Source organism: Streptomyces sp. GL_148 (assembly GCF_057834205.1).
In genome coordinates this window covers 8,123,303-8,179,388 of sequence record NZ_CM174396.1, presented here as the reverse complement: position 1 = coordinate 8,179,388, position 56,086 = coordinate 8,123,303, and the positions used below count along the sequence as shown (strand labels likewise).

Genomic DNA, 56,086 nt, shown 5'->3' with positions numbered 1-56,086 from the left:
GTCTCCGTGCGGGAGGTGCGGGAAGAGGCGGTCCAGGACCAGGGCGGGCAGCTCGGGGCCGGGCTGCCAGTCGTGTACGCCGAGACCGCCGAGCACGTCGTGGGTGTGCAGCAGCGTCTCGATGACGCCCATCGCCGCGAAGCTGCCCGGATCCGCCATCCCCGCCGGATGCCACGCGCGGTCCTCCGGCTTGGCGAGGGACACGATGGCGGACAGGAAGCGGCCGGAGGCGGTGATCATGTCGAGCACCCCGGCCGGGGTGGTGCCCTCATCCGCCCGGACCTCCAGGGGGACGTACGCGTCGGTGGCGCGCACGGCGAGCTGCGCAGCGTAGGAGACCAGGTCCTCGGCCACGTGCACGGCGGTGTCGTGGCAGCTCCAGTCCAGCCCTGCGGCCGGGGTGCTCCAGTCGCGGTGAGTCACCGCACGCAGTGCTTCGGTGGCGAGCGATACCGCCGAGTCGATGTCGGTGGCGGTCGCGGGGGAACCCTTGTACATCATCATCCGGCGAACCCTAGGTGTCGTTCCCGCGGGCCGCCAAGGGGATATCCGAGGCCCGGTGGCGCGCCTGCGCGGCCGCGCCGGGGCCGGGGCGCTACTGCTTGTGCCGGGACGGCGCGCTGACCGCGCCCCGGTGAAGGGCGGAGCAAAACGGTGGAGATTTCGACGAGGGACGTCTTCGGGGCGCCCTGCTGGGTGAGCCTGATGGCCCGGGATCTCGGTGCGGCGCAGCGGTTCTACGGTGAGGTCGCGGGCTGGCGGTTCCGGCCCGCGCGGCTCGGCGAGGCCTTCAGCGTGGCCGAGCTGGACGGGATGCCGGTGGCCGGGATCGGGGCGCTGGCCGGTGATCTCGCAGTGGCCGTGGCCTGGACCCCGTACTTCGCGGTCGACGACGCCGACGTGGCGGCGGACCGGATCCGGGAACGCAGCGGCACGATCGCGGTCGGCCCGGTCTCCTTCGAGTCGGGGGGCCGCGGGGCGCTGGCGGCGGACCGGGACGGGGCGGTGTTCGGGATCTGGGAGGGCCAGGTCTCCTCGGGCTGGCGGGTCGGGTCGGGACAGGCTCCGGCCTGGCTGGAGCTGCGCACCCGGGACGCCTTCGAGTCGGCGATCTTCTACGGGGAGGTGCTCGAGTGGGCCACCGGCCGCGCCGGGTGCTGCGAGGTCGCGTACGAGGAGGACCGCGTCGTGCTGCGCCAGGACGGGGAGCCGGTGGCGCGCCTCGACAGCGGTCCCGTGGAGCCGGGTTCCTACAGTCCGTACACCCGGCCGCGCTGGCACGTGCACTTCCGGGTGCCCGCGCTGGAGCCGGCGGTGGAGGCGGCGGTCGCGCTGGGCGGCCGCACGGTGTCCGAGCCCGGGTCGAGCGGGACCGAGCGGTGGGTGTCGCTGCGCGATCCGGACGGGGCGCTCTTCACCCTCACCTCGTCCCGGACGGACGACGGGGCCGGTGGGGCAGGCGGGACTGACGGGGACTGACGGGTTTACGGGGGTCCGCCGGATCTACCGGGGCTGCGGGATCTACCGGGGCTGCCGGATCAACCGGAACTACCGGGCCTACCGGATCTACGGCGTCCGACGGGTCCGGGTCCAGTCGAGGAGCTCGGCCTCGGACCAGGTGTTGACGACCCGGTCGGCCGTCACCCCGCACTCCACGGCGCGTTCGCAGCCGAGGGTCTGCCAGTCGAGCTGTCCCGGGGCGTGCGCGTCGGTGTCGATCGCGAAGAGGGTGCCCGCGGCCACGGCGAGCCGCAGCAGCCTGCGCGGCGGGTCGAGCCGCTCGGGCCGGCTGTTGATCTCCACGGCGGCGCCCGACTCGGCGCACGCCGCGAAGACGGCCTCGGCGTCGAACTCCGACTCGGGGCGGCCCCTTCCCGTCACCAGCCGCCCGGTGCAGTGGCCGAGGACGTCCAGGTGCGGGTTGCGCACGGCGGCGACCATCCGCCGGGTCATGGCGGGGGCGTCCATCCGGAGCTTGGAGTGGACCGAGCCGACCACCAGGTCCACCTCGGCCAGGAGCTCCGGCTCCTGGTCCAGCGAGCCGTCGAGGAGGATGTCGCACTCGATGCCGGTGAGCAGCCGGAAGGGAGCCCAGGTCTCGTTGAGTTCGGCGACGGTCCGCAGTTGTTCCCGCAGCCGCTCCGGGGAGAGCCCCCGGGCGACGGTGAGGCGGGGCGAGTGGTCGGTGAGCACCGCCCAGTCGTGCCCGAGGGAGGCCGCGGCGCGGGCCATCGCCTCGATGGGGCTGCCGCCGTCCGACCAGTCGGAGTGCAGATGGCAGTCGCCGCGCAGGGCCGCGCGCAGGGCGAGGGCTTCGGGGCCGGCCGGCGGGCCCTCGGGGTGGGCCGCGGCCTCGTCCTCCAGCCGCAGCAAGTAGGCGGGGATCTCGCCGCCGAAGGCTTCGCGGATGACCTGGGCGGTCTTGGGGCCGATGCCCTTGACGGCTTCGAGGGTGCCGGCGGCGACCCGTTCGGCGAGCTCTCCCTCTCCCATCCGTCCGACGGCGGCGGCCGCCCCGCGGAAGGCGTGGACCCGGTAGGTCGGCTCCTGGGAGCGTTCCAGCAGGAAGGCGATCCGGTCCAGCGCGGCCACCGGGTCCATCGCGTGTCTCCCTCCGCGAAACGGCAAACGGCAAACGGCACGACAGCACAGCGGGGACGGCGGGGACGGCGGGGACGGCGAAGCGGCGGAGCGGGGACCCGGGTCTCGGACCCGGGTCCCCGCTCCGCCCGGTCAGGCGCCGTCGGCCGGGTCGGCCGCCGGACGGTACTGCAGGGCCAGGCCGGCGAGTACGGCGCCGGCCGCCGCGCTCAGCACCGCCGTGATGCCGGCCCACTCCAGGGAGCCGCCGACCGCGCCGCCGAGCGGGTCGAACCCGGTGACGCCGCCGACCACGTGGAGCCCGGCCACGCCGAGCGCGACCACCGCGCCGGCCCGCCAGGCGCCGGCCGTGTCCCGTACCGCCAGCAGGGCGCCGGCGGTCAGGCAGAGCAGGGTGACGGCCAGGGCGAGCAACCCGCCGGGGTCTCCGGAGGCCAGGGCCGCCAGATCGCCGGGCACGTGCAGCGCACCGCAGAGGAGCAGTGCGAAGGCCACCGGCCAGCGCAGTATGTGGCGCAGCGCGCCCTTACCCGGCCCTGCCGGGCCCCGGACCGGCGTCGTGGACTGGCTCCGGGCCGGGGCCTGGGCCTGCGGTGCGGGCGCGTGGACGGGGGTCCGCACCCGGTCCGCCTGCTCGTCGGGGCGGTGCGGCGCGGGCTGTTCGCCGGTGCCGAGGATGCTGACGAGCAGGGCCACGTCCTCGATGGGCCGGCCGAGGGCGGCGGCCCGCAGCGCGATGTCGGTTTCGACCCCCTCGTGCGGGGGCTCGCCCAGCAGGGTCATCATCTCGCGGACCTCGTGGACGGGCCGGGATACGGCCGCCGCGCGCAGCGCCGTGTGTCCGGGGTTGGGGACCTGTCCGGAGTCCTTGAGGAGGTTCACCAGATCGGTGACCTCCCGTATGGGGCGGCCGGTGGCGGCGGTCTCCAGGAGGGTGTGCGCGGCTGGTGCCGAGGGCCGGGGTGCGGGGTCCGGGCGGGGCGCGCCCCCTGCCCCGGGAGCGGCCTGGGGACCGGCCTGGGCATCGGGAGCGGTCCCGGATTCGGTCCGGGGGCCGGGCTCGGGGCCGAAGTCGAGGTCGTCCGTGCCGGGGGCCGACGGCCGGACGTCCGTGATGTCGGGGAGCCGGCGCGGCTCTTCGTAATCCGTCGCGGCGAGCGTGATCGGGTCATTCATGGAAGGCTCCGTTCGCCGACGCGCGGGTCTACACATCGCACGCCGGTCATCGTGCGTCATGGGAAGCGCACGCTTTGTTACATTCAGCGGCACCGGGCCGCGCTGCGCCATTCGGGGCGGGCAAACGGGGGTCCCCCGCGGTGCCGCGGGCCCGGTCGGCGCCCGGCGTGGGCATGGTGGGGGCATGAAGGGTACGGAGGTACTGGCCGACGCGTTCGGCCGGATCCAGGGCGTGGTGCACGAGGCCGTCGAGGGGCTGGAGCCCGGACAGCTCGACGCGCGGATCGATCCCGGTGCGAACTCGATCACCTGGCTCGTCTGGCACCTGACCCGGATCCAGGACGACCACGTGGCGGACGCGGCCGGCTGGGAACAGGTCTGGGACGGGCAGGGCTGGGAGGAGCGGTTCGGGCTGGGGCTGCCCCCCGGGTCGACCGGCTACGGGCACACCGCCCGCGAGGCCGGCACCGTCCGGGTCGGCTCGGGGGAGCTCCTGCTGGGGTACTTCGACGCCGTCCACGCGCAGACGGAGCACTTCCTGCGGGGGCTGTCCGCCGCCGACCTGGACCGGGTGGTCGACGAGCGGTGGGACCCGCCGGTGACCCTCGGGGTGCGGCTGGTCAGCGTGATCGGCGACGACCTCCAGCACGCGGGGCAGGCGGCCTTCGTCCGGGGCGTGCTGACGAGGGGCCGCTGATGGCGTCCGCGGGAGCCCTGCTGCTGACCCTCCTCCTGGTGGCCGCCGCCCCGGCTTCCCTGGCCGCGGCCACCCCGTCGGGCGGGCCCGGGGCCGGGGCCGGGGCCGGGACCAGCTCCGCGCCGCTCGCCCGAGCCCGGGCCGGCTGGACCGACCACCGCTCGGGCGCGGCTGTCGGAGCTGGCGCCGGTACCGGTACCGGCACCGGTGCCCGCCTCGCCGAGCGGCCCGTCGTCGGGACCGACCGGGGAGCGGTGCGCGGGCGGGAGGCCGCCGGGTACCGCACCTTCGAGGGCATCCCGTACGCCGCCGCGCCGACGGGGCCGCTGCGCTGGCGCCTTCCGGAGCCCGCCGCGCGCTGGGCGGGCGTACGGGACGCGGGTGCGCCCGGGGCCCGTTGCGTGCAGCTGCCCGCGGTGGGACCGGGCGGCCCGAGCGGCTCGGAGGACTGCCTGTTCCTCAACGTCACCGCCCCGGAGCCGGCGGCCTCAGAGCCGGCAGCCCCGGACACCTCCGGCCGTCCCGTCATGGTCTGGTTCCACGGGGGCGGGTTCGTGAACGGCGCCGGGGACCTGTACCGGCCGGGCCGGCTGGCGTCGGCGGGTGGGGCCGTGGTCGTCACGGTCAACTACCGGCTCGGGATCTTCGGGCTCTTCGGGCATCCCGCGCTCCACGGGGCCCCCGATTTCGCGCTGGCCGACCAGCAGGCCGCCCTGCGCTGGGTGCGGGCGAACGCCGCCCGCTTCGGCGGGGATCCCGGCAACGTCACCGTGTTCGGCGAGTCCGCGGGCGCCCTGAGCGTCTGCCTGCACCTCACCTCCCCCGCCTCGGCCGGCCTGTTCCACCGGGCGATCGTGCAGAGCGGTTCCTGCTCGCTCACCGTCCCGGCGCACTCGCTGCTCCCCGCGCTGCCCGCCTACGAGCCGTTCGCGGCGGAGCACCGCACCACGGCCGAGGGGGCCGCCGCGGCGGTCCGGCTCGGCTGCGGCCGCCCGACGGACGACGAGGTACTGGGGTGCCTGCGCGGCCTCGCCCCCGAGGCCCTGGCGACCCCCGAGCTCATGACGCTCTTCTCCGCGGTGTCCTACGGCACCCGGTTGCTCCCCGAGGAGCCCCGGCGGGCCCTGGAACGCGGGGAGTTCCACCGGGTCCCGGTGGTGCAGGGCTCGACCCGCGACGAAATGCGGATCTTCCTCGGGCAGACCCTGACCGCCCACCCGGTCGCCGACCCGCCGGCCTACCGGTCCCGGCTGCGCTCCGTCTTCGGGGCACACGCCGGACTCGTCGAGGCCGCCTATCCGGTGACGGCCCATCCGACACCCGCGCTGGCCTTCGCCGCCGTGCTGACGGACGCCTCCTTCGTCTGCCCGCAGCTGCGGGACAGCCGGTCGCTGGCGCGGCACGTGCCCACGTACGACTACGGGTTCGACGACCGCCGCGCACCGGACTTCAGCGGGCTGCCACCCGTGGCGGGCTTCCCGTACGGGGCCTCGCACGGGTCCGAGCTGCCGTACCTCTTCGACACCGGTCTCCCGATGAGCGCCGCGCAGCGGGTGCTCGCGGAGCGGATGACCGGCTACTGGACCCGGTTCGCGGCGACCGGCGATCCGAACGCTCCCGGGACGGGGCCCTGGTGGCCGCGCTCCCCCGCCGTCCTGTCCCTGGCGCCGGGCCCCTCGGGCGGCATCCGGCCCGTGGACGCGGCGGCCCGGCACCACTGCGGGCTGTGGGACTCCGTGGGACAGGCTCTCTCCGTAGGACAGGCTCTCGAAAGGGCGGGCTCGTGACCGGTTTGACCGACATCCTGCAGCCGTACGTGGACGACGGGACGCTGCCGGGGGCGGTGGCCCTGGTGGACCGGGGCGACGACAAGGAACCCGAGGTGGCGGCCGTGGGCTGCGCGGACGCCGGGGGCGAGGCCCCGATGGTCCGCGACTCGATCTTCCGGATCGCCTCGCTGACCAAGCCGGTCACGGCGGCGGCGGTCATGATGCTGGTGGAGGACGGCCGGTTCGCGCTGACCGACGCGGTCGCGCCCTGGCTGCCGGAGATCGCCGCACCGGTGGTCGTACGGACTCCCGCGAGCCCGGTCGACGACGTGGTCCCGGCGAACCGGCCGGTGACGGTGGCCGACCTGATGACCTTGCGCGCGGGGTGGGGCTTCCCCTCCGACTTCTCGCTCCCGGCGGTCTCACCGCTCTTCGGCGAGCTGCGCCAGGGCCCGCCGCGACCGCAGGAGGTCGCGGGGCCGGACGAGTGGATGGCCGCGCTGGGCCGGATCCCGATGCTGCACCAGCCGGGCGAGGCCTGGTTGTACAACACCTGCTCGGACGTGCTGGGGGTGCTGATCGCCCGGGTGGCGGGGTGCTCGCTGCCGGAGTTCCTGGCGGAGCGGATCTTCGAGCCGCTGGACATGCCCGACACCGGTTTCGCCGTGCCGGCGGGGCAGTCGGGCCGGTTCACGCACTTCTACCGGGCCGGCGCGGGCGGGGGCCTCGACCTCGTGGACGGCCCCGACGGGCAGTGGAGCGCGGTGCCCGCCTTCCCGTCGGGCGCGGGCGGGCTGGTCTCGACGGTGGACGACCTCCACCGCTTCGCCCGGATGCTGCTCGACGGGGGCGGCCCGCTGCTCTCGGCCGATTCGGTGCGGCGGATGGCCACCGACTGGCTGACCCCGGCGCAGCGGGCCGGGGCCGAACTGTTCCTGGAGGGCCAGGGCTGGGGGTTCGGCGGGTCGGTCGACGTCACGCCGGCCGAACCGTGGAACGTGCCGGGCCGCTACGGCTGGATCGGCGGCACCGGCACCGCCGCCCACATCGTCCCCGCGACGGGGGCGGTCACCATCCTGCTGACCCAGCGGGAGCTGACCGGCCCGTCGCCGGCACCGGAGACGATGCGCGCGGTGTGGGCGTACGCGGCCGCCTAGGTGTATTGCCCTGTGAGGTTGGGGACGCGGCTGGCGGGTGGTTTGCCTGCGAGCGCGGTGTGTCCGCGGTGGTGATTGTAGGAGTGCAGCCACTGGGGGAAGGCGTCGCGTCGTTCCTGCTCTGACTGGTACGGGCGGGCGTAGGCCCATTCCTCCAGCAGGGTCCTGTTCAGCCGTTCGACCTTGCCGTTCGTCTGGGGCCGGTAGGGCCGGGTCCGCTTGTGGGTGATCCCGGCCGCGGTCAGCAGGTCGCGCCAGGCGTGGGATTTGTAGCAGGACCCGTTGTCGGTCAGGACGCGTTCGACGGTGATCCCGCAGGCGGTGAAGTAGGCCTGGGCCCGGGTCCAGAAGCCGGTGGCGGTCTCCTTCTTCTCGTCGGTCAGGATCTCGCTGTAGGCGAGGCGGGAGTGGTCGTCGACGGCGGTGTGGATGTACTGATAGCCGAGGCGGGGCCGTTTCTTGCGGCCGGCCTGACGGCCGAGGGTCTTGTGGCCGCCGCCGTCGGGGATGTTGCCGAGCTTCTTGATGTCGACGTGGATGAGTTCGCCGGGCTTCTCGCGTTCGTAGCGGCGTATGACACGGCCGGTCGCCCGGTCCAGGTGGGTCAAGCGGGCCAGCCCGAACCGGGTCAGGACGCGGTGGACGGTCGAGGGCACCAGCCGCAGGAGATGAGCGATGCGGGCCGGTCCCCACCTGCGCAGGAGGCGGACCTTGATGATCCTCCGCTCCGTGCGGGTCGGTGTCCGGCGCGGGCTGCGGTGCGGGCGCGAGGACCGGTCGTGCATGCCGGCTTCACCGTGAGCGCGGTAGCGGTCGGCCCACCGTTGGGCCGTGGTGGGTGAGACCTGAAAACGCTTGGCGGCCTGCCGATACGGCCAGCCGTCCTCGACCACGCAGCGGGCCAGTCGCAGCCGTCCGGTCTCGGTCAGGGGTGCATTACGGTGGGGCATGAGGGCCTTCTGTCGTTCGGTGTAGACGTCGCAATCCACACCGAACCCGGAAGGCCCTCACCCGTTCAAGACGCCTCAGCCGAGACCTCCATCACCCGTCCACAACCTCCCGGGGCAATACACCTAGGCCGTCGGTACGCCCCTCCGCTACGCCCGTCAGTGGTTCTCGGTCGGCCGCAGGTCGCGCGGGATCAGGGTCCAGGTGGTCGCCGCGGCGGCGATCGCGAGGACGCCTGCCAGCAGGAACGCCGGGGTGATCGCGAGGGTGTAGGCCTGCGAGGCGGCGTCGAGCAGGGTCCGGCCGACGCCGCCGCCGAGCTGTTCGGCGGCGTGGGCGGCCTCGCCCACGGAGTCCCGTACGGCGGCCAGCGTGGCGGAGTCCAGGTCCAGCGCCGGGAGGTTGCCCCGGTAGAGCGAGGCGGCGGTGGAGCCGAGGATGGCGACACCCATGGCCGAGCCGAGCTCGTAGCAGGTCTCCTCGATGGCGGCGGCGCTGGAGACCTCGTCGGCCGGGGCCGCGGAGATCAGGGTCACCGAGGCGACGGTCGTGGCGATGCCGGCACCCAGGCCCATGATGGTCAGCGCCGCGGCGAAGGCGGGGTAGCCGAGGCCGGTGAACTGCTGGAGGGTCCAGGGCAGGGCCATGCCCGTGGCGAGGACCACCAGGCCGCCGCCGAGCACGTGGCGGATCGCGAAGCGCTGCATGAGGGTCGGGGCGACCATCGAGGCGCAGATCAGCGCGAGCGGGGCGGGCAGCAGGCGCAGGCCCGCCTCCAGCGGGGTGTATCCCTGGCCGTACTGGAACCACTGGGTGACCAGGAACAGGATCGCGCCCATGCCCACCATGGGCAGGAAGATCGCGGTGGCGGCCACGCTGAAGGCGGGCTTCATGAAGAGCCGGACCTGGAGCAGCGGGTTGTCCACGCGGAGCTGGCGGCGGACGAACAGGGTCAGCGCGACGACGGCGAGGACCAGCAGGGCCCAGGGCAGCGGGTCGGCGACACCGCTCTTGCCGAGCTGCTTGATGCCGCCCGCGAGGGCGAGCATGCCGACGATCGACTGGCCGACGCCGGTCCAGTCCCACTTTCCGGCGGAGCGCGGGGAGCGGGATTCGGGGAGGTAGCGCAGGCCGGCCGCGACGATCACCGCGGTGACGGGCAGGTTGAGGAGGAAGGCGGAGTGCCAGCCGTAGTCCTGGACGAGCAGGCCGCCTACGACGGGGCCGAAGGCCATGCCGCCGCCGAACACGGCGGCCCAGACGGCGAGGGCGAAGGCGCGTTCCTTGGCGTCGGTGAAGACGCTGCGCAGGATCGACAGGGTGGAGGGCATGATCGCGGCGCCGCCGACGCCGAGGAGGGCGCGGGCCGCGATGACGTGCCAGGCCTCGGTGGAGAACACGGCCATGAGCGAGGCGAGGGCGAAGATGGCGAAGCCCGCCATGAGCAGACGCTTGCGGCCCCAGCGGTCGCCGAGGGCGCCCGCGGTGACCAGGAGCCCGGAGAGGGCGAGTGCGTAGATGTCGATGATCCACAGCTGCTGCACGGCGCCCGGCTGGAGGTCGCCGACGAGCGAGGGGAAGGCCACGTTGAGGATCGTGGTGTCCATCGAGATGAGCAGGAGACTGCCGGAGAGGATCGTGAGCACGATCCAGCGGCGCGGGTCCTGCGTGGGGGTGTGCATGGGGGTTCCGTTCACGGTTGCTTCACGGTTTTTGCGGTTCTCTCGGTCCGCGTGGCGCGGTCTGCGCGAGAGGGGTGCGGGCTCAGGCCGCCGGGGACGGCCGGGTTCCGCTGAGGAAGGAGGCGAGGACGAGCCGGCCGATGTCGCGGCGGGCGAGGTGGCCGTCGCGGACGCCCTCGGCGGCGGCGTCGAGCAGCCCCCAGAGCGAGTACCAGATCCAGTACGCGGGCAGGTCGACGCGGAGCCGGCCGAGGCGCTGGCCGAGTGCGAGGAAGGCGAGGGCCCGCTGGTCCTGGCGCTGGATCCCGGCCCGGAACTCGGGGTCGGCGAGCACGGTGGCGTCGCGGGAGGTGAACCCGTACAGGTGCGCGGCGGGCAGCAGCCCGGTGACGAGCCGCTCCAGGGCGGCGTCGAACTCCGCTCCGTCGGCGCTGCCGGGCAGGTCGGCGGGGGCGAGGCATCCGTCGACCACGTCGATGGCGCGGACTGCCACGGCTTTGAGGAGTGCCTCGCGGGTGGCGTAGCGACGGCTGAGCGTGGCGCGGCTGGTCCCGATGCCCGCGGCGATGTGCGCCATGGAGGCGCTGTGATCGCCGGCGAGCACGCGTGCGGCGCCGTCCAGCAGCTCTTCTTCGTTCATCATGCGATCCTCCTTCGTATCAAACGATACAAATTTGTCTCACATGATGCAAGTCTGATTCAGGGGGGCGTCTACAGAGGGACGGGCGGTCGACGGACCCGCTCACCCGTAGGCTGTTCGGGTGATGACGGACCAGGACGAGAATTCCGAGCGGGCGCGCTCCGCCGCCGCGGCGGCGAAGTACGAGAAGTGGAAGGAGAACGGCGTGCTGCTGCGCGCCTCCTTCTACATCGCCGGCACGCACCTCTTCGCGGGGTTCGTCTGGCTGCTGTTCGTGCTCGGCGAGCACGCCGAGAAGTAGGCGCCCCCTCCCCGGGGCTTCAGCCCTGTTCGGCCTCCGACTCCGTGCCCGTACGGGCGCGGGCGCCCGAGCGGGTGCGGCCGGTGGTCTGGGCGCGCTCCGGGTGACGGCGTACGTACTCGCGCTCCAGCTCTTCCATCCGCCGGGTGTGCGTGACCAGCGCGTCGTCCGATCCGTGCAGCAGGGTCTCGTGACGCGTGCGGTGGATGGCTTCGAGCTCCTTCATCAGGCGGCCCTCTTCCAGGCCGTCCGCCGACGGCCCGGCCTCGTGGGCCTCGCGCTCCGCCATGGCAGGTCACCTCTCCCTCGGCCGGGCCGGGCGCCTCGCCCGGCCGCGCTCATCCCATCATCGCCGAGGGAGAGAGATAGACACTGTCTACGGCCCGATGGTAGACAGTGTCTATGGATCAGGACAGCGGGCTGCGCGAGCGGCTGATCGACGTCGGCGTGGAGCTCGTGACGAGCGAGGGGACCGCCGCGCTCGGGCTGCGCGAGATCGCCCGCCGCGCCGGGGTGTCCCACGGGGCGCCCCGGCGGTACTTCGCCACCCACCAGGCGCTGCTGTCCGCCATCGCCCGACGCGGCTTCGAGGAGCTCGGCTCCCGGATCCCCGCCGCGATGGCGGGTCCGGGGGCGCAGGATCCGCGCGGGCAGGTGGGAGCGCTGGGGCGAGCGTACGTCGGCTACGCGCTGGAGCACCGCGGCATGTTCGAGCTGATGTTCCGCCACGACCTGCTGGAGGGCGGCGGGCAGGACACGCCGCCGGAGGCCCGGCTCCGGGACTCCACGCTGCCGCTGTTCGAGCTGCTCGTCTCACTGGTGGCCCGGTGCGGGACGGCCGGAGCCCCCCGCGTCACCGCCGCCGCGCTCTGGGCCAATCTGCACGGCGTGGCGCAGCTGTGGGCCTGGGGCAGCCTGCCGCTCGTGCTCGGCGGCGATCCGGAGGGCTCCGTCGACCGGGTGGTCGATGCCGCCCTCGACGCCCATCTGCCCAGGCGCCGCCCGTGAGGCCCCGGCTCGCGCTCTGCGTCAGCGCGGCCGGCGCGATGCTCGTCGCCCTCGACGGGACGGTGCTGCTCATGGCGCAGCCCAGCCTGCGGCGGGACCTCGGGGCGAGCCTGGCCGAGGTGCAGTGGACGAGCGGCGCGTACCTGCTGAGCGTGGCGGCCTTCCTGGTCCTCGCCGGCCGGCTGGGTGACCGGTACGGGCACACCCGGATGCTGATCACCGGCGTACTCGGCTTCGCGGCGGCCTCGGCGGGCATCGCGCTCGCTCCCGGGGCCGGCTGGGTGATCGCCCTGCGCGCCGCGCAGGGGCTCTTCGGGGCGCTGCTCCAGCCGGCGACGCTCGCTCTGCTGCGGCTGGCGTACCCGCCCGAGCGGATCGGCGGGCCGGTCGCGGTGCGGACCGCGGCGATCGGGGTGGCCGCGGCGGCCGGGCCGCTGCTCGGGGGTGTGCTGGTGGAACACTTCGGCTGGCGTGCGGTGTTCGTGGCGAACGTCCCCGTCGCCCTCGCCATCGCGGCGGCGGCCCTGTTCCTACGGGTCCCCGCGCCCCCGCCCACCGAGCCCGGCCGGATCCGGCCCGGCGGTGCGGTCCTCCTCGCGGCGGCCCTCGCGGCGCTGGTCCACGCGCTGGCCGGCGTACCGGAACACGGCTGGCCGGGGCCCCGGACCCTGGCCGGGTTCGCCGCGGCGGCCGCGCTGGCGGCCCTGCTCGTACGGTCCGAGCGGAGCTCCGCCCAGCCCCTGGTGCCGCGCCCGGTGGCCCGCTCCGTCCCGGTGACGGCGTCCGTCGCGCTGCTGGCCGTGGTCTCCGCGGCACTGTTCGGGGCGCTGTTCGGGGCCAGCTTCGCGCTCCAGGACGCGGCGGGGCTGGATCCGCTCGCGACCGGGCTGCGCGTGCTGCCGATGACGGCCGCCATGGTCGTCGGCGCACCGGTGGCGGGGGCCCTGCTGCGCCGGTTCGGGGCCCGCGGGACGGCGATGGCGGGGACCGGGCTGGTGGCGCTCGGGATCACGGGACTGGGTCCGGGCTGGGGTTTCGGGGTGCTCGGCGCGGGCTTCGCCGCGGTGATGGTGACGGCCACCGGCACGGTGGTCGGGGACGCCCCGGCCGGGCACGCGGGAGTGGTGGGCGGGCTCAAGCAGACGGCGATGAACGTCGGGCCGGCCCTCGGCATCGCGGTGGCCGCGGGGACCGGGGCTTCGGTCGCGGCGCTGACCGCGCTGGCCGCCGTAGGACTGCTGCCCGCGTCACGGCTGCCGTCATCGCGGCTGCCGTCAGCACGACTGCCCGCGTCACGACCGCCCGGGGGCAGCCGTGCGGGCCACGCAGCTGCGGGCCACCTCGTCGGCGAAGGCGCGGGCGAGCGGGGAGAGGGCGGACCAGCGCCGGACGGCCCAGCCGACGGCGAGCGGCGGCAGGGCGGGGACCGGCACCAGGCGCAGCGGTCCGTCTGATCCGGGTACCTGCCAGCCGGGCAGCGCCGGTACGACGGCGTGGCCGAGGCCCAGTTCGGCGAGGAGCAGGGCGGTGTCCCAGTCGGCGGCGCTGGTGTCGGAGCTGATCCGGATGCCTGCTTCGGCGAGGGCGGCGTCGAGCTGGGCACGGGAGGTGGAGTTCTCCGGAAGCCGGATGTGGCGGACGGCTCCGAGGTCGGACGGCTCCAGGCGGGAGCGGGTGGCGAGCGGATCGTCGGCGCCGACCGCCAGGACCCAGGGCAGCCGCATGACGGGGCGTTGCTCGATCCCCCGCACGGGGGCACCGATGGTGATCCACGCGAGGTCGAGGTCCTCGGCGCTGAGGGCGTCGAAACAGCTCCGGCTGGAGTTCTCGGTCTGGAACTCCAGGCTGACCCGGGGGTGGCTGCGCCGGAAGGCGACGATCGCCTCGGCCATGAAGTGGCGCACGGTGGTGGCCCCGGTGGTGACGCGGACCGAGCCGCCGTCGCCCCGTACCAGGTCGTCGAGCCGGCGCAGGGCTCCGTCGAGCCCGGCGATGCCGTCGGCGGCGGCCGCCTGAAGGATCAGGCCGGCCCCGGTGGGCGAGACCCCGCGCGGGTGGCGCTCCAGGAGCGCGGTGCCCGTCTCCTTTTCCAGGCGGCGGACGTGCTGACTGACGGCGGACTGGGTGCGGCCGAGGTCACGGGCGACGGCGCTGAGGCTGCCGGCCCGGCAGACGGCGACGAAGACGCGGAGATCATCGAGGGTCACAACCCCAAGGTATCCCTTGGGGGTTACCAGAAATCCGGAGGATTGACTTGGATGTCCGGCTGTCCGACGATCAGTTCACGGCCCAGGGCGGCAACCCGGCCCCGCCATCGCGAGGGCGGGAACGGGTGCCGACCCGCTGTCAGGCGTCAACGTCACGGGCGAGCTTGGCACTCAGTCGCGTTCCGGTCAGCCGCGGGAGGGGTGGGTCCAGAGTCCTGCCCGGGCGAGCAGCGGGAGGACGCCTTCGCCGAACCAGTACGCCTCCTCCAGGTGCGGGACCCCCGAGAGCACGAACTCGTCGATGCCGAGCCGGTGGTACTCGATGATCCGGTCGGCCACCTCCCGGTGCTCTCCCACCAGGGCCGTGCCCGCTCCGCCACGGACCAGGCCGATGCCGGCCCACAGGTTGGGCGTGATCTCCAGGTCGTCGGCGCGCCCCCCGTGCAGCGCCCGCATCCGGTGCTGGCCTTCCGATTCGCTGCCGCGCAGACCCGCCTGGACGGATCGGATCGCCTCGGGGCTGAAGCCTTCGAGCAGGCGCCGGGCCTCGGCCCACGCCTGCCCGGCGGTGTCCCGGGTGATCACATGAAGCCGGATGCCGAAGCGGAGCCGCCGCCCCTCCCGAGCGGCGCGTGCCCGTACGCGGGCCAGTTTCTCCGCCACCTGCTCGGGTGGTTCCCCGAACGTCAGGTACACATCGCTGTGGAGTGCGGCGACCTCGATGCCCGCCGGCGACGATCCGCCGAAGTAGACGGCCGGCACCGGGTCGGGCAGTCGGCCGAGCCGGGCGCCCTCCACGCGCAGGTGCGATCCGCTGAAGTCGACCAGCTCGCCTCCCCACAGACGTCGCACGATGTCCAGGAACTCGCCGGTCCTGCCGTACCGGGCGTTCTTCTCCAGGAAGTCGCCGTAGGCGCGCTGTTCCTCGCTCTCGCCTCCGGTGACGACGTGGAGGAGGAGCCGGCCCTCCGAGTGCCGCTGGAAGGTGGCGGCCATCTGGGCGGTGAGGGTCGGGGAGACGAAGCCGGGCCGCAAGGCGACCATGAACTTCAGGCGTTCCGTTTCGCGCGCGAGCATGGCGGTGGTCACCCAGGCGTCCTCGCACCAGGCACCGGTCGGGGTGAGCGCACCGGCGAAGCCCAGCTGTTCGGCCGCGACGGCGATCTGCGCGAGGTAGCGGACGGTGGCGGGCCGCTGCTGCTCCTTGCCGCCGGAAGCAACGTCGTGGCCGCCGCCCACCACGTCGCGGCCGTCGCCGTACGTGGGCAGGAACCAGTGGAAGGTCAGCGTCACTCGGTTCTCCGGTCACTCTGGGAAGGGGTGCACGGATCGGACGTCTACTCGCCCGAGCCGATGCGCCGGTTCGGGCCGGAATCGTGGGCCGCCAGGAGGTCCAGGACGCTGTCGGCCCCGGCGATGTGCCGTACCAGCCGTTCCAGGCCGAGCCCGAAGCCGGCCGTCTGGATCCCGGACCGCTTCTTCCATTCCGCGTACACGCGGTTCGGCTCGCCGCCGAGCAACCGGGACTGCTCGGAGATCTCGTCCGCGTCCTTCGGCCGGAGCCCTCCCGTGGCGAGTTCACCGTGCCCTGCGGGGAGCATCAGGTCGTACGTCTCCTGGAGCCCGTCCTCACCCTGCTGGTAGAGCGAGTCGCGCACGCCGAGTGGATAGCGGTGTATCCAGAACGGTGAAGTGAATTTCTCGGTGAGGATCCGCTCCTCCTCATGGGTCAGATCGGTGTTCTGCGGCTCCCGCGGTCCTCGCCCGGCGAGAGCGAGCGCCTCGGCGAAGGAAATCCGCGGATAGGGTCCGCTCCGCAGGCCGGCCAGACGCTCCGCGGCCCCGCGCCCCTCCTGCGGGAGGACCGGCTCCAGATGGCGGGCAAGCCCTCCGAGGATGCCCTCGGTGACGCTGAACACCTCATTCGCGTCCGCGGCCCGCCACTCGACCACCACCTGAAAGAACGTGTAGAGGTGCCTGCCCGACGTGTCCTCGCCTTCCATGAGGAGACGTAGGCAAGGGGTCACGCAATAGACACGGTCCGCATGCTCAAGGGCCATCTGCTTTTCCACGGAATGACTCACTGGCAGCTGGTAAGCCCACTTGCCTTCGACCGAAACCCGGCCGCCCTCGTCCTTCACTTGCGGGCGCGCCCGATCCCCCAGGACCGCAATCGAGTGCCGGGCGCCCGGCTCGTCCTGAGAGGAGAGCAGCGCGGGGAGAATCTCCAGGAATTCCTGATCGGCAAGGCTCCGACGCAATGCCTGAAGGATCCGTCCGGTCCACTGGTACGACTGCGCGGGCGAGAAAGTCACTGTCACTCCGATGAAGTTGGGGCGATTACCTACCTTGCGCGCTGGAAGTTCCCTTCCGTTCTGCGCCTGGCGACCATCAGACAAACGCCCGCCCGCCACTATGGCCTGTTCCTTCCGTGCACCAACTCGTCACCAGGAAGTGGAATGCGGGGATCAGTGCGATCCGTCATGATGGGGCGCCCGCCGCCCGGCCCGGGACATGAAATGGAGAGAATAATTCCGTAGCCCGATCCGGCCAGTTTTCCCCGACAGGCCTTTAACCGTTGCCTGCCGATAATCCCCGCGATAGCGTGAACCATTTCCATGAAGATGCACGTGTCGAAGCAAGGATGTGCTCATGGCCGAAGTGCGTACGGGTGGCCTTGGTTTCTTCGATCTGACCGGCAAGGTGGCTGTCGTCACCGGTGGCAGCAGCGGTATCGGGGCCGCGTGCGCACGGCGTCTCGCCGAGGCCGGAGCCCACGTGGTCGTCGGCTACAACTCCGGCGAAAGCCGCGCGCGCGATCTCGTCGCCGCCCTTCCCGGTGAAAGGCACAGCGCGGCGCACATTCCGCTCGACGACTCCACCGCCGTGCGCAAGGCCGCCGATGCCGTCGCCGACCGGCACGGCGTGGTGGACGTGCTGGTCAACTCCGCCGGCACCACCACGTTGGTCGACCACGGCGACCTCGACGGGCTGACGGACGCGGAGTTCGACCGGATTCTCACCGTGAATGTACGGGGTACCTTCTCTGTGATTCGCGCGTTCACCCCGCTCCTGCGGTCCTCGGGTGACGCGGTCATCGCCAACATTTCCTCGATATCCGGCTCCACGGGGCTGGGAAGCAGCATTGCCTACTGCGCCGCCAAAGCGGGCCTGGACGTCATGACCACCTCCCTGGCGCGTGTGCTCGGCCCCCAGGTGCGCGTCTTCAACCTCTCGCCGGCGGCGGTCGAAACCGGCTTCGTCCCCGGCCGCGATCCGGCCGCGGTCCGGGCCCAGGCCGCGTCGGCGCCGCTCCAGGTCGCCGCGGACCCGGACGACGTGGCCTGCTCCTTGATCGGCGCCGTCACCTCCCTGCGGCTCAGCACCGGCACCGTCGTCGTCATCGACGGCGGCGGCCACCTGTAGGGGCCGGGCCCTCGGCGAGGAGTTCGCCGATGACGTGGCGGGCGATGGCCGCCATGACGGGGTTCGTCTCCTTGTAGTAGTTCAGTTCCATGAGGGCGATCGACAGGGCCCAGCCGCGGGCACGCGTCCACATCGCGTCGTCGGCGTCCAGGGCGGCCCGGAAGGCGGGGCGGGCGGTGGCCGGGAGGACGTACCAGGCCGGGATCAGGTCGACGGCGGGTTCGCCGAGGCCGGCGCAGCCGAAGTCGATGACGGCGGTGAGCCTTCCGTCCGCGAGGAGCAGGTTCCCCGGTTGCAGGTCGGCGTGGATCCAGACCGGGGGTCCGGACCAGGGCTCCGCCCGCAGGGCCTCCTCCCACAGGGCGGTCGCCTCCCCGGTCTGGACGTCGGCGTCGGCGCTCGCGGCCAGTTCCGCGAGCGCGGTACGGGTTTCGGCGTCCCGAGCCGCCAGGGTCTCGCTGCGGTAGGAGGCCGGAGCGTCCACCGGATCGGCCCGGTGCAGTGCGGAGACGAACTCCGCCAGGTCCTTGGCCAGGAGGTCCGGCTCCGCGATCCGGCCGGGCACCGGGTTCTCTCCGGGGACCCAGCCGAAGACGGACCAGGACCAGGGATAGCCCTCGGCGGGCCGCCCCGTGCCGATGGGGGCGGGGATGGCGGCCGGCAGGCCCGGGGCGAGCCTCGGCAGCCAGACGTGCTCCATGCCCACGTCTCCTGCCGCGCCCGGCGTGCGCGGCAGGCGTACGACCAGGTCCCCGCCCAGCCGGTACATGGCGTTGGACGTGCCGGCGGAGTCGACCCGCTCTACGGGGAGCCCCGCCCACTGCGGGAACTGCCCGGCTACCAGCCTGCGTACGAGGGAGGCGTCGATGTCGGGTTCGTCGGCGTGCATTTTCCCGGCGGGCATGAGCACCTTCCTGAAGCGTCCGAGGAGCGCGGCGGCCTCCACGGTAGCCGCTGGGCTCCTCGCGCCGGAGCCCGGCCCGGCTGGGTGCCGGGCCGGGCTGGGTGGGGGGTGTCAGGCGGTCCTCATCGGGCGGGGATCACGGAGAAGCCGGGAACCCCACGGGTCCCGGGTCCCGGGTCAGGGAGTGAACGTCCAGCGCTGGGCCGGGGTCGTGGCGCACGCGACCCGGGTGAGCTTGGTGCCGTTGGCCGTGGCGGAGCCGGCCGGGGTCAGGCACTGGCCGGAGTTGCGCAGGCTGCCGTCCGGGCCGGTCTGCCAGCTCTGGCCGGAGCTTCCGTTGCAGGTCTGGATCGCGACGGCGTTGGCGGTGGCGGCGTCCAGGCAGACTCCGCCGAGGCCGGTCAGCCGGCCGTCGGCCTGGAGGGTCCAGCGCTGGTTGGGGCCGCCGTGGCAGCTGTAGAGGGTGGGCTGGGTGCCGGGGGTGGTGGCGCTGCCCGGGAGGTCGATGCACGTGGCCGAGGCGCCGTTGACCAGGGTGGCGGCCGCGGGCAGCGGGGTCGGGCGACCGGTCAGGGTGATCTCGGCGGCGCTGGTCCAGGGGCCGCGGCCGCCCGCCTCGGTCAGTGCCTTGAGGCGGAGGTATCGGCCCGCTTTGGCGGACAGGGAGACCGACTTGAGGGCCGCCGTGTCGGCGAAGGTGCCGGTGGCCACCGGGGATCCCCAGTCGGTGGTGGTGTCGGAGACGTACACCTCGTAGCTGCCGATCCGGCCGTTGACCCCGCCGTCCTGGCGGGGCAGGTAGCCGAGGCCGTCGGCCGTGTAGCGGGCGCCGAGGTCGATCTGGATCTCGTGCGGGAGCGGCGCGGCGGTGCCACCGGACCAGGCGGTGTGCCAGATGGTCCCGGTGTTCCCGTCGAAGGCGTTGCGGGCGGCGCCGTTCTCGCCGCTGGTCTCCTGGCTGTCGGCGGAGACCAGGGTCCAGGCCGTCTGCGGGACGGGGCTGGAGGTGACGGGGATGGGGTCGGCGGCCGGGACGGAGGCGCCGGTGGCCGAGACGCTGAACGCGCCCGACTTCGTACCCGTCTTGGTCCACAGGATGCCGCCGCGGTCGGCGGCGTCGAAGTACCAGCCGGTCGCCGCCGCGTCGTAGGCGGCCTTGCTGGTGAGCCGGGTGAGGGCCGCGCCGTCCACGGTGAGCGCCGTGGGGGCGGTGGCCACGTGAAGGCTGAACTCGTAGCCGCGCGAGGCCGGTTTGCCGGTGTAGCTGCCGGCCGGGGCGGAGACGGACACGGTGACGGTGCCGGAGCCGGAGGAGGGGGCGGTGACGTCGACCTGCTGGCGGGCGAAGGCTCCGCTCTGGTGGGCGCGGGTGATGCCGTCGTCCTCGTAGAGGCTGAAGGAGGTGGCGCCGCGCGGGTGGATGTCGTAGGTGAGGGTGGAGACGGGCTTCTCCCCCGTGTAGTTCATCTGCGGCCACATCGGGACGATGGCGCCGCCCTTGACGAAGAGGGGCAGGGTGTCGAGGGGTGCCTGGTAGCCGTTGAGCCAGCCCGGTCCGGCGTAGGTCTTGCCCGTCCAGTAGTCCGTCCACGCGCCAGCCGGGAGGTAGATGCCGTCCCGTACGGAGGTGTCGGAGACGACGGGCGCGACGAGGAAGGAGTCGCCGGCCATGAACTGGCCGCTGGTCAGGTTGCCGCGCGCCACCGGGTCATCGGGGTACTCCAGGACCATCGCGCGGGTGCTCGGGACGCCGGTCTCGTGGGCGGTCCGGCTCATCGTGTACAGGTACGGCATCAGCCGCATCTTCAGCTGGAGGTACTTGCGGTTGATCGAGAGGTACGGCTCCGCGAACCGCCAGGGCTGCTTGTCCTGGTAGCCGGCGGTCGGGCCGGTCGCGCCCCAGCCGGACATGGTCATGAAGGCCGGGGTGAAGGCCTTCCACTGGAGGTCGCGGGCGTACGTCTTGGGGCTGCCGGCGAAGATGCCGTCGACGTCGCCGGTGGCGTAGTTGAGGCCGGAGAGGCCGGCGCCGGTGATGGCGGGGACGTGCCAGCGCATGTCGTCCCAGGTGCCGTTGGTGTCACCGGTCCAGACGACGGCGTTGCGCTGGGTGCCGGCCCAGCCGTCGACGGTCCAGACGTAGCGTCGGGCGTCGGAGTTCTTCTCGATGCCGTCGACGGCCTGCTGGACGCCCGCGAACGCCGTCTTGTAACCGCCGCCGATCCAGGCGACGTCGGTCTTCACCCCCCGTGAACCGGCCACCCCCACTTCCTCGTTGATGTTGCCGAGACCCGTGGAGGTCCACAGCCCGGTCTGGAAGCCCTTGGCCTTCAGGGCGTCGACCGTGGACTTCAGGGGCGTGGTGTAGCCGCAGCCGTAGCCGTCGTTGGGCAGGAACCAGCCCGAGGGCATGTCGGCGGCGCGGGCGTCCGTGGCGTAGCCGACGACGTCCGGGGTGGTCTGGTGGCGGAGCCGGTTGTGATCGCCCTGGTAGGCCGGGTTGGAGGCGTTGAAGCAGTCGGCGTTGCCGAGTTCGAAGCCCCATGCCGGAGCCATGAAGGGTTTGCCGCTGACGTCGGTGTAGGCGTCCAGGACGGTCTTGAGGGAATCGCCGGTGAAGTACCAGGCGTCGAAGCGCTTCTCGTCGTGGGTGAGCGTGGTGGGGGCGTTGAAACCGTACGAGCCCGGGGCCCAGGTATTGCGCATCACGCCGTAGTTGTTCGTCGACACGTAGAAGGGCGCGGGGCTGGCGTTGTTGTTCTCGCGCCACTTGTTGTCGACCGCGATCGGGACGGTCTTGCCGCGCAGTGCCCATTCGCCCAGGCGCAGGCCCGTCCCGTAGAACTGCTCGTCCGCCGCGCGCGCGAGGTACTGGGTGGTCTGGCTGCTGGTCCAGGAGGTGGGCTGCGTCTCCTGCCAGACGAGGGTGGAGTTGTCGGCCCGGTAGACGGAGAACTGCAGCGGGGTCTTGTTGACCCGGATGGACAGGGAACCGGTGGTGATCTTGTAATACGTGCCCGTGTCGGTCCAGGCGGCGCCGACCGGGCCGAAGTCCGTCGTGGGGGCGAGGTCGGTGCCGGCCGGGTCGTTGGTGAAGGTGCCGTCGGGTGAGAGCCAGAGCCGGAAGATGTCGGCGCGGGCGACGACCACCCGGGCCTTGGCCCCGCCGGAGGTTGCGATGGTGAAGGTGTTCCCGGACTGGGTGACGCCGGTGGCGTTGCCCGCCGTGGCCGGGGCCGGCGCCGCGGCTGCCGCGGAAGCCGGCGAGGAGATGGGTCCGGCGGTGGCCAGACCGGCCACGGCGAGGACCGCGGCGAGCAGCGCGGCCGCCGGGGCGCGCCGCCGCCGTGGGCTTCTGCGGATGCTGATGAGTCTCATGGGGCGGCTCCTCGTGCGGTCCGGACTGCGGACACACCTTTTGGCATGCACCGGGCAACATACGGTCCCGAGGTCTCATTTGAAGGAAGATGATTGGAATGGCTGGTCAACGAGCATCTTTGAGCATGTAGAGCCTGCCCGGTCCTTCACTCGGATGGCCCAACCGCCCTGCGCGACCCGCCCCGCGCCGTGACCCTGAGACGAACTACGGACTTTTCTGGAGGGCCCGGCGCTCATGGAACAGGCGAAACAGCCCGCATCGCTCCGTCAGATCCTGCTCGCCCCCGGGACCCTGCGACTGCTCACCCTTTCGGCGCTCATCGGCATCCCGGTCTCGCTGTTCGCCTTCGGCTTCGTCAGCCTCGTACGCGAACTCCAGAACTGGGTGTGGCACACCGCACCCGACCTGCTCGGCTACTCCCTCCCCCCGTGGTGGTGGGGCATGCCCACGCTCACCCTCGCCGGACTGCTGGCCGCGCCGATCATCACGCGGATGACCGGCGCCGGCGGACACGTCCCCGCCTACGGTTTCGGCGGCCCGCCGACCATGCCCCGCGAGACCCTGAGCGTGATCCTGGCCGCGCTGGCCTGCCTGCCCCTCGGCGTGATGCTCGGACCCGAGGCACCCCTGATGGCGATCGGCAGCGGCCTCGCGCTGCTCAGCATCCGCGCCGCCAAGCGCGCCGCCGAGCCCGAGCTGGCCACGGTGCTCGGCATGGCCGGATCCACCGCCGCCATCAGCACGATCTTCGGCAGTCCGCTGATCCCGGTGGTGATGGTGCTGGAGGGAGCCGCCCTCGTGGCCGGTGGTCCGCGCCTGCTCATACTGATCCTGCCCGCCCTGGTCGCCAGCGGGGTCGGGGCCCTGGTCTTCACCGGCTTCGGGCACTGGACCGGCCTCGGCATCGGGGCACTGACCCTCCCCGAGGAACCCGCCGTCGGCCTGCCCGACGCGGGCGACTTCCTGTGGGGCATTCCCATGGCCGCCCTGATCGGCGTCCTCATCGCCCTGGCCAAGTCCGCGGGACTGCGCGTCCACGGCTGGGTGGGCACCTCCGCGCAGCGGATCGTCCTGTGCGCGGTGGCCGTCGGCGTCTGCGTCACCGCCTACGCGCTGATCACCGGGCGCTCCCCCGAGGAGGTGGCCCTGTCCGGCCAGATCACCGTCGGCCAGCTGGCCGCCGAGCCCTCGGCCTGGGGCGTGGGCGCGCTGATCGCCCTCGCGGCCTTCAAACTGATCGGCTGGGGCATCGCCCTGGGCAGCCTCCGGGGCGGCCCGATCTTCCCGTCCATCATGATCGGGGCGGCGACCGGCGTCGCCTTCGGCAGCCTTCCCGGATTCGGCATGGGCCCCGCGCTGGCGGCCGGCATCTGTGCGGCGGGGGTGGCCGGCACCCGGCTCCCGGTGACCGGCGTGGTCCTGGCCGCCACCCTGCTGGGCAAGGAGGCCGCCACGCTGATGCCGCTGCTCATGCTCTCGGCGGTCACGGCGCTGCTGGCCTCGGCCCTGATCGACCGCCAGCGCCCGGCGGACCCGGCCCACCTCCAGCCCGCCACGGCCGACGCCTGAGCCCTCCAGCCACTGGGCCCGAATGACCGACTCTTCGCCCTTTTCGTAACCTTTGACCTACGCTCCCGGCATGTACGACGGCGGGCTCGTCCAGTGGATCGGCAAGCTCATGCGAGGGCCCGTCCCCAGCCCGTGACGGGCAGCGGGCTCACGGCCAGGACCGGCGCCGCCGGCGAGCCGTGCCGGTGCCCGCAGGGCTCGAAGACCAGAACCACCGGCTGCCCCGGACGCTGACGCCAGGAGATGCGTTCCGGGGCGCCCTCGCACACCGGGCAGCACGGCAGCGGACCCGGCCGACCCGTCGGACTCAACGTGCCCGTCGGGCTCAGCGGGTGCGGCTCCGGCCGGTACTTCCGGTACTCGGGGGCGGCCGCGAGCTGCGTGGAGTGCGGATCGCTCATGGAGACTCCCTGGTCGTGCGGTTGGACTGATCGCACTGTGCCATGGACGTGCCCCTTTGCGCACGGGTGAATCCTCCCGTGTTCCGGCGATGTTCCGGCAGGTCAGAGCTGTGCGCCCCGGGCTCCTGACACCCCTCCCCGCGGACGCGGCGCTCAGCGCGACCCCTCGGCGACCTCCACCACGCCCGATTCGTACGCGGCGATGACCGCCTGGGCCCGGTCGCGGACGCCCAGCTTGCCGAAGATGCCGGTGATGTGGTTCTTGACCGTGGAGACGCTGATGTCCAGGTCCGCGGCGATCTCCGCGTTGTCGAGTCCGGTGGCCAGCAGCCGCCAGATCTCCCGCTCCCGCGGTGTGAGTCCGGCCGGGACTCCTGCCGTCTGCCGGGCGGGCCGCACGGGGACCCGTACGTACGTGGAGATCAGCCGGGTCAGCAGGCGCGGCGCCACCGCGGCCTCACCGGTGTGGACGGTGCGGATCGCCGCGGTCAGCTCCTCCGGGGAGACGTCCTTGGGCAGGAACCCGTAGGCTCCGGCGCGCAGGGCGGCGACCACGTACTCGTCCATGTCGAAGGTGCTCAGCGCCAGGACCCGGCACTCCGGCAGCAGCCCGGACAGTTTCCCGGTGGCCTCGACCCCGTCCAGGACCGGCATCCGGATGTCCATGACGACCACGTCGGGGCGCAGCCGCTCCGCGAGGGCGACCGCCTCGGCGCCGTCCCCGGCCTCGCCGACGACCTCGAACTCCGGTTCGGGGGCCAGGATCAGGGCCAGGCCCCGCCGGACGAGCGGCTGGTCGTCGGCAATGAGCACACGGATCATCGGCGTTCTTCCTCTCCCTCTCCCCCGGGCGCATCCGGCCCGTGCGGCACCGGCAGGCGCGCCGCCACCCGGAATCCGCCGTCGTCGAGGGCGGCCGCCTCCAGGGTGCCGCCCTGCAGGGCGACCCGTTCTCGCATTCCGATCAGACCGTAGCCGGAAACCGGAGCCGGCCGCGAAGGCGCCGGCCGGTTCCCCGCACCGTCGTCGCGGACCTCCACCGTCACCTCGTCCGGACCATACGTCAGCCGTACGTGGGCCCGGGCCTGCCGCCCGGCGTGCTTGCGGGTGTTGGTCAGCGACTCCTGCACGATGCGGAACACCGTCAGGCCGAGGGCCGGCGGCAGCGGGCGGACCGGCCCGTCGACGGTGAACCCGGTCTCCAGGCCGCCGAGCCTGGCTTCGGCGACGATCCGGTCCAGGTCGCCGGTGCCGGGCTGCGGGGCCGGCGGGGTGCGCTCCGGTTCCTCCCCCGCCCGGAGCACGTCGAGCAACTGCCTCATCTCGCGCAGCGCCATCCGCCCGGAACCCTCCAGGGTGACCAGGGCCTCGCGGGCCGTCTCCGGGTCGTGCGCGAGGTTGGCCCGCGCCCCGCCGGCCATCAGCTGCATGGTGGTGATGTGGTGCGCCACGATGTCGTGCAGTTCGCGGGCGATGCGGCGGCGCTCCTCGGCCACCGCCCGCTCGGCCAGCAGGATGCGCTTGGCCTCGGTCTCCTGATGCCAGCGACGCGTCAGCAGCGCGGCGGCGACGACGAGGAGGGCGGCGACCGTGTTGCCGAGCAGGCCCATGAACCCGGTCGTCCCGCCGTAGCCGCTGCCGACCACCGTCAGCGGCACGGCCGCCAGGGCGGCCGCCGCCGTGACCGCCGGGCCGCGCACGCGGGCCACGGAGTAGAGCGCGACGGTCACTCCCGCGGAGAAGTGCGGGCCCTGTGACGTGATCAGGTTCAGCGCCGCGCCCAGGGCGAGGACGGCGCAGAGCACGGCAATCGGCCTGACCCGCCGGGCCAGCAGGCAGGGCGCGGTCAGGACCACCAGGACGAGGGCGGACACGGTGAGGGGCCGACCGCCCTCGGCCGCACCGAACGCATAGCCGACCATGTCGACGACAACGGCGGCGATGGCGACGAGCGCGTCGTTGCGGGTCCAGTTCGGGGCCCCGATCCCGTTCAGGGCCCGGACCCCGTTCAAGATCCGGGCCCCGCTCAAGGCCCGGGCCCCGTTCGCGCCCTGCGCCGGCGCGCTCCCGCCCGCCCCGTCGTCCGTTTTGATCATCGGCATATTCCATCTTCCCATCGGGCGGCCCGCGGATTGCGGGCCCCGAGGAGGAGTGCGGACCAGGACCTGAGTCCTGGTCGGGGGGCCCGCACCGGTCCCCGGTCCCGGGCGCGGGCTCCTCCCGGGACCTGACGTTTCGTGACGCGGCCGGTGATGAGCTGGTGAGCAGGCCGGGGACCCCCGGCCGCCGCCCCCGTTACGGAGGACTCCTTGATCCGCGCCCTGACCGCCTTCGCCACCCGAAGTCCATGGAAGGTCATAGCCCTCTGGGCGGTACTGGGCATCGCCCTGACGATCCTCGGCCAGGCTCTGGTCTTCCGCGCCACGCAGACGAGCACCGGCGCGTTCCTTCCGGCCTCCTACGATTCGGCGGCCGCGCTCAAGGTCGCCGAGGAACACTTCGGGGTCGAGCCCGACGCCAACCCTCTGACCGTGCTGGTGGCCCGCGCCGACGGTGCGCCGCTGACCGCCGCCGACGAGCGGCGGATCGACGCCGAGGCGGCGAAGCTGACCCGGCAGCGGATCGTCATGCCGCGGCCCGAGGACGTCCCGCCCTTCCTGGTGCAGGACCGTTCCCAGCTGCCCCGGATCAGCCCGGCGATGACGGCCCCGGACCGGAGCTTTCGGCTGCTGTCGGTCGAGTTGACCGGCAATCCCATGGATCCCGGAATGCAGGACCTGTACCGGGCGTTCCGGGACCACACCCGGGCCGAGTTCGCGGAGGCGGGCCTGCGGACCGGGTTCACCGCCGGACTCGCGGACACCGTGGACACCGCCGACGCGGAGGAGACCCGGTCGAAGATCGTGGGCGCCGTGATGGTCGCGGTGATCGTACTGCTGCACGTGCTGGTGTTCCGCAGTGTTCTGGCGGCTTTGCTGCCCCTGGTCGCCGTCAGCATCATCGGCGGAGCGGCGGCCGGGGTCGTGGTCGGTACCGCGCTGCTGACCGGCATCGAACTCGACGCATCCACACCCCAGTTGATCAGTGTGGTGCTGGTGGGCATCGGCATCGACTACTTCCTCTTCCTGCTCTTCCGCTTCCGCGAGCACCTGCGCAAGCACCCGGAGCAGTCGGGCCGGGCCGCGGCGGCCGAGGTCGCCGGCCGGGTCGGTACGGCGATCACCTGTGCGGCGCTGACCATCGTCGCCGCGTTCTCCACCCTCGCGGTGGCCACCTTCGGCCAGTTCCGGGTGCTGGGCCCGGCCATCGCCGTGTCCGTACTGGTGATGCTGCTCGGCAGCCTGACCCTGATGCCGGCCGTCCTCGCGGTCACCGGCCGCAGGATGTTCTGGCCCTCGCGGGCTCTGAAGCGGGAGCCCCGCCAGGGCGTGGCCGCGCGGACGGGCAACCTGGTGGCGCGGCGCCCGCTGACCCTGGTCCTCGCCTCGGTGGCCCTGCTGGGGGCGCTGGCCGCGGGGTTGGTCGGGATGCGGGTGGACTACGGGCAGAGCAGCGCGGGCGGGGAGCGTACGGCTTCGGCGGCCACCGAGGCCGAGATCGCCCGCGCGCTGCCCGCCGGGGTGTCGGATCCGGCCGGCGTGTTCGTGACCGCCTCGGACGGGGGCACGCTGACGGCCGAGCGCCTCGGTGGACTCTCCCGCGCGCTGGCTTCGGTCGACGGGGTGGGCCGGGTGGCACCGACGGTGCTGAGCAAGGATCGCCGGGCGGCCCGCATCGACCTGTTCCCGACCGCCGATGCGCACGGACAGGAGGCCCGCGACCTGGTCTCCGGACCCGTCCGGGAGACGGTGGCCGCGCACCGGCCCAGCGGTACCGAGGCACATGTCGGCGGTACGGCGGCGATCTTCTCCGACATCGCGTCCGCCGTGGACAAGGACCTGAAGGTGGTCTTCCCGGTGGCGGCGGCGCTGATCGCGCTGATCCTGTTCCTGCTGCTGCGGAGCCTGCTCGCGCCCCTCGTGCTGATGCTCGCGGTGGGGCTGGGCTTCGCGGCCACGCTGGGTGCCTCGACGCTGGTGTTCCAGCACGCGGCGGGCCGTCCGGGCGTGGACTTCTCGCTGCCGCTGGTGCTGTTCCTGTTCGTGGTCGCGCTGGGCACCGACTACAACATCCTGATCACCGACCGGATCAGGGAGGAGATGGACCGGCCCGGTCCGGCCCGTGCGGCCGTGGCCCGGGCCGTGCGCCACACGGCGCCCGCCATCGCGACCGCGGGCCTGGTGCTGGCGTTCTCCTTCGGGAGCCTGGCAGCGAGTCAGGGCTCCGCGACCCAACAGATCGGCTTCGCCACGGGCCTCGGGATCCTGCTCTCCGCGTTCGTGCTGTCGATCGTGCTGGTGCCGGCGCTGGCCGCACTGCTGGGCCGGTCCCTGTGGTGGCCGGTCAGGCAGCGCCCGTGTTCCGAGAAGTCGGTGCCGGGCGGCGGCACGCACCGGGAGCCCGAGCGGGTCATGACCGGCTGAGCCGCCGGCCCGGCCGGCGGGGGCCGGTGCGCGAAGCCCCGTGGAACGGGCTTCGCGCACTGGCCCCCGCACGCTCACGCCAGCTTGTCCACCTCGGGGTGCTCGGCCAGCCAGGCGCGGACGGCCTGCTGTTCCTTGCCCTTGCCCGATTCCTGGATCCTGGCTTCCAGACCGGTGAGCTGGGCCTCCGTCAGCTTGAAGGAGCTCAGCCACTGGGCGACCTGCGGTTCGTCGGCCGCGAAGTCCTTGCGGGCGACGTTGTGGATGCCGTCGCCCTTGCCCCAGGCGCCCTGGGGGTCCGCGAGCTTCGTCAGCTCGTAGGAGGCGTACGCCCAGTGCGGCGACCAGAGGACGACCGCGACGGGCTCCTTCTTCTCGTAGGCCCGCTTGAGCTCGGCGAGCATGCCCGGGGTCGATCCGTCGACGACCTTGTACTCCCCGTCGAGCCCGTACTGCGGCAGCACCTTGTCCTTGAGGATCCCCATCGCGCCGGCGCTGGGCTCGATGCCGATGATCCGGCCCTTGAACTCCCCCGACTTCCCCTTCAGGTCGGCGAGGGTCTTGACGTCCTTCATGTAGGAGGGGACGGCCAGCTCGATCGAAGTCGGCCCGTACCAGGTACCGAGGTCGTCGAGCTTGTTGCCGTACTTCTTCCAGTACTCGGACTGCGTGGTCGGCAGCCAGGCATCGGTCTGGAAGTCGACCTGCCCGCCGGCGAGCCCGGTGAAGAGCGCGCCGAGTTCCAGCTGCTTGGCCTCGACCTGGAAGCCGCGGCGCTCCAGGAGCTCCTTCCACAGGAAGGTGGAGGCGATGCCCTCGTCCCACGGGATGTAGCCGATGCTGAGCTTGCGCCCCTTGCCGATGTTCTCGACCCCGGCCCCGCCCACCGCGTTGACCTGCGATTTCCCGGAGTCTCCGAAGATTCCGAGGCCGCCCGCGACCAGGGACAGCACCACGGCCGAGGCCACGGCGAAGACGGGCTGCGGGCGGTGGCTCCACACCTTGGCGGTGCCGGTGGCTGCGGAGCGGGCCTTCGCGAGGGCGCGGCGGCCGAGCGGGGAGACCTGACGGCCCAGCGCCCCGGTCATCCGGTCCAGGTACATGGCGAGGATGACGATGGAGATGCCGGCCTCGAAGCCGAGGCCGATGTCCACGCTGCCGATGGCCCGGTAGACGGCGCCGCCGAGGCCGCCGCCGCCGACCATGCCGGCGATGACCACCATGGACAGGCCGAGCATGATGACCTGGTTGATGCCCGCCATGATGGTGGGCAGCGCCAGCGGGAGCTGGACCCGGACGAGGGTGTCGCGCGGGGTGGTGCCGAAGGCGTCGGCGGCTTCGACGAGTTCGGCGTCGACCTGGCGGATGCCGAGCTCGGTCATCCGGACGCCGGGCGCCAGCGAGAAGATGATCGTGGCGATGATGCCGGGCACCACGCCCACCCCGAAGAAGATGATGCCGGGGATGAGGTAGACCATGGCCGGCATGGTCTGCATGAAGTCCAGGACGGGCTTCAGGGTGGCGCTGACCTTGTCGGAGCGCGAGGCCCAGATGCCCAGCGGGATCGCGAAGAGAAGCGTCACCAGGGTGGCGACCAGGACCAGCGCGAGCGTGGACATGGCCTCGGGCCACAGGGCGACGGAGTCGACCAGGGCGAAGCCGGCGAAGGCGAGCAGGGCGGCGAGCAGACCGCGCAGCCACCAGGCGGCGACGGCGAGGATGCCGGCGAGCAGCAGGGGGTTCGGCGCGGACAGGACGGCTTCGATGCCGTCGTAGAGCCCGGTGACGAGCGCGGCGATGGCGTCGAACAGCCAGGACAGGTGGCTCTGGAGGAAGTCGACACCGCTGTCGACCCAGGATCCGAGGTTCAGGCGGGGCATCAGGCAGCCACCTCCGCGCAGTCCAGCGGGGCGCGTCGCTCGTCGCCGATGAAGGCGACGAGGCGGCCCTGCGGGACGGAGCCGAGGACGGAGCCGTCCTCGGCGGTGACGGCGACGTCGTGCGGGACGCGGGCGCTGACGGCGCACACGTCGGCGAGCGGGGTCCCGGCGGAGACGGTGGGGCAGCCGCAGTCCGGCCGGCCGCCGGTGGCGCCGGTCATGACGGCGTCGGCCGTCAGCACCCGCGAGCGGTCCACGTCCTGGATGAACGAGGCGACGTACTCGTCGGCGGGGCGGGTGAGGATGTCCTCGGCCGTGCCCTGCTGGACGATGCGGCCGTCGCGCATGACGGCGATGGAGTCGCCGAGCCGCATGGCCTCGTTGAGGTCGTGCGTGATGAAGACGATGGTCTTGCCCAGGCTCTTCTGGAGTTCGAGCAGCTGGTCCTGCATGTCGCGGCGGATCAGCGGGTCGAGCGCGCTGAAGGACTCGTCCATCAGCAGCAGGTCGGCGTCGGTGGCCAGGGCGCGGGCCAGGCCCACGCGCTGCTGCATGCCGCCGGAGAGCTCGTCGGGCCAGGACTTCTCCCAGCCGCCGAGCCCGCACAGGGCCAGCGCTTCGGCGGCCCTCCGGTCGCGCTCGGCCCGGGGGACGCCCTGGACCTCCAGGCCGTAGCCGGCGTTCTCCAGCACGTCGCGGTGCGGGAACAGGGCGAAGTGCTGGAAGACCATGCTGATCTTGGTGGAGCGTACGCGGCGCATCTCGGCCGGCGAGAGTGCAGTGAGGTCCTCGCCGTCGAAGAGGATCCGGCCCGCGGTGGGCGCCAGCAGGCCGTTGAGCATGCGCAGCAAGGTGGACTTGCCCGAGCCCGACAGACCCATGACGACGAAGATCTGGCCGGGCTCGACGCGGAACGAGGCGTCGATCACCGCCGCCGTCGTTCCCTCGGCGCGCAGCTCGTCGCGGTCGGTCGCGCCGCTTTCGAGCGCGCGGACCGCCTTCGCGACGGCCGCGCCGTTGTCGGGTCCTTTACCGAACACCTTGTACACATGCTCGGCTGTGAGCGTGGACACATACACCTCAAGGGTCGTACCGGAAACGGCCCACCGGCGTGCGTGCGGCCGGCGGGCCGTGGAGCGCGACGGGATCCGCCCGTCACCCGTGCGTCCCGGCCGCTGTCGGCCGGCGGACGGGTCCGCTCCAGCCGCGCTACTGCCCGCGCTTAACCCTTGCAAACGGTGAAGTGAGTCATGTCACTTACGCTACGTCGCCACCCGCGCCCGCGGCTGCGCCCGTGCAGTCGGATTCCGCTTGCTGCGGGGCCCCGGCTCCGGCCGACTCCGTGGACCCCTCTGCGGACCCCTCTGCGGACCGCTCCGGGTCGGCGAGCATCGAGGCCCGCAGGTGCGCGAGCACCCGGGTCAGGAGGCGCGAGACCTGCATCTGCGAGATGCCGAGGGCAGCTCCGATCTGGGCCTGGGTGAGCTCCTCGCCGAAGCGCATCGACAGCATGCGGCGCTCGCGGTCGCTGAGGCGTTCCAGCAGCGGCGCCAGGGTCTGGATGTCCTCGACGCGCTCCAACGCCGGCTCCTCGGCCCCCATCGTCTCGGCGAGGCTGTGGCCCTCGGTGCGGCCGTCGGCGCGCTCGGAACCCGGGGCGTCGAGGGAGCCGCTGGTGTGGCCGTTGGCGGCGACGAGCCCCTCGATGACCTCTTCCTCGGTGAGCGAGAGGTGCGCGGCGAGGTCCCGGGCCGTCGGCGGCCGGTCGAGGAGCGCGGTCAGCTCCTCCTTCGCCTTGGCCAGGTCGATGCGCAGCTCCTGGAGCCGGCGCGGGACGCGGACCGCCCAACTGGTGTCGCGGAAGTGCCGCTTGATCTCCCCGGTGATGTACGGCATGGCGAGGGAGGCGAACTCCACCTCACGGGCCGGGTCGAACCGGTCGATGGCCTTGATCAGGCCGATGGTGCCGACCTGGAGGAGGTCCTCGAGGTCGCCTCCGTCTCCGCGTCCGCGAAAGGGCCGCATCGCGAACCGGACGAGCGAGATGTTCATCTCGATGAGGGTCTCGCGGACGTACCGGTACTCGGGGGTGCCCTCGTCGAGCTCGTGGAGCCGGCGGAAGAAGAGCCGCGTCAGCTCGCGCGCGTCCGCGGGGGCCACCTCGCGGGGCTCCGCGATCCGGGGCGGGAGCACCGTGGCCGCGGGCTCTGCGCCGGCGGCGGGGCCGGTGGCTCTGCCACCGGAGTCCGGGGCTCTGCCGGCGGCGGGGCCCGGGAGGGGGCCGGCGAGCCGGCCGGCGCAGGGGCCGGGGCGGGCACCGGTGCGGGGGCCGGGCAGGGAGCCGGTGCGGGGTCCGGGAAGGGGGCCGGTCCGGGGTCCGGGAAGGGCACCGGGAAAGGCACTGGGAAGGGGGCCGGCGGTATGGGAGAACGGGGTGGGCATCGGCACGGGGTCGCTCCTTGGGCTGGTCGGCTTGCGGCGCGTGACCTTGATGGGCGTACACCCTAGCCGGTTCCGGATCCCTTCCCCACTTCCCTTCCTCCGTGATCAACCAGCCGGAGCCCGGCCGCATTTGCAGTGGGGCCCCGTTCCGGTCGCACATCGGCCGTCCGGCCGCAGTCTCCTCGGCCGTCCGGTCAATTCCCTCCGGCGACGGGCCCGGTGGCGGCTGCCGAACCGGCTCCCGGGGCGGTTCCCGAGGTCGTGCGGAGCGCCCGGACGAGGGCGTCGATTCCTGCCTCGGCCTTGGAGCGCGGGCAGCCCACGTCGAGGCGCACGAAGCCCGTACCTTCGGGCCCGTAGGCGGTTCCCGGCATGATCGCCACCTTCTCGGTATGAATCAGCTCACGTGGGAGCGCCTCGTCGCACACCGCGAGGGGCCGGAGATCGATCCAGGCGAGGTAGCCGGCCTCGGGGGGGCTGCCAGTCGAGCTCGGGGAAGGCCCGCGCCAGGCGCTCCCGCACCCTGTCCAGGTTCTCGGCGACGTACGCGGTGAGGGCGTCGAACCACGGTCCGCCGTCGCGGTAGGCGGCGATGCCCTTGTCCTCACGCGCCAGGCCCAGCCGAATCGCCATCGCGAAGAGGACCGGAAGGAACTTGAAGGCCGGCAGGGGGCCCCAATCCCTAAGGCCTGATTCCTCCCGCGCGGGCCCGGGCGGGCCATGTGCGGGCCCGGGCGGGGCTCTTGTGCGGAGCTTGTGAAGGCAGCACTCTGAGCGGACGACTCAGGGGGGTCCAATTTCATGATCATGCGATCGCACTTATTGCGGCGGTACGGAGCCGCGCTCGCACTCGCCTCGGCGCTCGCGCTCGGGGTTGACACCGGGGCCTCGGCCGCAGCCCCGCCGGAGGGGGTGATCCTGTACGCCGGAGCTCCCGGAGCCGTCGGCGACAGCTACCTCGTCCTGCTGGACCCGGCGCGCGCGGGTTCCCGTACGGACCGGGGCCGGGCCGTGGTCGAACGGTTCGGCGGCACGGTCGACCGGACGTACGACGCGGCCGTCAACGGGTTCTCCGTCCGGATGACGGAACGCCAGGCCCGGCGGCTCGCGGCCGATCCGGCCGTGACCACGGTCGCGCAGGACCGGAAGCTGCGCCTCGACTCCACCCAGCCGACCCCGCCGTCCTGGGGCCTGGACCGGATCGACCAGCGCAGGCGGCCGCTGAACAACGCCTACACGTACTCCACTTCGGCGGGTGTGGGGGTGACCGCGTACGTCATCGACACCGGAATCAACATCAGCCACAAGGACTTCGGCGGGCGTGCCCGGTACGGCTACGACGCGATCGACAAGGATTCCGTGGCCGAGGACATGCACGGGCACGGAACGCACGTGGCCGGGACGCTCGCGGGCACCACCTTCGGGGTGGCCAAGCGGGCGAAGGTGGTGGCCGTCCGGGTCCTCGACTGGAACGGGGAGGGCACGACCGCGCAGGTGGTCGCCGGCATCGACTGGGTGACCCGCCACGCGGTGAAGCCGGCCGTGGCGAACATGAGCCTGGGCGGTGACCCGGACAGTGTCCTGGACGCCGCCGTGCGGGGTTCCATCGCCTCCGGCATCACCTACACGGTGGCTGCGGGCAACCAGGACAAGGACGCCTCGGGACACTCGCCGGCCCGGGTTTCCCAGGCGCTGACGGTCGGGGCGGTGGGCGCCCGCGACGCGCGCTCCTCCTACTCCAACTTCGGTTCGCTGGTGGACCTGTTCGCCCCCGGCGACTCCATCACCTCGGCGGTGTACTGGGATGACGAGTGGAGCACCCAGATGTCGGGGACCTCGATGGCCTCCCCGCACGTCGCGGGCGCGGCGGCGATCTACCTGTCCCTCAACCGCACCGCCACCCCGGCCCAGGTGGCGAGCTACCTGAAGGCCAAGGCGACCACCGGGGCGGTGCTCGACCGCGGCCCCGGCTCCCCGGACCGCGCCCTCTACATGGGCAGCGCGCCGAACCGGGTCGTCGCCAAACGCTTCTCCAACAGCAAGAACTACGCGGTCGGGGACCTGCAGACCATCAGGTCCCCGATCACGGTCAGCGAGGTGGCGGGCCGCGCCCCCTCCAAGCTGGACGTGGAGGTGTCCGTCAAGCACCCGGACTCCGGGACCCTACGGATCGACCTGATCGCTCCCGACGGGTCGGTGTACCCGATCAAGGACGAGTACACCGACTGGGGCGAGAGCGACCTCGTCGGGCTGTACACGGTCGACGCCTCCTCGGAGACGGCGGCCGGGGTGTGGAGACTGCGCGTGTTCGACGCCTTCGCCGGGAACACCGGGTACCTGGACTGGTGGGCGCTGCGATTCTGAACGGCGCGGTCCTGAACGACCGGATCAGCCGTTGGGGACGTTGTCCACGAAGGCCGTGCCCGCGGTGCGCAAGCCCCCGACCTTGGCCGCGACCTGGGCCGGGGTGAGGACCTGGTCCTTGACGTGCAGGACGTAGTCCACCTTCTGGTCGTAGGCGCGGGGGGTCGAGCCCGGCTGGCCGTTCAGGTCGATCAGCCACTGGTTGAAGTTGATCGACATGGTCCGCTCGGGCAGGTACGTGGCGTCGTGCGTGCCGAAGACCTGGCCGTCGACGTAGTAGGTGATGGCGTTGTCGTCGATGGTGAGCACCAGGTCGTGCCAGCCCGCGTAGCTCGTCCGGGACTCGGTGTGCTGGTTGACGGCCTCCCACGGGTCGGGGCGGTACGTCTCCCAGGACGTGGTGTAGAGGATGTTCGAGGGCTCGCCCCAGCCGCCGTTGGGGAGGTACTCGAAGTCGTACTCGGCGTAGTCGTCGGCCATCGGGGCCTTGAGGTCGTTGATGGGGAAGAAGGTCTGCACGAGGTGGTCCCCGTCCGGGCCGTACTTCGGGGCGTCGGAGAACTTCACCCGCGCCGCGTACGTGCCGTTCTTGAACTTCATGGCCTTGGTGAGGACTTCGGTGTGCTTGGTGCTCTCGCCAGTGCCGGCCGTGGAGGTCTCCAAGTTCATGACGGTATTACCGCCCTCGGCCGCGAAGGTGACGTTCTCGGGTGCCCAGGTGGCGCCCGGGACCCCGGGGCCGCCCGCGTTGGAGCGCACGCTCCAGCCGTGTGCCGCTATCGCCGGGTCGGAGGAGGAGGTGTAGGTGAAGTCGTCGAAGAGGGTCGCTCCGGACGGGCCCGGGTCGGTCGGGGTGGGCGTGGGCGTGGGAGTGGGGTCGGTCGGAGTCGGCGTCGGGTCGGGGACGTTGCCTCCGGGCGCGGTGCCCCAGACAGTGCCGGTGCCCAGCTTGGCGGTCACCTTGTCCCAGTCGCCGTACGCGGTGCGGGACGCGTCGAAGGAGTAGTCGTCGGACTGGCGCAGCGTCTGCCAGTCGGCGCGGTGGAAGCGCAGCTGCATGTCGCCGGTGTCGGCTCCCGGGGCGAGGCTGCCGGCGCCGCCGGTGAAGGCGATCTCCAGGTAGCGGTCGGCGGTGGCCGTCGGGGTGGCCATGGTGTGGAAGGTGCCGGTGATGTTGGCGCAGCCCTTGACCGCCCACGAACAGGCGTACCGGTACTGGGTGTCCGGGCCGTCGGCCTTGAAGTAGTAGCGGAAGGAGACCTGGCTCAGGGCGACGCTGCCGGAGCCGTTGTTGACCACCTTGAACCAGGGCTCCGCCTGGTCGGCGGTGGCCCCGGTCGCGCTGGTGCGGTACTGGACCTTGACGGAGTCGGCCGCTGCGGTCGCGGGCAGGGCCGTCAGGGCGGCTGAGCCGAGACCGGCGGTCAGGGCGACGGCCAGGGCCAGGGCCGTACGGCGCTTGCGGACGGGGGTGTGGCTCGGGGTGTGGCGCGGGGCACGGGTCGGGGTGCTCATGCTGCGTTCCTCTCGGGGTGGGGGGAGGGAAGGGATCGGCCGCGCACGCCGAGGGCGGCGAGCCGGGTCTGGTGGTGGCCTTGGCGGCGCAGGAAGTCCGGCCAGTCGCGGTGCGCCGACCAGGCGGTGTCGGCCAGGGCGCACAGCCGGGGGAAGGCCAGGTATTCGAGCTCGGCCGGGGTGCGCGCGTACTCGGTCCACAGCTGCGCCTGGGTGCCGAGCACGCGGCGCGCGGCCTCGGGCTCCCAGTGCGCGGGGGCGGGGTCGTTGTCGTAGACGCCGCGCAGGTCGAGCACGCCCCCGTCCTGGCCGCGCGGTTCACCGGGGTCGGCTGACTGCGGGTAGTCGAGGTAGGTGGAGCGGTAGGGGGTCATGATCACGTCGTGGCCGCGCAGGGCGGCGGCCCGTCCGTGCTCCGCGTCGAGCCAGGCCAGGGCGGTGAAGGGGACGGGCAGTTCGGTGCCGGTCCCGGTCCAGCCGAGCGGGCGGCGGCCGAGCCCGGCCAGGTGCGCCGCGACCTCGCCGAGGAACCAGCCGTGGAGCGCGCCGGGGCCGGCCAGCCCTTCGGCGGCGATCCGGGCGCGGGCGGCCGGGGAGCGTTCCCATTCCGCTCGGGGGCATTCGTCGCCGCCGAGGTGGACGTAGGGCCCGGGGAACACGTCCGCGACCTCGTCCAGCACGCCCCGGCAGAAGTCGAGCACGGCGTCGTGGACCCCGAAGACGTTCTCGCAGACCCCCCAGCGGGTCCACGTCTCCAGCCGGACGCCGGGCCGGTTGCCGAGTTCGGGGTAGGCGGCGAGGGCGGCGCGGGCATGACCGGGCATCTCGATCTCGGGTACGACGCTCACCCCGCGCCGGGCGGCGTAGGCGACGAGCCCGGCCAGCTCCGCGCGGGTGTAGGCACCCTCGTACGGGATCCCGTCACCCGCGGTCTGGGCGCGCCGGCCGCCGATCTCGGTGAGCCGGGGGTAGGCCGCGACCGGCATCCGCCAGCCCTGGTCGTCGGTGAGGTGGAGGTGCAGGACGTTGAGCTTGTGCAGTGCGAGCAGGTCCACGAAGCGGCGTACGTAGCCCACGGGCTGGAAGTGGCGGGCCACGTCCAGCAGGGCTCCGCGCCAGGCGAACCGCGGCCGGTCGGTGATCCGTACGCAGGGCAGCATCCACCGGTCGGCGGCGGGCCTACGGGGCTGCGCGCCCCCGGCGGCCGGCGCCTCGAGGGCCAGCGCTTCGGGGGGCAGCAGCTGGCGCAGGGTCTGCACTCCGTGGAGCAGCCCTTCGGGGCGGACGGCGCGCAGCAGGACTGAGTCGGGGCGAATGGTGAGGGAGTACCCCTCGGGGCCGAGCGGCTCCTCCCCCGGGGCCGTGTCGCCGGGGGTCAGGAGGATGGCGATCCGCCCGTCGGGGTCCGGGGCGAGCGGCAACCCGGTGGTGGGGGTGAGCAGTTCGCGCAGCAGGCCGGCCGCCGCCTCGGCGCCGGGCCCGGCGCGCAGTCCGGTGCGGTGGTCCAGGGTGAAGCGGCCGGGCAGGGCGGTGACCGAGTCGGGGCGCGGGACGAGCGCGAGGTCGGGGCGGAGGGAAGCGGCGGCGGTATCGGCCAAGGCGGCGGTCAAGGCATCGGTCACGGCGGCGGTCACGGTCTCGGAGATTCCTCACCTGGCAGTTCCGTCAACTCATCCGAGGAGGGCTGGAGTTGACCAACTGACCAATTGGTTAGCTGAGTGGCTAGAAGGTGACACGGCCCGAGTGCGCCGTCAACCCCGTACGGCCCGAATGATTTCGGCGGACTCCTCGCGCCCGGCCAACCCCGAGTGGTTAGATGCACATGACCAGTTGGACAGGTGAGCAGAGAGAAATGGGGGCGGGCCATGACGAAGGACGCAACCGACTCGTCAGGATCCGTACTCAAGCGGGAACGGGTCCGCGAGCACCTACTGGGGCTCATCGACATCCGGCGGCCCGGCGACGCGATCCCCTCCGAACGCACCCTGTGCGCCACCCTGGAGGTCTCCCGCCCCACCCTGCGCGCGGCGGTGGACGAGCTCGTGTCTACGGGGCTGCTCGTACGCGAGCACGGGCGCGGGATGTTCGTCGCCCCCGCGAAGATCACCCAGGAACTCGCCGCCGACGAGGCGGCCTTCGCCATGCGGCAGGCGGCCGGCCACTGGTCCAGCCGGATCCTGGAGCACTCCACCATCCAGGCGGGCGCACGGATCGGCCGCCGGCTGCGCATCTCCCCCGGTGCGAGCCTGCTCTACGTCGCCCGGCTGCGCCTGGTGGACGGTGCCCCGATGGCCATCGAGCACCTGCACATCCCGGCCGATCTGGTTCCGGCCCTGACCCCGGCGGAGCTGGAGGCCGGGGACCTCTACGAGCATCTGCGCGACCACCACGGCGTGTACGTGCACGAGGCGCAGCAGTCCATCGAGCCGACGGTGGTGAACGAGGGGGAGGCGGGCCTGCTGGACGTCCCGCTGCTCTCCCCCGCCCTGTTCATCGAGCGGCTCACCACCGACTCCACCGGCCGGCCCGTGGAGTACGTGCACTCCGTATACCGCGGCGACCGCTACCGGATCGTCTCGCGCCTGGCCCTCGGGGCGCCCCCGGGCTCCGGGCGGCCCGGCGGGCACCACCCAGGGATCCCGCCGGGCGACCTCGGCCGCCGGGCGGTCATCACCTCCACCACCACCGGGGACGTCCACACGAGCACGTGACGGTCCGGCGCGCGTGTCCGTCGTCAGCCATCCGTCGTCCGTCGTCCGTCAGCTACGGACGAGGACCGCCTGGAGGTCGTGGGCCTTGTCCATCGTGACGTTGACCTGGGTCGCGGTGATCGCGTAGCACTGCCCGTCCAGCTCCCACGCGGCGATCCGGTACCCGCGCGGCGGGGTGGCGGTCACCTGCATCGAGGTCCCCGGCCGGTACGGGCCCCAGGTGTCGGGGCGCAGCCCCTCGCCCAGGGTCAGGGCGGCCCGGTGCGGCCGGGGTACGGACCCCCTGCCGGTCATATCGCTACGTCGCTACGTCGCTACGTCGTTACGCCGCTACGTCACCCGGAAGCCGATCGCGGCCGGGGACCGGTCGAAGGTCAGCCGGTCCCAGGTGGGGAAGGCGAGATCGGTGACGGCGAGCAGCCGCCCGGAGGCGTCGTGCAGGGTGCGGCGTACGGAGAGCCCGCCGGGGGTCGCGGCCTGCGGCGAGTTGGTCCGGGTCATGGTGATGGTCTCGGCGACCCGGCCCGCCCGCGCGGCCCCCTCCAGCCAGTGGTGCAGGGGACCCAGGTCCTCGTCCCGGACGCCCGCCACCAGGCGGTCCCGGTAGCGGGAGAGTTCCGGGGTCCGCACGACGGTGCGGGGGCAGAGGTACGTCACCGCGTGCCGCCGGGTCTGGCCCGTCGGGCCGCTTTCGCGGTGGTGGTGGACCAGGGTCTGCTCCCCGCCGCGCATGCCGAGCTGCTCGGCGAGCGCCGGAGCCAGGGTGACGAGGGTGAGCCACGCCTGGGCGGGTGCCCCGGCGGGCGTCGGCGTCGGCGTGGCCGCCTGGGCGGGGGCGGCAACGGCCGCCGGGGCAGGGGGCTGCGGGGCCGGGGACGGGGCCGGGTGGCCGGCCGGGAACGCCGCGGGGGGCCGGTGCTCCGGCACCGCCGGGAAGGCCGGCCGGGTGCCGCGCCGGCCGGTGACGACGAGGCCGTCCTCCCTCAGGTGCTGGAGGGCGGCCCGGATGGTCTGCCGGTTGACCTCGTAGCGGGCGGCGAGGATGCGCTCGGAGGGGAGCCGGGCGCCGGGAGTCAGTGCGGTGAGGTCGATCTCGCGCCGCAACGCTGCGGCGATCCGCTGGTACTTGGGCATGGCGGCCGGGCCGCCGCCCCGCGAAGGGGAGGGCATGGCTTCTCCTCTGACGGGAGGTCAAGGACTGCGCGGTCTGCTCGACCAACGTAGCATTGGTCTATACCTATCGGTGAGGGGGGATCCGGTATCCGGACCCTGTTTGGCCGGAACCGCGCGCTCCCTCAGGGCCGCAGCGGGTTGGGAAGCGGCAGGTAGCGGGCGTCCGCACCGTCGGCGCGGGTCCAGCGCAGCAGCAGGTTGGTCTTGGCCGGGAGGCTCGGGGCGGCCAGCAGACCGGCGATCTCGGGCAGGCCGTGCTCGGCACCGAAGCGCCGGAACTCCGCGCGGGCGGCGGGCCACAGGTCCCCGGCCGCCTCCGGGTGGCTCTCCGCGAGCGCGCCCGCCACCTCGGTCAGGTGATTGACCACCAGGCAGTAGACCAGGCGCTGCCAGGCGGCTTCCCGGTCCAGATCCGGGAGGAGCTTGACGCCCTCCGCATCCCGGAAGAGGGCCTGCGCGGGCACGCCCTGGGCGTCTACGGCGACCAGGGTGTTCTGGAGGTGCGCTTCCAGGACCACTCCGTGCCGGGCGAAGAGGTGCAGCACGGGCGGCACCACCTGGCGCAGGTACGCCCGCCACCACCCGGCCGGGTCGGCCGTTCCCGCCAGGGGGCTGCCCGGATACCCCTCCGCCAGCGCGGCCGCCAGCAAGGGCGTGAACCCGGGCTCCGCGTGCGCCGCCAGGCCGTCGCGGACCAGTACCGCGAGCTCCTCGAAGGCGAAGGCGGCCGTCCGGTACCCCCGGTCGGGCAGCCAGGCCGCACCCGACCCGGACCGGCGCAGCTCCGCGAAGCCCGCCTCGACCGCCGCGTCCGTGCGGCGCAGCTTCAGCAGGTCGTGCTGCCACAGCCGGCGCACGTCGTTGGTGATCCGCACGTCGAGGCTGAACTTCACGAACAGATCGCCGGCCGCGCCTGCGCTGCCGCTGCCGCTCCCCCTGCCGCCGCCGTCGCCGTCGCCGTCGCCGTCGCCGGGAACGTACAGGGTGCGGATCGAGGCGGTCGGCCAGACCGGCACCCGCCCGGTTCCCAGCGACAGCAGCCTCCCGTCCGCGAGCGCCTCGCGGACGGCGGGCCTGCCCGCGACCAGGTCGAGCTGCCAGGGGTGGGCGGGCAGCAGCCGGTAGCCGGCCGGCGCGCGCGGCCCGCCCAGCGCCTCCGCGAGCGAATCGATCGCGGCGGCCGCGGCCGGCCCGCCCTCCTCGGCCACTTGGTCCTCACGCACTCCCAGGAAGGCCAGCGGGAAACGGGCGTACGCCTCGGGGGCGTACGGCAGCCAGCCGTTGGCCGGCCCGCCGCCCCGGGCCTTGGGGGCCGGGTGGTGGGGGTGCCCCATGATCAGGGACTGTTCGGACCGGACGTACGGGTCCGCCGGCTGCGGCGTGGCCGCGCGGGCGGCCAGCAGCGCGGCGATGGTCTCGCGGCTGTCGGCGATCTCGACCGGGAGCTCGTCGTTGGACACCCCGGTGTACTGGCGCAGTTCGTCGGAGACGAGTTTGACCAGCTCGGTATGGGTGAGCGGATGCCAGCCGGCCCCGGTCCGCAACTCGGGCCGCTCGGGCCTGCGCCCGGCGCGCACCCGCAGCAACCGCCCGCTGCCGAGCAGCCGGTGGACGGCTCGGCCCTCCTCCGCCGTCCCGGCGGAACCTGCGGGCTCCGCGGCCTCCCTGAGCAAGCAGTTCAGCAGCGGGGCGGCCGCGCAGGCATCGGCAGCGTTGTCGACGGCGTTGAGGTCCACTGATTCCATCCCTTGATCTTCCCAGGGAACCCTGCGCGGCCTTCAATCCGGGCAGGATGTGAATCCTGCCCGGAGGCTCGGAGCTCCGGAGTCCCCGCGCTGCCAGTGGCCTCCGCTACGTCCACCAGGCCTAGAAGGCTGATGAAGATGTTGGGTTCTGGCCCCGCCGCGTCAGCGGCGGGGCCAGACTCGTTGTTGTGGTTCAAGGGGAGTGGGTCGGAGAGCTGGTCGGGCCCGATGTGTGGGCGACGTGCCGGGAGTTGATTCCGGCTGGGAGTGTGTTCGCGTTCCTGGCCGAGCACCGTGGCCGGTTGTTTCCCGCGGAGATGTTCGCGGATATGTATCCGTCGGCGAACGGGCGGCCGTCCATGCCGCCGCAGATCCTGGCCGCCGCGATCACGGTGCAGGCCCTGCATGGCCTGTCGGACTTCGAGACGGTCCAGGAATTACGCTGTGACCTGCGGTGGAAGGCCGCGTGCGGGCTCGGTCTGCACGACATGGCGTTCAATCCGTCGCTTCTGGCGTACTTCCGCCGCCGGCTGGCCCGCTCGGCCCGCCCGAACCGCGTGTTCGAAGCGGTCCGCGAGGTCGTGAAGGCCACCGGGGCACTGAAGGGCAAGCACCGCCGGGCACTGGACTCCACGGTTTTGGACGACGCGGTCGCCACCCAGGACACCGTCACCCAGATCGTCTCTGCGATCCGGGCGGTGATCCGGGCGGTCCCCGGCGCCGCCGAGGTGGCCGCGGTGCAGTGCACGGCCCACGACTACACCGACCCGGGCAAACCCCGCATCGCCTGGAACGACGTCCAGGCCCGCGCCGACCTGGTGGATTGCCTGGTCGCGGACGCACTGCGGCTGCTGGGGCACCTGCCCGAGCAGCAGCTCGGGCAGGCCGCCGGCGCGGTCGGCCTGCTGGCCTTGGTCGCCGGGCAGGACGTCGAGCCCGCCGACGGCTCCGACGGCCGCGACGGACGGTGGCGCATCACGCGAGGGACCGCCCCGGGCCGCATCGTCTCCACCGTCGATCCCGAAGCCCGCCACGTCCACAAGACCCGCAGTCATCAGCAGGACGGATACAAGGCACACCTCGCGGTCGAGCCCGAGACCGGCCTGTTCACCGCCGTCGCACTGCGTCCCGGCTCGGGGGCCGAAAACCACGAGGCAGCCGTCGGCCTGGATCTGCTCGCCGATGAGGAACAGCCGGTTCACGCCTTCGGCGACACCGCCTACTCCACCGGCGACGCCTGCAAGGTTCTGGAGGGGGCCGGTCACCGGCTGTTCCTCAAACCCGCCCCGCTGCGGGCGGCCGTTCCCGGCGGTTTCACCCTCGAGGACTTCGCCATCGACACCACCTCGGCGACCGTGACCTGCCCCCAAGGACACACCGTCCCGCTCTCCGATCCCGGCGGACAGCACCATCAGCGCAGAGCCACTTTCAAGGATCTGTGCACCGGATGCCCCCTGCGCGAGCGGTGCACCAAAGCCAAAGCAGGCCGGATCCTGACCATCCGCCCCCACCACGACCAGCAGGCGGCTGCCCGCCACCAGGCCGCCACCGATCCCGACTGGCAAGCCGCCTACCGCCGCTGGCGACCACCCGTCGAACGCGCCGTCGCCTGGATCGTCCACCGGGGCAACCGCCGACTCCGATACATCGGCACCATTAAGAACGACACCTGGCTCCACACCCGAGCAGCCGCCCTCAACCTCCGCAGACTGATCAACCTCGGACTCACCAACACCAACGGCACCTGGCACCTCGCCCCAGCCGGCACATGAACGCGAGCGGCTGCCCGGCCTCCGGCCGGACAGCCCCTCAACAAGATCTTCATCAGCCTTCTAGAGCCTGTCGTCAAACTCCTGTAGACGCCGCGAGGCAGACAGGAGCTTGACGACAGGCCCTAGCGAGAAGCCCCGGCTACGGCCGAGGGAGGAGTCACTCGGTACGTCCAGAGCGCCGGAGGTGCGCGGGGGCGTACCACCGGCCGTGATCTTCAGCATCCGCGATGATGACGTGATCATCACGTCATCCGAGAGGACCGGGGCCCTGGATCCCAGCATGCACCTCCCCGCCACCGCGGCCGAAGACGCCGTCGCCGCCGAACTGGCCGGACTGTCCGAAACCGGACCCACCTGCCCCGCCGGACCGGCCGGCGCACGCGCCGACCTCCGGGCCGCGTACGCCGCCGCGCTCCCCGGCGCGCGCGGCGCCGTACTGACCCGGCTGTGGCGGGCCTTCGCCTTCGAGCCGCTGCCCTGGATCACCCACCGGGAGCGGGGTTCCGGCGCGCTCGCGCTCCGGCTCGCCTCGGGCTCCCGGCTGGAGGGCCCCCTCCCCGACCCGTACGCGACGACCTTCTCCGCGGCCCGCGCGACCGCGCACCCCGTCACCGAACTGCTGCTCGACGGCCGCCCCTACCGGCGGGCCGCCACGCTGGTGGCGGCGCTCGGGCTGCCGTACGGGGAGGAGTTCGCCGCCGAGCTCGACGAGAGCACGGCCTCCCTCGCCCTGTCCCGCGCGGGCCAGCCGGCCGGCCGCGGCGCCGGGGACGTCGCCGCCTGGGAGTGGGAGCAGCGGGTGGTGGACGGCCATCCGTACCACCCCAACTGCCGCTCCCGCCCCGGTTTCACGGTGGCCGAGCAGCTCGCGTACGGACCCGAGCACCGGCCGCTGGTCACCCTCGGGCTGGCCGTCGTACGGGACGCGGAGTGCCGGGTGACCGGGGAGTGGCCGGACCGGTGGCGGGAGGCCGGGCGGATCCTCGTACCGGTCCACCCCTGGCAGGCCGAGCACGTGCTGAAACAAGGGGAAGGGAGGGAGGAAAACGGGCACGGGCACGGGCACGGGTACGGGTACGAGCTGCGGCCCGGGCCCGACGCGCACCCGTTGATGGCCCTGCGCACCCTGTCCCCCGCCGACGGCGGGCCGCACGTCAAGACCGCGCTCAGCACCCGCCTCACCTCCTCCGTGCGGGACATCTCCGTCTACTCCGTCGAGACGGCCGCCGCGGTCTCCGCCTTCGCCCAGAGCCTGTCCGAACGGCTCGACGGCCGCCTGCACATCACCCGCACCCTGGGCGCCGTCACCGCCGGCAGCCCGGACCTGGCCGCCGTGCTCCGCGAGCCGCCGGAGGCGTACGCGGACCGTGGCGCGGGCGAGCGCGTCCTGCCCGTGGCCGCCCTGGCACTGACCCCGTACGCGCGCTCCGGCACGTGGCGGGCCGGTTTCGCCCGCCTCGCGCTGTCGGTGTGCCTGCGGGTCCTGGATCTCGGGGTGGCCCTGGAGGCCCACGGCCAGAACCTGCTGGTCGTGCTGTCCGCCGACGGCGCCCCGCTGCGGCTCGTGTACCGCGACCTCGCCGACATCCGGATCAGCCCGGCCCGTCTCGCCCGCCACGGCCTGGCGGCTCCACCACTGTCGGGGCGGCTGATCACCGACGACGTGACCCTGCTGCGCCGCAAGCTCTTCGGATCGCTGGTGGCGGGGGCGCTCGGCTCCACGGCCGGTTCGGCCCCCGCGCTCGCGGCGGATCTGGCGGCGGCCGCGCCCGGCCTGCCGTCCACCGCCGATACCCGGGCACTGCTGACCGCGCCGCTGCCGACCAAGGCACTGACCCTGATGCGGTTGAGCCCGGGGGTGCCGGGCGATCAGTGGGCCGAGCTGGACAATCCGCTGACCGGGGGCTGAGTTCGGGGCTCCGGCGGGCTACTGTCCGGGGGCATGGCATCGACTTCGCGCTTGAACTCCGTCCGGTCGTCCTACGACGCCGTCGCCGCCGACTACGCCGCGCTGCTGACCGGAGAGCTGGAGGGCAAACCGCTGGACCGGGCCATGCTGGCCGCCTTCGCGGAGTGCGTGCGCGGGGACGGGCCCGGCGCCGGCCGGGCGGTCGCGGACCTGGGCTGCGGACCGGGCCGGGTGACGGCGCACCTCGACGGCCTGGGAGTACGGGCCTTCGGTGTCGACCTGTCCCCCGCGATGGTGGCGGTGGCCCGCCGGACGTACCCGGGGCTGCGGTTCGAGGTCGGCTCGATGGCCGCGCTGGATGTCGCGGACGGAGTCCTCGGCGGGGTGCTGGCCTGGTACTCCACCGTCCACACCCCGCCCTCCGGGCTCCCCGCGCTGTTCGCCGAGTTCGCCCGGGTACTGGCTCCGGGCGGGTACCTGCTGATCGCGTTCAAGGCGGGCGACCGGCAACTCCGGCTGGAACACGCGTACGGGCATCCGGTCGACCTCGACGTGTACTGGACCCCGCCCGAGCTGATCAGCGAGCTGCTGGCCGGGGCGGGCCTGGCCGAGACGGCCCGCCTGGTCCGGGAACCGGATGCCACGGAGAAGTCCCGGCAGGGCTTCCTGCTGGCCCGCCGGGCGGGCTGACCCGGGGCCTGCCCCCCGCGCCCCCGGGCTGACCCCGGAGCCCCCGGGCTGGGCCGGGGCTGGGCCTGACCCCGGCCGGCCCCCGGGCGGACCCTGACAGGGCCCGGTCGGGGGGCCGGCTCGAAGCCCCCCGCGGCCACCCGCGGCCGCCCCGGCATGGGCCGTTCGGGGGGCAAGCCCGCCCCCGTGGGCCCGCCTTCGCCCCGAACCGGCCGGGCGGTGGCAGGAAGGAGGGATGACCCTCCACCGCCGCCAGGTGCTCGCGGGAGCCGCCACGGGCGTCCTCGCCTCGATCGGCGCGACGGCCCGCACGACGCCCCGTACGACGGCCGGTACGACGACCCGCCGCGCGGACCCGGACTTCGGGGCGCTGGCCCGGGCCCTCGACGGCCGGGTGGTGACGGCGGGCGACCGGGACTACGACGAGGCCCGGCAGCTCTTCCAGCCCCGCTACGACACGGTCCGGCCGGGCGCGGTGGCCTACCCCGCGCACCCGGGGGACGTGGCCGCCTGTCTCGACTTCGCCCGGCGCTCTGCCGTCCCCTTGGTGCCGCGAGGCGGCGGCCACGGCTACGCGGGCTGGTCCACCCGTGAGGCCGGACTCGTCATCGACACGGGCGCCATGGCGGAGGTGGCCGCGGAATCCGGAACCGGGACCGGAACCGGGACCGGGACCGAAACCAGGACCGGGACCGTGACCGGGGTCCGGATCGGCGCGGGCGCCCGGCTCGGGGAGGTGAATTCCGTCCTCGCCGCGCGGGGCCTGGCCGTCCCGACGGGGCTGTGCGCCTCCGTCGGCATCGCCGGCCTCACCCTCGGCGGCGGGCTCGGCCTCTCCTCCCGCACCTGGGGCACCGCCTCCGACCGGCTCACGGGAGTGACGGTCGTGACCCCCGACGGGACGGTCCGCGAGGCCGGCGCCGACCGCGAGCCCGATCTGTTCTGGGCCCTGCGCGGGGGCGGGGGCGGCAACTTCGGGGTGGTCACCGGGTTCCGCTTCCGCACCCACCCGGTCTCCGACTGCGCCTTCGCGGAACTGCGCTGGTCCGCCGCCGACTCCCCCGCGGTCCTGCGGGGCTGGCAGCGCTGGCTCCGGGCGCTGCCCGATCCGTTCTGGAGCCAGGTGGAATTCACCGTCGACGGCGGGCCGGCCGGCGCCCCGGCCCTGCGGGTGCTCTGCCTGGACGGCGGGCTCGCGGAGCTGGAGCGGCAACTGACCCGGCTGTCCGACCTGGTGGGTGGCCCGCCCCGGGAGAGCTGGACCGTCGTACGCGGCTACGGGGACACCGTCCGGGCGATGGCGGGCTGCCCCGACGGGAGCCCCGCCGCGTGCCGGCTGCCGGGCAGCCTGCCGGGACACGATCCCTCGGGGCGGCTCGGCCGCGCCTCCTACGCCGCCCGGTCCGACTTCTGGGCCCCGGACGGGCTGACCGAGCCGGCCGTCCTCGCGGTACTGGCCGCCCTGCGGCGCTACGCCGGGAGCGTGCCGCGCGGCGGTTTCGGCGTGGTGCAGTTCGACGGGGTCTGCGGCGGAGCCCTCAACCGGATCCCGGCGCGGGCCACCGCCTTCGCGCACCGCTCGGCCGGGTTCCTCGCCCAGTACCTCGTCTCCTGGCCCGGCCCGGCTCCGGCGGCCGACATCGGCCGCCACCAGGGCTGGCTCGACGGGCTCTGGCAGGACCTGCGGCCCTGGGCGGGCGGAGCCGCGTACCAGAACTACGCCGATCCGAAGCTGACCGGCTGGCGCGAGGCCTACTACGGGCCGAACCTGGCCCGCCTCGAAGAGGTCCGGCGCCGCTACGACCCGGACCGGCTGTTCCGCTTCCCCCAGGCCGTATAGCCCCTTCGCCATACCCCCTTCGCCATAGCCCTTCGCCCTCCCTCCCATCCCCGAAGAAGGAGACGGACATGCGACGTACGTTGACGGTGGCGGCGGCCACGGCCGCCCTGCTGCTGCCCGGCGGGCCCCTGCCCGAGGCCGAGGCCGGCACCGCCCCGGCTCAAGCCCCGGCTCAGGCCCTTGCCACCGACCGGTGGTCGGCCCGGGAGGCGGAGTCGTTCTGGACTCCCGACCGGATGGCGTCCGCGGTCCCGATCAGCCGCGGCGGCGCCCCGGCGGCGGTGGACGGCACCGGCCGGGACTTCGACGGCATCCCGGTCGTCGGCCGGATGTTCGTCATGAAGGGCGGCGGCGCGTACTTCTGCACCGCGAGCGTGGTCGCCTCCCCCGGCCGCGATCTGGTGCTCAGCGCGGCGCACTGCCTGCTCGGGACGGACGCCCGGCAGGTGGCCTTCGTACCGCAGTACACGGCCCAGAACCCCCAGCCGTACGGGATGTTCCCGGTCCTGCGGAACGCGGCCGGCCGCTCCAAGGTGTGGATCGATCCGCGCTACCGGCAGCTCGGCGCGGACAAGGGGGCGGCCCTCGACGTGGCCTTCGCCCAGGTCGGCCCGGACGCCGACGGCTTCCCCGTGGAGGACGTGGTGGGCGGCAACCGCCTGGTCACCGGCGCCACGTACGCGCACAAGAAGGTCTCGCTGATCGGCTATCCGGCCTCCGCCGCCCGGCCCCGGCTGTGCGTGAACCGGACGGCGAAGTTCACCAGCACCGATCCGGGGATCCCCGGATCGTTCCTGCGGATCGACTGCACCGGCTATCCGGGGGGCACCAGCGGCGGCCCGTTCCTGACCGGCTTCGACGAGCGGACCGAGACCGGCGACGTGGTCGGGGTGATCGGTGGCTGGAAGACGGGCGGGGACACCGCCGACACCTCCTACAGCTCCTACTTCGGCGCCGACATCAGGAAGTTGTACGAGACGGCTCTCTCCGGGGCGCGGGTGGCGTGAGCACCCTCACCCATCGGGTGCGGCGCGGGTTGCCCACCGTGCGCGGGGTCGCCGGCAGGCCTCCCGCGGTCAGCGGTTCGGCGGGCGCGAGGCCGAGCTGCCGGCGCAGGTCCGCGAGGGCGGTGTGCACGGGCCCGAGGATGACCTCGGCGCACGGATGGGCGTACGCGAGGGCGTGCGCGGCCGTCTCGATGGCCTCGGCGGCGTCCTCGGCGGCGCCCCGGCTCCACCCTCCGGGGGCGGTCCGCCCCCAGGGCGCGAGGGTGTCGTAGAGGTGGCAGGCGGCATCGGCCACGGCGTCGGCCTGTTCACCGACGCCGGGCGCCGCGATCGTCGGGAGCTCCATACCCGCTCAACGAGCGGAACCCGCCCGGGGAACGACGGCCGCGGCAGTCACGGGGACAGCGGGGGCACGGGGACGGTACGGTCACGCGGACGGTGCGGTCACGCGGACACCGCCTGCAGCCAGAGCGGCAGCAGCAGGAGGGAGACCAGGGAACTCTTGATCACGACGGCGGCGGAGAGGTTCACGCCCACGTCGTAGCGCTGGGCGAAGATGAACAGGTTCTGGGGCGTCGGCATCGCGGCGATCAGCACGAGGTACGTGAGCCACTCGCCCCGGACCCCGAACAGTGCCCCGCACACCGCCCACGCCAGCAGGGGGAAGGCCACGCACTTGAAGCCGATGAGCGCCAGCTCCTCCCGGGTGGTCCCCCGGATGTCGAGGCCGATGCCGCCGAGGTGAAGTCCGAGGGCGAAGAGGGCCACCGGGGAGGCGCTGTCGCCGACGAAGGCGGCCCCGTCGAGGACCACCTCCGGGACGTGCACGGAGAGCAGGTTGAGCAGGATCCCCGCGTTGCAGGCGAGGACCAGCTGGGTGACGAGCGAGGCGCTGACGGCGCGGCCCAGGCGCCGGGCGGGGCCGCCGCCCGAGCCGGGGCCGGAGCGGCCCAGTTCCATGATGGCGATGACGACGAGCGACAGCACGCACACCTGGAAGAGCAGCACCGGGAAGATGGGCGCCGCCGTGCCGAAGAAGGTGATGAAGACGGGGACGGCGAAGTAGGCGGTGTTGACCTGGACCCCGGCCATCACGCGCAGCGCCACGGCCCGGGGGTCGCGCAGTCCGGCTGCCGCCGAAGCGGCGGCGACGGCCGCGACCGCGAGGGCGGCGGCCGCCGCGTAGCCGCCGATGGCCCGCCAGTCGAAGAGCGCGGAGAGGTCCGCGGCGTAGATGTTGCCGAACAGGTAGCAGGGCACCGCGAAGAGGAAGGCGTAGTCGGCGAAGGCCTTGGAGGCCTCGGCGGGCACCACCTTGCGGCGGGCGAGGAACACGCCGACGCCGAAGGCCAGCGCCACCGGGATCAGTTTCTCCAGCGCCGCCGCCCCGCCCATGCGTACCCGCTCCCCGCCGTTCGGTGCTGGCCGTTCGGTGCTGGCCGTTCAGTGCTGGCCGTTCAGTGATCGTCCACGCCGGGCGCAGTCTATGCCGGGCGTCTGAGGCGGCCGGGGGCGGGCTTGACCCTGACGTGCGGGTCAGGGTTTAGCGTCGGCGCACCCACCCGCCCCGGCCCGGCGGCGGCCGTCCGCGCCGTCGCCCGCCGCGCCGTTCCCAGGAGCCCCGATGGTCACGGACCTGCCCCGTACCGCACGCGAGATCCGGCTCGCCGCCCGCCCCGAAGGGCCGCCCGGGCGGCCGCGCCTCGCCGTCGTCGAGGCACCGGTGCCGGAGCCCGGGCCGGGCCGGGTGCTCGTCCGCAACCGTCACTTCCTGGTGTTCCCCGGGCTGCTCACCCTGATCGGCGGCGCGGTCGAGGGGCTGCCGCTGCCCCCGCTGCAGGCTGGTGACACGCTGTTCGGGCCTGCCGTCGGCGAGGTGGTGGCCGCCCCGGCCGGCAGCCCGCTGCGGCCGGGCGCGCTCGTCTCGCACCTGCTCGGCTGGCGGGAGTACGCCCTGGTGGACGCCGCCGACTGCACCCCGCTGGACGGCACCCTGCCCGACCCGGTGGCGTACCTCGCGCAGGGCCCGGCCCCGTACGGCGCGCTGACCCGGCTCGCCGGGATCCGGCCCGGGGACACGGTCCTGGTCACCGGAGCGGCCGGCGCGGTCGGGACCCTGGCCGGCCAGACGGCGCGGCTGCTGGGCGCGGGCCGGGTGATCGGCACCACCGGCTCTGCGGAGAAGGCGGACCGTCTGGTGGCGGAGCTGGGCTACGACGCGGTCCTCCTGCGGGGTACGGGGCGGCCCTTCGCGGAGCAGCTCGCCGGAGCGGCGCCCGGGGGGATCGACGTACTCGTGGACACGGTGGGCGGCGAGCAGTTGTCCGCCGCCCTCGGCGCCGCCCGGCAGGGCGCCCGCTTCGCGCTGGTCGGCGCGCTCTCGGGCCAGTTGACGCCGGGGCACGCCGGGGGCGGCGCCCCGGTGGAGGTCGACTCGTTCCGCATGGTCGTCAGGGGCGTCTCGGTGCGCGGGTACCTCGGTACTGAGCATCCGGACGTGGAGGAGGAGTGGACCGGGCGCTTCGGAGCCTGGCTGCGCTCCGGGGAGATCCACTTCCCGCACGTACGGATCCCGGGCATCGATCGCGCCCCGCAGGCGTTGCGGGAGTTGACCGAGGGACGGCACTTCGGCGCCGTGGTGGTGGAATTGCCGGGGTGGTCCGGGCCGCGAGCGGGTGGTTCGGGGACGGGGACGGTTCGGTGAGGACGGGGGTGGCGCGGGATGCGGATCGGTGACGCGGCGGCGGCAGCGGGGACCACGCCGAGGGCGCTGCGGTTCTACGAGCAGCGCGGACTGCTCGCCCCGCAGGGCCGCAGCCCCTCCGGCCAGCGGGAGTACGGGCCCGGGGACGTGGCCAGGATCCGGATCATCCGCGATCTGCTGGCCCACGGCTTCACCGTCGAGGACCTGCGTGGCGTGGCCGACCGGCTCCACCTGCTCGCGGCGGATCCGCCGCCGAGCTGTGGCTCCGGCGGCGGGGTCGTCGGGCACCGGCTCGCCGTGCTCGACGCGGAGATCGAGCGGCTCACGCGCTTGCGCGAGGCCCTGGCCCGACGGGCGGGTCTCGATGCCCCGGCCGCCCCTGCGGCGGGGCCGGAGCCGGTGGCGGACCCCATCCCGGACCCGGACCGGGTGCCGGACCGCATGGTGGCGCCGGACTCGGTGCCGGACACCGTCCCGGGTGGCCGGGGTCGGACGGGGAGGTCCGGTCAGCCGGTGAGCGTCGGCGGCGCGCCGCGGACGCATACGCTGGACCGATCATGAGCGAGCGAGCCCGATTCCGATCCCTCTTCCGAGTCCGGCCCGGATCCCGGTCCGCGTCCGGACCGCCGCATGGATCCGCGTCCGGATCCCCGTCCGGGTCCCGGCCCGGATCGGCGCCCCGGTCCGTGCCGGTGGACCCGGATGCCTCCCACGCCCGGCCAGGGCAGTTCGCGGTGGCGCTGCGTACGCCCGCGCGGGCCGCCGAACCGCTCCTCGCGCAGGCGCCCGAGGCCTGGCAGCGGATGCTGCCGTACGCCGTGACCGCCGTGTGCGTGATGGCGCTGCTGCCGGTGACGATCGCGGTGCTGACCAACGACTACAAGGCGGGCGGCGGCTGGGCCGGGGCGCTGGGCGTGGCCCAGACCCTGCCGCTGCTGCTCGCCGTGACCCGGCCGCTGCCCGCGTGGGGGATGGTGCTCCTCGCGGACACGGTCGGGGCCGTCGTACTGACCCAGGCCGACCGGGTGGCCGGGCACGCCTGGCCCTGGACCCCGATGGTGATCATCGGCTACCTGGTGCTGATGGCCTGCCTGGGGCTGCGCGAGTCCATCCGGACCCTGGTCTGGGTGTGGCTGGCGACCGGGGTGGCCGGGGCGGTGCTGAGCCGCTTCCAGCCGGACGGCGTGACCAACACCGTCGCCCTGCTGTTCGTACTGGCCGGGGTGATGCTCGCGCTGACGGGAGCGCTGCGCGGGCTCGGTGACGCGCGCCAGAAGATCGCCGAGCAGGAGAGCATCAGCGAGGCCGAGCGGGCCCGGCGCACCTTGCTGGAGGAACGGGCCAGGATCGCGCGGGAGTTGCACGACGTGGTGGCCCACCACATGTCGGTGATCACGGTCCAGGCGGATTCGGCGCCGTACCGGCTGCCCGGCATGGCGGAGCCGGTGCGGGAGGAGTTCGCGGCGATCGCGTCGAGCGCGCGCGAATCGCTGGGCGAGATGCGGCGGCTACTGACGGTGCTGCGCGGCGACGAGGCGAACGGCGCCGACCGGACCCCGCAGCCGGGGCTCGGCCGGTTGCAGCAGCTGGTGGAGGCGACCGTACGGGCCGGGCAGCCGGTGGAGTTGGCGCTGGCCGCGGGCGCGGCCGGGGCGGCGGCGCCGGCCGTGGACCTGTCGGCGTACCGGATCGTCCAGGAGGCGCTGGCCAATGTGGTGCGGCACGCGCCGGGTGCCGCGACGCGGGTCTCGGTGACCTTCGACGAGGAGGAGCTCCTCGTGCTGGTGGTCAACGGACCGGCGCGGGACGCGGTGGTGGCGGTGGAGACTTCGGGCACCGGGCACGGGCTGGTGGGCATGCGGGAGCGCGTACGGTTGACGGGCGGGACGCTGGACACCGGTCCGCTGCCCGACGGCGGCTTCCGGGTCGCCGCCCGCATGCCCATCAACACCGCTCCCGAGGAACCAAGTTGACCATCCGCGTGATCATCGTCGACGACCAGGCCATGGTGCGGGCGGGTTTCGCCGCGCTGTTGTCGGCGCAGGCCGACATCGACGTGGTGGGTGAGGCGCCCGACGGACGCCAGGGGATCCAGGTCTCCCGCACCGTCCACCCCGACGTGGTGCTGATGGACGTCCGGATGCCGGAGATGGACGGGCTCAGCGCCGCCCGCGAGCTCCTCGATCCCCCGCCGGGGGTGGTGCACCGGCCGAAGGTGCTGATGCTGACCACCTTCGACATCGACGACTACGTGTACGAGGCCCTGCGCGCGGGGGCCTCCGGCTTCCTACTGAAGGACGCCCCGCCGGCCGACCTGATCGCGGCGGTGCGGGTGGTCGCCTCGGGCGAGGCGCTGCTGGCTCCGTCGGTGACGCGGCGGCTGATCGCGGACTTCGTCGAGCGGCGGCCAGTGCCGCGCCGCGATCCCGCGCTGCGGCTGAACGGGCTGACCCCGCGGGAGACAGAGGTGCTGGAACTGATCGCGCGCGGGCTGTCGAACCAGGAGATCGCCGGTCATCTGGTGGTCGCCGAACAGACGGTCAAGACGCACATCGGGCGGGTGCTGGGCAAGCTGGACCTGCGGGACCGGGCCCAGGCCGTGATCTTCGCCTACGAGGCGGGGCTGGTGCGGCCGGGCGACACGACGGCCTGAACGGCCTGAACGGCCGGGCCCCCGGCCCCCGGCCCCCGGCCCCCGGCCCCCGGCCCCCGGCCCCCGGGGAGGATCTTCTCCTCCACCCCCTACCTGGGTATGACATCCGGTTTGGCTCCACGGTGCGACGCCCTCTTCGCCACCTCCTCCTTACCTTCCTCCTCGTCACGAGGAGAGGAGAAGGGGCATGCGCCGCTTCGCAAGGACACTGGTCACGGCCGCGCTGGCGGCGGCCGTCGTCGCCGGAACCGCCGGATGGGCCTCCGCCGACGCCCAGACCGCGGTCACCGGCCCGCCGCCGGGCACCGCCGCCTGGCGGGCCGACACCGTGTCCGGGCAGCCGCTGCCGGATCCGGCGCGGGCGACGCCCTCCGAGGTCGCGCGGTTCTTCGCCGGGCTGGACGGGTCCCGGGCACGGGACCTCGTACGGGCCCACCCGTCGGTGGTCGGCAATCTGGACGGGGCTCCGCTCCCGCTCAGGTACGAGGCCAACCGGCTGGCCGTGCCGGCGAACGGCGAGCCCCGCTTCGCTTCGCTGGCCGAGCCCGGCCGGCAGATCCTGGCCTTCGACCCGCGCGGACGGGGCACCGTCACCGAGGTGTTCGGGGACCTGGAGCGGACCGCGCACGTGTCGGTGATCGTGCCGGGCTCGGACAACGACGCCACGACCTACGACCGCGCGCGGGCCGCGTACACCGGCCCGGCGGGCATGGCCCGCTCCCTGCGGTCCGCGACCGGGGATACGGCCGCCGTCATCGCCTGGACCGGCTACACCACGCCCGTCGGGATGGGCCTGGACACGGCCCGCGGGCGGCTGGCGGAGGCGGGCGCGGTCCGCCTCGCCCGTTTCACGGAGGGGCTCGACGCGGTCGGCACACCCGATCCGGTGCTCTTGTGCCACAGCTACGGCTCGGTGGTCTGCGGGCTGGCGGCCCGGGACACGGACGCCACCGACATCGTCGCCTTCGGCTCCCCCGGCATGCGGGCCGACAACGTCGGGCAACTGCACACCGGAGCCCGCGTCTGGGCGGCGCGCGGGCCCTCCGACTGGATCGCCAACGTGCCCAACGTGGAGTTCGCCGGGCTCGGCCACGGCGCCGATCCCACCTCGGCGGCCTTCGGCGCCCGCCCGGTCCCGGCCGCCGACGTGGCGGGCCACACCGGCTACTTCATCCCCGGCACCGGGTCCCTGAAGGCCTTCGCCGCGATCGCGACGGGAGCGGGCCGATGAGCATGCTGGAGACCAGGCCGGTGAGCCGACCTGTGAGCGCGCCGGCGAGCAGGCCGTCCGTC

46 protein-coding genes and 3 pseudogenes (2 of these 49 cut by a window edge) are annotated in these 56,086 nt (G+C 73.4%); 23 read left to right on the top strand and 26 right to left on the bottom strand.

Annotation, left to right across the window (positions count from 1 at the left end; translation table 11 throughout):
* A protein-coding gene (locus AC3IYI_RS36885; RefSeq protein WP_489407778.1) for a GNAT family N-acetyltransferase crosses the window boundary here: on the bottom strand, window positions 1-504 show its 5' end (the start). It extends 582 nt beyond the left edge of the window; 504 of the gene's 1,086 nt are visible here — the first part of the coding sequence; its start codon is at window positions 502-504; its stop codon lies off the left edge, out of view.
* 201 nt (window positions 505-705) lie between these two features.
* On the opposite strand from AC3IYI_RS36885, the gene AC3IYI_RS36880 reads away from it, so the two are divergent.
* Window positions 706-1,479, top strand: a complete 774-nt coding sequence (locus AC3IYI_RS36880; RefSeq protein WP_489411808.1) for a VOC family protein — start codon at window positions 706-708, stop codon at window positions 1,477-1,479.
* Between the two features lie 87 nt (window positions 1,480-1,566).
* Here the strand turns inward: AC3IYI_RS36880 and AC3IYI_RS36875 are convergent, their stop codons facing one another.
* Window positions 1,567-2,601, bottom strand: coding sequence for a PHP domain-containing protein (locus tag AC3IYI_RS36875; protein ID WP_489407777.1), 1,035 nt, complete (start codon window positions 2,599-2,601; stop codon window positions 1,567-1,569).
* A 132-nt stretch (window positions 2,602-2,733) separates the two neighbouring features.
* A complete protein-coding gene (locus AC3IYI_RS36870) occupies window positions 2,734-3,777 on the bottom strand; it encodes a hypothetical protein (protein WP_489407776.1) in 1,044 nt (347 codons plus the stop codon).
* A gap of 184 nt (window positions 3,778-3,961) precedes the next feature.
* Between AC3IYI_RS36870 and AC3IYI_RS36865 the strand changes: the two genes are divergently transcribed.
* The 3 genes from AC3IYI_RS36865 to AC3IYI_RS36855 are packed head-to-tail and all read left to right on the top strand — an operon-like array spanning window position 3,962 to window position 7,400.
* On the top strand, window positions 3,962-4,474 hold the full coding sequence (locus AC3IYI_RS36865) for a mycothiol transferase (protein WP_489407775.1): 513 nt from the start codon (window positions 3,962-3,964) through the stop codon (window positions 4,472-4,474).
* Window positions 4,474-6,261, top strand: a complete 1,788-nt coding sequence (locus AC3IYI_RS36860; RefSeq protein ID WP_489407774.1) for a carboxylesterase/lipase family protein — start codon at window positions 4,474-4,476, stop codon at window positions 6,259-6,261. Before AC3IYI_RS36865 ends, AC3IYI_RS36860 begins: the two co-directional genes overlap by 1 nt.
* Window positions 6,258-7,400, top strand: a complete 1,143-nt coding sequence (locus tag AC3IYI_RS36855) for a serine hydrolase domain-containing protein (protein ID WP_489407773.1) — start codon at window positions 6,258-6,260, stop codon at window positions 7,398-7,400. Before AC3IYI_RS36860 ends, AC3IYI_RS36855 begins: the two co-directional genes overlap by 4 nt.
* Here the strand turns inward: AC3IYI_RS36855 and AC3IYI_RS36850 are convergent.
* From AC3IYI_RS36850 to AC3IYI_RS36840, 3 genes are all read right to left on the bottom strand, one after another.
* Complete coding sequence (locus AC3IYI_RS36850) at window positions 7,397-8,350, bottom strand: IS481 family transposase (RefSeq protein WP_489407772.1); 954 nt, start codon at window positions 8,348-8,350, stop codon at window positions 7,397-7,399. The two genes, AC3IYI_RS36855 and AC3IYI_RS36850, sit on opposite strands and share 4 nt — an antisense overlap.
* A gap of 156 nt (window positions 8,351-8,506) precedes the next feature.
* On the bottom strand, window positions 8,507-10,030 hold the full coding sequence (locus AC3IYI_RS36845) for an MFS transporter (protein WP_489407771.1): 1,524 nt from the start codon (window positions 10,028-10,030) through the stop codon (window positions 8,507-8,509).
* Between the two features lie 82 nt (window positions 10,031-10,112).
* Window positions 10,113-10,673 carry a TetR/AcrR family transcriptional regulator gene (locus tag AC3IYI_RS36840; RefSeq protein WP_489407770.1) on the bottom strand — a complete coding sequence of 187 codons (561 nt, stop codon included), beginning with the start codon at window positions 10,671-10,673 and terminating at the stop codon, window positions 10,113-10,115.
* A gap of 121 nt (window positions 10,674-10,794) precedes the next feature.
* On the opposite strand from AC3IYI_RS36840, the gene AC3IYI_RS36835 reads away from it, so the two are divergent.
* Window positions 10,795-10,971, top strand: a complete 177-nt coding sequence (locus AC3IYI_RS36835; protein WP_489411807.1) for a DUF6126 family protein — start codon at window positions 10,795-10,797, stop codon at window positions 10,969-10,971.
* Between the two features lie 19 nt (window positions 10,972-10,990).
* On the opposite strand, the gene AC3IYI_RS36830 is transcribed toward AC3IYI_RS36835, so the two are convergent.
* Complete coding sequence (locus AC3IYI_RS36830) at window positions 10,991-11,260, bottom strand: DUF6158 family protein (protein ID WP_489407769.1); 270 nt, start codon at window positions 11,258-11,260, stop codon at window positions 10,991-10,993.
* Window positions 11,261-11,373: 113 nt separating this feature from the next.
* Here AC3IYI_RS36830 and AC3IYI_RS36825 point away from each other — a divergent pair, with 113 nt between their 5' ends.
* Window positions 11,374-11,979: a TetR/AcrR family transcriptional regulator gene (locus AC3IYI_RS36825; protein ID WP_489407768.1), complete on the top strand. Its 606-nt coding sequence runs from the start codon at window positions 11,374-11,376 to the stop codon at window positions 11,977-11,979.
* 38 nt (window positions 11,980-12,017) lie between these two features.
* Window positions 12,018-13,247: pseudogene (locus AC3IYI_RS36820) on the top strand (MFS transporter); the annotation flags it as partial.
* Between the two features lie 24 nt (window positions 13,248-13,271).
* Here AC3IYI_RS36820 and AC3IYI_RS36815 read toward each other — a convergent pair.
* From AC3IYI_RS36815 to AC3IYI_RS36805, 3 genes are all read right to left on the bottom strand, one after another.
* On the bottom strand, window positions 13,272-14,186 hold the full coding sequence (locus AC3IYI_RS36815) for a LysR family transcriptional regulator (protein ID WP_489407767.1): 915 nt from the start codon (window positions 14,184-14,186) through the stop codon (window positions 13,272-13,274).
* Window positions 14,187-14,372: 186 nt separating this feature from the next.
* Window positions 14,373-15,479, bottom strand: coding sequence for an LLM class flavin-dependent oxidoreductase (locus AC3IYI_RS36810; RefSeq protein ID WP_489407766.1), 1,107 nt, complete (start codon window positions 15,477-15,479; stop codon window positions 14,373-14,375).
* Window positions 15,480-15,523: 44 nt separating this feature from the next.
* Window positions 15,524-16,501, bottom strand: coding sequence for an amino acid--tRNA ligase-related protein (locus AC3IYI_RS36805; RefSeq protein ID WP_489407765.1), 978 nt, complete (start codon window positions 16,499-16,501; stop codon window positions 15,524-15,526).
* 337 nt (window positions 16,502-16,838) lie between these two features.
* Between AC3IYI_RS36805 and AC3IYI_RS36800 the strand changes: the two genes are divergently transcribed.
* Window positions 16,839-17,612, top strand: coding sequence for an SDR family NAD(P)-dependent oxidoreductase (locus tag AC3IYI_RS36800; protein WP_489407764.1), 774 nt, complete (start codon window positions 16,839-16,841; stop codon window positions 17,610-17,612).
* On the opposite strand, the gene AC3IYI_RS36795 is transcribed toward AC3IYI_RS36800, so the two are convergent.
* Window positions 17,587-18,516, bottom strand: coding sequence for an aminoglycoside phosphotransferase family protein (locus AC3IYI_RS36795; RefSeq protein WP_489407763.1), 930 nt, complete (start codon window positions 18,514-18,516; stop codon window positions 17,587-17,589). The genes AC3IYI_RS36800 and AC3IYI_RS36795 overlap by 26 nt on opposite strands.
* A 177-nt stretch (window positions 18,517-18,693) precedes the next feature.
* The gene (locus AC3IYI_RS36790) at window positions 18,694-21,894 is read right to left on the bottom strand and encodes a TIM-barrel domain-containing protein (RefSeq protein ID WP_489407762.1); all 3,201 of its coding nucleotides are present in this window, start codon (window positions 21,892-21,894) and stop codon (window positions 18,694-18,696) included.
* Between the two features lie 235 nt (window positions 21,895-22,129).
* Between AC3IYI_RS36790 and AC3IYI_RS36785 the strand changes: the two genes are divergently transcribed.
* Window positions 22,130-23,464, top strand: coding sequence for a chloride channel protein (locus AC3IYI_RS36785; protein WP_489407761.1), 1,335 nt, complete (start codon window positions 22,130-22,132; stop codon window positions 23,462-23,464).
* A 107-nt stretch (window positions 23,465-23,571) separates the two neighbouring features.
* Here AC3IYI_RS36785 and AC3IYI_RS36780 read toward each other — a convergent pair whose 3' ends face one another.
* The 3 genes from AC3IYI_RS36780 to AC3IYI_RS36770 form a co-directional block, all read right to left on the bottom strand.
* Complete coding sequence (locus AC3IYI_RS36780; RefSeq protein ID WP_489407760.1) at window positions 23,572-23,865, bottom strand: hypothetical protein; 294 nt, start codon at window positions 23,863-23,865, stop codon at window positions 23,572-23,574.
* Window positions 23,866-24,018: 153 nt separating this feature from the next.
* Window positions 24,019-24,687, bottom strand: a complete 669-nt coding sequence (locus tag AC3IYI_RS36775) for a response regulator (protein WP_489407759.1) — start codon at window positions 24,685-24,687, stop codon at window positions 24,019-24,021.
* The gene (locus AC3IYI_RS36770; RefSeq protein WP_489407758.1) at window positions 24,684-25,961 is read right to left on the bottom strand and encodes a sensor histidine kinase; all 1,278 of its coding nucleotides are present in this window, start codon (window positions 25,959-25,961) and stop codon (window positions 24,684-24,686) included. The genes AC3IYI_RS36775 and AC3IYI_RS36770 overlap by 4 nt, the downstream gene beginning before the upstream one ends.
* 213 nt (window positions 25,962-26,174) lie before the next feature.
* Between AC3IYI_RS36770 and AC3IYI_RS36765 the strand changes: the two genes are divergently transcribed.
* Window positions 26,175-28,388 (top strand): MMPL family transporter, encoded by a 2,214-nt coding sequence (locus AC3IYI_RS36765; RefSeq protein WP_489407757.1) that lies wholly within the window; start codon window positions 26,175-26,177, stop codon window positions 28,386-28,388.
* A 74-nt stretch (window positions 28,389-28,462) separates the two neighbouring features.
* Here AC3IYI_RS36765 and AC3IYI_RS36760 read toward each other — a convergent pair whose 3' ends face one another.
* From AC3IYI_RS36760 to AC3IYI_RS36745, 4 genes and pseudogenes are all read right to left on the bottom strand, one after another.
* Window positions 28,463-30,268 (bottom strand): ABC transporter permease/substrate binding protein, encoded by a 1,806-nt coding sequence (locus AC3IYI_RS36760; protein ID WP_489407756.1) that lies wholly within the window; start codon window positions 30,266-30,268, stop codon window positions 28,463-28,465.
* Entirely contained in the window at window positions 30,268-31,341 is a 1,074-nt protein-coding gene (locus AC3IYI_RS36755) for a quaternary amine ABC transporter ATP-binding protein (protein ID WP_489407755.1), read from the bottom strand. The genes AC3IYI_RS36760 and AC3IYI_RS36755 overlap by 1 nt, the downstream gene beginning before the upstream one ends.
* A 307-nt stretch (window positions 31,342-31,648) precedes the next feature.
* A pseudogene (locus AC3IYI_RS36750) lies at window positions 31,649-32,461 on the bottom strand (SigB/SigF/SigG family RNA polymerase sigma factor); the annotation flags it as partial.
* A gap of 443 nt (window positions 32,462-32,904) precedes the next feature.
* A pseudogene (locus AC3IYI_RS36745) lies at window positions 32,905-33,304 on the bottom strand (aminotransferase class I/II-fold pyridoxal phosphate-dependent enzyme); the annotation flags it as partial.
* Between the two features lie 207 nt (window positions 33,305-33,511).
* Between AC3IYI_RS36745 and AC3IYI_RS36740 the strand changes: the two are divergent.
* Window positions 33,512-35,074 (top strand): S8 family peptidase, encoded by a 1,563-nt coding sequence (locus tag AC3IYI_RS36740; protein WP_489407754.1) that lies wholly within the window; start codon window positions 33,512-33,514, stop codon window positions 35,072-35,074.
* Between the two features lie 24 nt (window positions 35,075-35,098).
* Here the strand turns inward: AC3IYI_RS36740 and AC3IYI_RS36735 are convergent, their stop codons facing one another.
* Entirely contained in the window at window positions 35,099-36,589 is a 1,491-nt protein-coding gene (locus AC3IYI_RS36735) for a cellulose binding domain-containing protein (protein ID WP_489407753.1), read from the bottom strand.
* Window positions 36,586-38,211, bottom strand: a complete 1,626-nt coding sequence (locus AC3IYI_RS36730) for a beta-N-acetylhexosaminidase (RefSeq protein WP_489411806.1) — start codon at window positions 38,209-38,211, stop codon at window positions 36,586-36,588. Before AC3IYI_RS36730 ends, AC3IYI_RS36735 begins: the two co-directional genes overlap by 4 nt.
* A gap of 243 nt (window positions 38,212-38,454) precedes the next feature.
* Here AC3IYI_RS36730 and AC3IYI_RS36725 point away from each other — a divergent pair, with 243 nt between their 5' ends.
* Window positions 38,455-39,300 (top strand): GntR family transcriptional regulator, encoded by an 846-nt coding sequence (locus tag AC3IYI_RS36725; RefSeq protein ID WP_489407752.1) that lies wholly within the window; start codon window positions 38,455-38,457, stop codon window positions 39,298-39,300.
* A 48-nt stretch (window positions 39,301-39,348) separates the two neighbouring features.
* Here the strand turns inward: AC3IYI_RS36725 and AC3IYI_RS36720 are convergent, their stop codons facing one another.
* The 3 genes from AC3IYI_RS36720 to AC3IYI_RS36710 form a co-directional block, all read right to left on the bottom strand.
* Window positions 39,349-39,594, bottom strand: a complete 246-nt coding sequence (locus tag AC3IYI_RS36720) for an InlB B-repeat-containing protein (protein WP_489407751.1) — start codon at window positions 39,592-39,594, stop codon at window positions 39,349-39,351.
* A gap of 36 nt (window positions 39,595-39,630) precedes the next feature.
* Window positions 39,631-40,470, bottom strand: coding sequence for a GntR family transcriptional regulator (locus AC3IYI_RS36715; RefSeq protein WP_489407750.1), 840 nt, complete (start codon window positions 40,468-40,470; stop codon window positions 39,631-39,633).
* A gap of 125 nt (window positions 40,471-40,595) precedes the next feature.
* Entirely contained in the window at window positions 40,596-42,218 is a 1,623-nt protein-coding gene (locus AC3IYI_RS36710; protein WP_489407749.1) for an IucA/IucC family protein, read from the bottom strand.
* Between the two features lie 215 nt (window positions 42,219-42,433).
* On the opposite strand from AC3IYI_RS36710, the gene AC3IYI_RS36705 reads away from it, so the two are divergent.
* The 5 genes from AC3IYI_RS36705 to AC3IYI_RS36685 all read left to right on the top strand — a co-directional run bounded on the left by AC3IYI_RS36705 (window position 42,434) and on the right by AC3IYI_RS36685 (window position 49,436).
* On the top strand, window positions 42,434-43,990 hold the full coding sequence (locus tag AC3IYI_RS36705; protein WP_489411587.1) for an IS1182 family transposase: 1,557 nt from the start codon (window positions 42,434-42,436) through the stop codon (window positions 43,988-43,990).
* Window positions 43,991-44,270: 280 nt separating this feature from the next.
* Entirely contained in the window at window positions 44,271-45,899 is a 1,629-nt protein-coding gene (locus tag AC3IYI_RS36700; RefSeq protein ID WP_489407748.1) for an IucA/IucC family protein, read from the top strand.
* 33 nt (window positions 45,900-45,932) lie between these two features.
* Window positions 45,933-46,589 carry a class I SAM-dependent methyltransferase gene (locus tag AC3IYI_RS36695; RefSeq protein WP_489407747.1) on the top strand — a complete coding sequence of 219 codons (657 nt, stop codon included), beginning with the start codon at window positions 45,933-45,935 and terminating at the stop codon, window positions 46,587-46,589.
* A 235-nt stretch (window positions 46,590-46,824) separates the two neighbouring features.
* Window positions 46,825-48,429 (top strand): FAD-binding oxidoreductase, encoded by a 1,605-nt coding sequence (locus tag AC3IYI_RS36690; RefSeq protein ID WP_489407746.1) that lies wholly within the window; start codon window positions 46,825-46,827, stop codon window positions 48,427-48,429.
* 68 nt (window positions 48,430-48,497) lie between these two features.
* Complete coding sequence (locus AC3IYI_RS36685; protein WP_489407745.1) at window positions 48,498-49,436, top strand: S1 family peptidase; 939 nt, start codon at window positions 48,498-48,500, stop codon at window positions 49,434-49,436.
* Here AC3IYI_RS36685 and AC3IYI_RS36680 read toward each other — a convergent pair.
* Together AC3IYI_RS36680 and AC3IYI_RS36675 are read right to left on the bottom strand one after the other, a co-directional pair.
* Complete coding sequence (locus AC3IYI_RS36680; protein WP_489407744.1) at window positions 49,390-49,782, bottom strand: hypothetical protein; 393 nt, start codon at window positions 49,780-49,782, stop codon at window positions 49,390-49,392. The two genes, AC3IYI_RS36685 and AC3IYI_RS36680, sit on opposite strands and share 47 nt — an antisense overlap.
* A 98-nt stretch (window positions 49,783-49,880) precedes the next feature.
* Window positions 49,881-50,831 carry an AEC family transporter gene (locus tag AC3IYI_RS36675; protein ID WP_489407743.1) on the bottom strand — a complete coding sequence of 317 codons (951 nt, stop codon included), beginning with the start codon at window positions 50,829-50,831 and terminating at the stop codon, window positions 49,881-49,883.
* 229 nt (window positions 50,832-51,060) lie between these two features.
* On the opposite strand from AC3IYI_RS36675, the gene AC3IYI_RS36670 reads away from it, so the two are divergent.
* The 6 genes from AC3IYI_RS36670 to AC3IYI_RS36645 form a co-directional block, all read left to right on the top strand.
* A complete protein-coding gene (locus tag AC3IYI_RS36670; protein ID WP_489407742.1) occupies window positions 51,061-52,140 on the top strand; it encodes an MDR family NADP-dependent oxidoreductase in 1,080 nt (359 codons plus the stop codon).
* An 18-nt stretch (window positions 52,141-52,158) separates the two neighbouring features.
* Window positions 52,159-52,701, top strand: coding sequence for a MerR family transcriptional regulator (locus AC3IYI_RS36665; protein ID WP_489407741.1), 543 nt, complete (start codon window positions 52,159-52,161; stop codon window positions 52,699-52,701).
* Window positions 52,702-52,826: 125 nt separating this feature from the next.
* Window positions 52,827-54,113 carry a sensor histidine kinase gene (locus AC3IYI_RS36660; RefSeq protein ID WP_489407740.1) on the top strand — a complete coding sequence of 429 codons (1,287 nt, stop codon included), beginning with the start codon at window positions 52,827-52,829 and terminating at the stop codon, window positions 54,111-54,113.
* Window positions 54,110-54,793 carry a response regulator transcription factor gene (locus tag AC3IYI_RS36655; protein ID WP_327256789.1) on the top strand — a complete coding sequence of 228 codons (684 nt, stop codon included), beginning with the start codon at window positions 54,110-54,112 and terminating at the stop codon, window positions 54,791-54,793. The genes AC3IYI_RS36660 and AC3IYI_RS36655 overlap by 4 nt, the downstream gene beginning before the upstream one ends.
* A 187-nt stretch (window positions 54,794-54,980) precedes the next feature.
* Entirely contained in the window at window positions 54,981-56,024 is a 1,044-nt protein-coding gene (locus AC3IYI_RS36650; RefSeq protein WP_489407739.1) for an alpha/beta hydrolase, read from the top strand.
* Window positions 56,025-56,026: 2 nt separating this feature from the next.
* A protein-coding gene (locus AC3IYI_RS36645) for an acyltransferase family protein (protein ID WP_489411805.1) crosses the window boundary here: on the top strand, window positions 56,027-56,086 show its beginning. The gene runs 1,203 nt beyond the window's last position; only the first 60 of its 1,263 coding nucleotides appear in the window; its start codon is at window positions 56,027-56,029; its stop codon lies off the right edge, out of view.

What these genes read in the sequence shown, in the direction of transcription:
- AC3IYI_RS36865 (WP_489407775.1), top strand. Translation starts at nt 3,962, where the DNA reads ATGAAGGGTACGGAGGTACTGGCCGACGCGTTCGGCCGGATCCAGGGC.
- AC3IYI_RS36685 (WP_489407745.1), top strand. Translation starts at nt 48,498, where the DNA reads ATGCGACGTACGTTGACGGTGGCGGCGGCCACGGCCGCCCTGCTGCTG.
- AC3IYI_RS36680 (WP_489407744.1), bottom strand. Translation starts at nt 49,782, where the DNA reads ATGGAGCTCCCGACGATCGCGGCGCCCGGCGTCGGTGAACAGGCCGAC.
- AC3IYI_RS36795 (WP_489407763.1), bottom strand. Translation starts at nt 18,516, where the DNA reads ATGCCCGCCGGGAAAATGCACGCCGACGAACCCGACATCGACGCCTCC.
- AC3IYI_RS36830 (WP_489407769.1), bottom strand. Translation starts at nt 11,260, where the DNA reads ATGGCGGAGCGCGAGGCCCACGAGGCCGGGCCGTCGGCGGACGGCCTG.
- AC3IYI_RS36695 (WP_489407747.1), top strand. Translation starts at nt 45,933, where the DNA reads ATGGCATCGACTTCGCGCTTGAACTCCGTCCGGTCGTCCTACGACGCC.
- AC3IYI_RS36665 (WP_489407741.1), top strand. Translation starts at nt 52,159, where the DNA reads ATGCGGATCGGTGACGCGGCGGCGGCAGCGGGGACCACGCCGAGGGCG.
- AC3IYI_RS36775 (WP_489407759.1), bottom strand. Translation starts at nt 24,687, where the DNA reads ATGATCCGTGTGCTCATTGCCGACGACCAGCCGCTCGTCCGGCGGGGC.
- AC3IYI_RS36825 (WP_489407768.1), top strand. Translation starts at nt 11,374, where the DNA reads ATGGATCAGGACAGCGGGCTGCGCGAGCGGCTGATCGACGTCGGCGTG.
- AC3IYI_RS36840 (WP_489407770.1), bottom strand. Translation starts at nt 10,673, where the DNA reads ATGATGAACGAAGAAGAGCTGCTGGACGGCGCCGCACGCGTGCTCGCC.
- AC3IYI_RS36725 (WP_489407752.1), top strand. Translation starts at nt 38,455, where the DNA reads ATGACGAAGGACGCAACCGACTCGTCAGGATCCGTACTCAAGCGGGAA.
- AC3IYI_RS36835 (WP_489411807.1), top strand. Translation starts at nt 10,795, where the DNA reads ATGACGGACCAGGACGAGAATTCCGAGCGGGCGCGCTCCGCCGCCGCG.
- AC3IYI_RS36875 (WP_489407777.1), bottom strand. Translation starts at nt 2,601, where the DNA reads ATGGACCCGGTGGCCGCGCTGGACCGGATCGCCTTCCTGCTGGAACGC.
- AC3IYI_RS36700 (WP_489407748.1), top strand. Translation starts at nt 44,271, where the DNA reads ATGCACCTCCCCGCCACCGCGGCCGAAGACGCCGTCGCCGCCGAACTG.
- AC3IYI_RS36870 (WP_489407776.1), bottom strand. Translation starts at nt 3,777, where the DNA reads ATGAATGACCCGATCACGCTCGCCGCGACGGATTACGAAGAGCCGCGC.
- AC3IYI_RS36800 (WP_489407764.1), top strand. Translation starts at nt 16,839, where the DNA reads ATGGCCGAAGTGCGTACGGGTGGCCTTGGTTTCTTCGATCTGACCGGC.
- AC3IYI_RS36675 (WP_489407743.1), bottom strand. Translation starts at nt 50,831, where the DNA reads ATGGGCGGGGCGGCGGCGCTGGAGAAACTGATCCCGGTGGCGCTGGCC.
- AC3IYI_RS36690 (WP_489407746.1), top strand. Translation starts at nt 46,825, where the DNA reads ATGACCCTCCACCGCCGCCAGGTGCTCGCGGGAGCCGCCACGGGCGTC.
- AC3IYI_RS36720 (WP_489407751.1), bottom strand. Translation starts at nt 39,594, where the DNA reads ATGACCGGCAGGGGGTCCGTACCCCGGCCGCACCGGGCCGCCCTGACC.
- AC3IYI_RS36735 (WP_489407753.1), bottom strand. Translation starts at nt 36,589, where the DNA reads ATGAGCACCCCGACCCGTGCCCCGCGCCACACCCCGAGCCACACCCCC.
- AC3IYI_RS36790 (WP_489407762.1), bottom strand. Translation starts at nt 21,894, where the DNA reads ATGAGACTCATCAGCATCCGCAGAAGCCCACGGCGGCGGCGCGCCCCG.
- AC3IYI_RS36650 (WP_489407739.1), top strand. Translation starts at nt 54,981, where the DNA reads ATGCGCCGCTTCGCAAGGACACTGGTCACGGCCGCGCTGGCGGCGGCC.
- AC3IYI_RS36710 (WP_489407749.1), bottom strand. Translation starts at nt 42,218, where the DNA reads ATGGAATCAGTGGACCTCAACGCCGTCGACAACGCTGCCGATGCCTGC.
- AC3IYI_RS36880 (WP_489411808.1), top strand. Translation starts at nt 706, where the DNA reads ATGGCCCGGGATCTCGGTGCGGCGCAGCGGTTCTACGGTGAGGTCGCG.
- AC3IYI_RS36740 (WP_489407754.1), top strand. Translation starts at nt 33,512, where the DNA reads ATGATCATGCGATCGCACTTATTGCGGCGGTACGGAGCCGCGCTCGCA.
- AC3IYI_RS36785 (WP_489407761.1), top strand. Translation starts at nt 22,130, where the DNA reads ATGGAACAGGCGAAACAGCCCGCATCGCTCCGTCAGATCCTGCTCGCC.
- AC3IYI_RS36780 (WP_489407760.1), bottom strand. Translation starts at nt 23,865, where the DNA reads ATGAGCGATCCGCACTCCACGCAGCTCGCGGCCGCCCCCGAGTACCGG.
- AC3IYI_RS36850 (WP_489407772.1), bottom strand. Translation starts at nt 8,350, where the DNA reads ATGCCCCACCGTAATGCACCCCTGACCGAGACCGGACGGCTGCGACTG.
- AC3IYI_RS36715 (WP_489407750.1), bottom strand. Translation starts at nt 40,470, where the DNA reads ATGCCCTCCCCTTCGCGGGGCGGCGGCCCGGCCGCCATGCCCAAGTAC.
- AC3IYI_RS36845 (WP_489407771.1), bottom strand. Translation starts at nt 10,030, where the DNA reads ATGCACACCCCCACGCAGGACCCGCGCCGCTGGATCGTGCTCACGATC.
- AC3IYI_RS36860 (WP_489407774.1), top strand. Translation starts at nt 4,474, where the DNA reads ATGGCGTCCGCGGGAGCCCTGCTGCTGACCCTCCTCCTGGTGGCCGCC.
- AC3IYI_RS36670 (WP_489407742.1), top strand. Translation starts at nt 51,061, where the DNA reads ATGGTCACGGACCTGCCCCGTACCGCACGCGAGATCCGGCTCGCCGCC.
- AC3IYI_RS36760 (WP_489407756.1), bottom strand. Translation starts at nt 30,268, where the DNA reads ATGCCCCGCCTGAACCTCGGATCCTGGGTCGACAGCGGTGTCGACTTC.
- AC3IYI_RS36770 (WP_489407758.1), bottom strand. Translation starts at nt 25,961, where the DNA reads ATGATCAAAACGGACGACGGGGCGGGCGGGAGCGCGCCGGCGCAGGGC.